The following is a 57,671-nucleotide window of genomic DNA, read 5'->3' as shown; positions in this document are numbered from 1 at the left end:
CTCTAGCGATTTAGTAGTGCGACATGACCGGAGTGCCAATCTCCGACCACTGATACACCCAATGCGCCTCTTCAACTGGCATATTGATACAGCCGTGTGAACCACCGGGTCCACTCCAGCCGAACGATCTCTGCCAAGGGGCACCATGGAATGCGTAGGAGCCAGTCCAGTAAGTCACCCACGGCACTCCCTTCGCACAGTAAGGCCAATCTGGAGTACACCCCATATCCTGCGCCTGATACTTGAGGTATACGTTGTAGAGTCCCGTGACAGTCTCATGACCAGGTGAACCGGGAACAATCGCGACCGGACCGTGGACAACGGTGGCACCCTCATAAGCGGTAACGGAATTGTTTCCAAGATTGATCTCAAGCCACTTCTCACCCGGGGCGGCCTGATAAACCAGGTTTTCAGCTCCGTCAGCAATGAGCTTGCGTTCATAGGTAGCCGGAGTGACGTCGTAGCTGAAGTTTCCCTCGAACTTCTTGTTGTCCTTGAGCGAAGTAATCACCGAGGTAGCGAGCGCATCAAGATCCTTGACCTTGCGACCATCAACAGCCTTCTTCGGAGTCTGAACGATATCGCCAGCAGAGTTGACATTGTGGCGACCATTGACAGGATCCCGGTTTGTTTCTTCACCCTGAGAACGTACCCACTCGCGGACGCGCTCTTCATCAACCGCGGGCTGTTTCAAGGAACCATCATCGGCCAGAGCAATCTTCACCCATCCAACTCGATCCTTCGAGCTGGCCTCGATCGTCTCTTTACCATCGGAGATCTCAACGGGAATCTGCGCAAGCTTATTTGCGGCCTCGGCGATAGTCTTCGCGCTCGCATCGTCAACCACGGGAAGAAGGTTGGTTGCAGTCAACTGCACTTCTCCCCCACGGAGCATCCGCGCGGCCTCGTCCAAGGAATTACGCAGGGCATCATAGGGAACACCACGCCCAGCCTGGGATTTGGTTGAAACAAAGGACTCTTGATCCTCGGATGGACGAACAGTAGCGTCAACCACCGGAGTTCCCAGTGAGGAGGCGATCGAGTTCGATAGATCTTTCATCTTCAGGTCGTTGACACTGATTGCAGCTGGTACATCATTGTGAACGAAAATCGCCTTGAACCGATTAAACAGGTTCGAATTCGCGGCAAGCGCCTGGTCCGCGCTCCCCTGCGGATCAACGGTTATTCCCATATCAGAAAGCGTCAGGGGCGTCGAATGCCCCTCAACTACAACATTGACCTGCATCGTCTTCGCGCGTTGATCAACCATCTGTGCGATTTCGTCCCGGGTCATTCCCGATACCGACTGACCTGCCACGCTGACGTTGGGCAGTGCACGCGTCGAATAGTGCAGGGCATAAGCAACCCCAGCCGCACACAGAGCAACCAGGACGCATCCAAGCACCCCACCGATCACAAGCGGCTTACGCGACCGTAAAGATTTATGTTCAGACATCCCTTCCATCCTACTGATTTCACATCATTTTTGCTTGAAATTCTCAGATTGTACACACCTATGTAACCCGTATATCTTCAGACAGTCCAGATCGTTTCCTGTTACCCTATTCCAACTGGTCAGGGGTACTGTTAAAGCAGGCGGACCCCAGGAGGGATAAACGTGAGTGACCTTCGTCTTCTTGTCGTTCCGGGGGGCACTTCCCCGGCATCTGTAGCGATGGCTCATGCCTCGCTACACAAGCTCGCAGAGCTGTATGAAGAGCATCAGACAGCCCCCGATCATCCCGCGCCGCACACCGTTGTTGTTATTCGAGACCCAGAGCTCGTCCCCCCATCGAGTTTGCGCACAGCTGCGACCACACCACGTGAGGCCTTCCCGCCCGAGCTCTACCCAGAGCTTGCCGACCGCATTGACGACCCCGCTCTTTTTGACAATATCGATCTGGTTTTGGCCTCCTCTGGTTCATCTGGCGAGCCTCGACTAGTTGGCCTCTCCATCGATGCATTGATGGCCTCGGTCAAGGCGACGCATTCCGTTCTAGGGGGACCGGGGCGTTGGATCTTGGCCCTGAGTTCCCACCATATCGCGGGCGCTCAGGTACTCATGCGCGCTGCCGCGACCGAAATTTCACCTCAGATCGTTGATTGTTCCCATGGTTTCAATCCAAAGGATCTGCTTCCCGCGATTGCGGGGGCAACCTCCGATCCCTCTCTGCCGGGCTATCTGTCACTAGTCCCCACCCAATTGGTTAATTGTCTGAACGCTGGCGACGAAGTCGTGAGCGCCTTGGCACGCCTCCACACCATCTTGATCGGCGGGACTCGTCTTGATCCCGCGTTGCGCCAACGCGCCGAAGATGCAGGACTCACCATCGTCGAATCCTATGGAATGACCGAAACCTGCGGCGGCTGCGTGTACGACGGCGTTCCGCTTCCCGGGGTCATGGTGCGCACCCTCGATTGGGATGGCGCCACCCGTATCGCTATCGCCGGCCCAGTCTTACTGACCCGCTACCTTATCGGCGACACCCCATTCCACGACGAGGCCGGCACCCGGTGGTTTATCAGCGGAGATACCGGCATGATCGACGCCGGTGGGCGTCTGAAAGTTCTGGGGCGCGCCGATGACATGATCATCTCCGGAGGGCTGAACATTCCGCCAATCCGAGTCGAGGACGCCCTGAAGAACGTGGCCGGCATCAAGGACGCGTGGGCGCTGGGCTTAGACGATGACAAATGGGGACAGGCCCTGTCCTGTCTTGTTGTCCCCGAGGACGCTCCTTCCTTCCCTCCCCCACCTGAATTTGTTGAGGAACAGGGGCATCGCATTCGCGAGGCCGTTTCTTCCCAGATCGGTCGCCCACAGGCACCGCGTCGCGTGATCTTCGTTTCTTCGATTCCGCAGCTTTCTTCCGGCAAGGTCGATCGCATTGCCGCACGCCAGCTCGCTGAATCGCTCACCGGGACAGAGTCTGAGTGGCGCCGATGAGCACTGAAGATAGGCGACAAGCAAGCCTTGGCGACTGGGTTGAAGGTGCCAGGCTACGCACCCTTCCTGCTGCTGCAGCCCCAGTCCTCGTCGGCATTGCCGCTGCTTTCGCCTTGGGCGCTGTTCATCCAGAACGCTCAGTCTTGGCGCTTCTTGTCGCTCTATTGCTTCAAGTTGGCGTGAACTACTCCAACGACTACTCCGACGGCATCCGCGGAACGGATGACCAGCGAAGCGGTCCCCAACGTTTGACGGGTTCTGGGCTTGCGCGGCCTCGTACTGTTTTGAAAGCAGCACTGGGGTGCTTTGCTGCAGCTGGTGTCCTTGGCTTGATCCTTGTTGCAATCAGTGGAACTTGGCCTCTGATCGCCGCGGGTATTGCCGCGGTTGCAGCAGCCTGGTTCTACACGGGTGGGAAACACCCCTACGGCTATATGGGAATCGGCCTATCGGAACTCTTTGTCTTCGTTTTCTTCGGACTGATGGCGACCGTTGGAACAACATGGACGCATATCCCTTCAGCACCTTGGTGGCTGTGGCTAATGGCCTCGTGCTTAGGTCTGATGTCGGTGGCAATGCTCATGGTCAACAACATCCGCGACATTCCTACCGATAGCGTCACCGGGAAGAAAACCGTGGCTGTTCGCTTGGGACAGCGAGCTTCTCGAATCCTCTTTTCCCTGTGCCTACTGGCACCAATCTCCGTCTTCTTTGCGCTTCCCGCAGCGATCGGCACCCATGTCATCATCTGCATTTTGGCGTCGCTCGCGTGGATTCTGGCGATCTTCCAGCCGGTCTATTTGGTGTTGAGTGGCGTGAAGGGAAGGGACCTCATCATCGTCCTCAAGCACACCGGCTTTTTAACCTTGGGGTGGGCACTTTTCGTGAGTGCGCTCTTGATCTCAAGTACATTTGCCTGAACAACTGCTCTAAACTCAAAACATGGTACGCATTCTGTTCATCGTCGCGTGGTTCGCCGCATCGATTTATGCAATTTCAGATTGGGCAACAACGCCTGCCGACAGAATGCCTATGAAGCTTTCTCGAATGACCTGGCTGATCATCTTGGTCGTGACAGTGCCATTCGTTTCTCTTGGAGCAATTGCGTGGATCGTCCTCAAGATGGTCGCAAATGCCGAGGACCGTCAGGCACAATCCGCTCCCAAAGCCCCCACCGCCCCAGACGATGATCCCGAATTCCTCTTCCGTTTAGAGCGAGATCTTCAGATGAAGCGTAAGCGTGAAGAAGAACGGAAGAATAAAGAAAACCCCTCCACCGCAGACGATGGAGAGGATTCTGATCCAGGTAAGGACGAAGACCCAACGCCTAGCGCTTGAGCTGGGCTTCAGAGACCCCGGGAACCATATCCGAGGCCTTAGACAGCAGGTGCGCAGCCGGCTCGTTATAGGTCATTCCAACCAGCACGTCATCATCAAAAATGAGCGAGGTCAGCGAAGCAAGGGAGCACTGCCGTGACAGCGGTGAGTGTCCCAGGGGCTGGTGACGGATCAGACGCTGAAGCGAAACGATGGGCATTTGGTGCGAAACCAGCAGCGCCTCGTGGCCGCGCGCCTCACGCAATGTGCGAGCGACCGCACGGGTCATGCGCTGGGCAGCATGGGCGTAGGACTCTCCCCAAGAGGGGCGCAAAGGGTTCACGTAGTAACGCCAGTATTCGGGGCGTGCAAGAACCCAAGGATTCGCATTGACTGCTACGCCCTCAAAAACTGACTCCGCCTCAATGAGATTGTGATCATGTTCGATCTCAAGCTCATAGGCAAGGGCGGTCGGCGCTGCACTCATCTGGGCACGCAACAGGGGCGAGGCAACGACGTGGGTAATATCGGCGCCGTTGTCGACGAAATACTCAGCGACGGCCTCGGCCATCTCAATACCAAGGTCAGTTAAGCCATAACCGGGAAGGCGGCCGTACAAAATACCATCGGGATTATCAACTTCACCGTGGCGCATCACGTGAATAACAGTCTTCATGACAGTGCCTTTCTGGAGGTACCACTGCGCTGAGGCAATACTGCGAAGTATTCAGCGCATGCGTTGCGGGAGATATGCCGAAGGGCCCCACCAGTGGAGGGACCCTTCAAGAAGATCACTTCTTGTTGCGACGCTGGTGACGCGTCTTGCGCAGCAGCTTGCGGTGCTTCTTCTTCGCCATGCGCTTGCGGCGCTTCTTAATGACGGAGCCCATGGGGTTCCTCCCTCGAGTGTGTAGGTGCGGCAGAGGTGACTACCGCCTGACGTCAGGTGCCAAAAGGCACAGCAGGTTTATATTACCCGTTAATCCCCGCAACGCGTTCATCGATGTGATCAGTCAGACCGGCGCGGATCAGCTGGCCGACCGCAGACTCGGGAACTCGGAAGCTCTTACCGACGCGAATCGCCGGCATCTCTCCGCTGTGAATCAAACGATAAACAGTCATCTTCGAGACGCGCATAATATCCGCCACCTCAGATACCGTCATAAAACGCGGGGCAGAGTGCTGATCCATTGATGACTCCCAGACGTGCAAAGATTAATTCCGTCTCATGATACTGGAAAGATCCCCCCATTTGGCAACTTTCTCCACTTCAATTTTCTTCAATCACTGCTGTCCCCTGTGTCACGTTATTCACATATGTTTCAGCCAATAGACTTTTAGGGCATTAGGATGAAGCTTGCGAGTGATTCTGGAGGTGACATGGCTCGTAGAAATCGGCGCCCTAGCGCGCCCGGTCGGGCATCCGATCAGCATTCCTCTGCGTCGCATCGTCGCGCACTCGCTCACTCAAGCCGAGGCTACGGACCGACAGGCATCCCCGAAGATCGACCTTCGCCTACCGTTGTCTATCCCGCCGGAGTCAAGCCCTACGCCCTTGAAGATTCTGGAATTCTCACCCGCTTCCGCGTCTGGTTTGCACACGAAGCTCGTTTTTCACCCGCGCGACTGGTGCTCATCGTCTTCGTCATGCTTATTGCATTCATCACCTGTCTTCTTGCACTCCCGATTTCAACAGCATCTGATGAACGCGCACCTTTCGTCGACATCCTCTTCACTGCAATTTCCGCGGTTTGCGTGACCGGCCTGACCGTTGTTGATACCGCGACATATTGGTCGGTTTTTGGCCAAACCGTCATTGCTATGGGCATCTTCATCGGTGGTCTGGGTGTCGTCACTTTGGCAACGATTTTGAGCTACGCCGTTTCCCGGCAGCTTGGGCTGACACAGCGAATGCTGGCAACTGTAGAGACGAAATCCAGCGGTATGGGGCGGCTGACCGCTCTGCTGAAAGCGGTTATCGGAACCTCATTGACCGCTCAGATTTTGCTCACCATTGCCTTCGTTCCCCGCTTCCTCACCCTGGGCCATGAGACCGTATGGGAATCGCTCTTCCATGCGGCTTTCATGGCAATCTCGGTGTTCAATAATGGCGGTTTCGTGATCTTGAGCGGCGGCTTGGTCCCCTACCACACCGACTGGTGGATGCTCAGTCCCATTATTTTGGGAACCTTTGTCGGGGCAATCGGATTTCCTGTCATCTCCGACCTCTCACAGCACTGGCGCACTCCCTCCAGATGGGCCCTGCATACGAAGCTCACGCTTTCGACATACATTCTTCTGGTTTTCTTTGGCACCATCACTTTTGCCTTCACCGAATGGACGAATTCGGCAACCCTTGGCGATCTTGATATTTCCTCACGACTGTTGAACTCGCTCTTGGCTGGGGTCAACACCCGCTCCTCGGGTCTGTCCTCTTTGGACGTGGCGAATATGCGTCCCCAAACCCACTTCATTCAAGACATCATGATGATGATCGGTGGCGGTTCCGTATCAACCGCAGGCGGTATCAAGGTCACGACCTTCGCCGTTCTTTTGTTGGCTGCTGCCGCCGAAGCCCGAGGCGACCGCGACATCGAAATCTTCAGCCGACGCATCCCCCACTCGGTACTTCGCCTGGCCGTTGCAGTGACCCTTTTGGGATCGCTTTTAGTTGCTCTTTCGACCGTTGTTTTGCTGACTTTGACCGGCTACAGTCTTGATGTCGTTCTCTTCGAATCGATTTCCGCATTCGCGACCGTTGGGCTTTCAACGGGTATTACTCCCGATCTCCCAGCTCTTGCAAAATACGTTCTTGCAGCCCTAATGTTCGCGGGACGTACCGGAACCATGACCCTCGCAGCAGCGCTCGCTCTGCGCGATCGGCCTCGAGCAATTCGCCAACCAGCCGAGTCTCCGCTGATCGGCTAAGAGCCGCGTCGCCCCACGAGCAAAAACCCGCACTCGTGGGAGAATACGACTATGGCAGAAGAAAAGACCCTTGCATCGGGAACCCTGGTCATCGGATTGGGACGTTTCGGTTCCGCCGTTGCCCTCACTCTGGACAAGCTTGGCTACGAAGTGCTGGCCGTCGAAAAAGACAGCCGCCGCGTCCAGCAGTTCTCGGGTCGTATTCCCGTTGTCGAGGCCGATGCCTCCTCCATGGAAGCACTGAACCAGTTGGGGGCAAGGGATTTCTACTCCGCAGTCGTGGGGATTGGTTCCTCCTTGGAAGCCTCGGTGCTGATCACTGCAAACCTTGTCGACATTGGAATGACAAATATTTGGGCGAAAGCCATCTCACGCGAACACAGTCGTATTCTTCGACGCATCGGCGCCCAGCACGTTGTTGCTCCCGAATTTGATGCCGGTCAGCGTACAGCCCACCTCGTTGGTGGACGCATGATCGACTACATCGAAATGGACAAGGACGGCTTTGCCATCATGAAGCTCCGTCCGCCGAAAGAAGTGTGCGGTTTTACCCTCAGCGAGCTCGATCTTCGAGGCCGTTACGGCGTCAATGTGTTGGGGATTCTTCGTCCGGGGGCGCCCTTTGAGTACGCCGACGCAACGACTCGAATTAACCGCGAAGACACCATTGTGGTTTCGGGCGATACGCGGCTTTTGGAGTATTTCGCAAACCGGCCCTAAGTGGCGGCTTCACTTTTCCTGTTCTGTGCATGCACCGTGCTGTTAACCCACACGGATAGGAATTCTATGTGTGCACGAGGCCAAACTGGACGCAGATGCCGGTGGTGTGGTTTAGCGTAGGGATATGGCGAAAGAAAAAAGTGTGTACCGCTGCAGTGAATGCGGTTGGACCTCACCCAAATGGGTTGGTCAGTGCAGAGAGTGCCACCAATGGAACTCCATGGAAGAGTCCGGCCCCTCTGCTTCCGTTCCGGGGGCCGCTGTCGCACTCACGCCTCGTCAGCCTGCTCAGCCCATCAACGACATCAGCGCGGAGCGCGCACGGTCCAAGCCGACGGGAATCAGCGAGTTCGACCGTGTTCTTGGTGGGGGTATTGTTCCCGGAGCTGTCATCCTTCTTGCCGGTGAACCCGGGGTCGGAAAGTCCACTCTTCTTCTGGATGTTGCTTCGACCTGCGCCGCAGAAGCGCCGGTCTTGTACATCACCGGCGAAGAGTCTGCCTCTCAGGTCAGGGGGCGCGCAGAACGTATTGGCGCCCTGCACCCACAGCTTTTCCTTGCAGATGAGACATCGCTTTCTACGGCTCTTGGCCAAATTGATGCAACCAACCCTTCTTTGGTCATCATCGACTCGGTTCAAACTCTTCAATCCGACCAGCTCGACGGCAGTGCTGGTAGCGTTGCACAGGTTCGCGCCGTTGCAACAGCGCTGATCCGCGTTGCAAAGGAACGGTCAATCCCGATTCTCCTTGTTGGCCATGTGACTAAAGATGGCGGCATTGCCGGACCTCGCCTACTCGAGCACTTGGTGGATGTCGTCTGCCAATTCGAAGGCGATCGACACACGCGGCTTCGCTTGCTCAGAGCTGTCAAAAATCGTTATGGACCCACCGATGAAGTGGGTTGCTTTGAACTCAGTGACACCGGAATTGTTGGGTTGACAGATCCTTCGGGTTTGTTCCTTTCTCAGTCCCAGTCTGCGGTTCCAGGCTCGTGCGTCACCGTCACTCTTGAGGGACGTCGTCCCCTCCCCACTGAGATCCAAGCTCTTGTTGCTCACACTTCTGCTGGTTCCCCTCGTCGAACCACCGTCGGAGTCGACCACTCACGCGTAGCAATGATTTTGGCGGTCCTTCAGGCACGCCTAGGTATCGATACCTCGGATTGCGATGTTTACGCCTCAACTGTCGGAGGGGCCCGCATCAGTGAGCCGGCTGCCGACTTGGCAACGGCAATCGGAATTGTCTCGGCCATCCGGGGAACTCCAACACGCAGCGCTCTGATTGCTTTCGGCGAAGTGGGACTCACAGGGGAAGTCCGGGCATGTACTGGCGTACGTCGCAGAATTCAAGAGGCTGCACGCCTTGGATTCAAGGTTGCCATCATTCCCGCTCAGGGAAGTGAAGAAGCCATGGGGATCGACGGAATTACGGTTCTGCCAATCTCGGACCTTGCCGGCGCGCTACGTGCCGCTATTCACTGAGTCTCTTCCTTCATTGTGCGGATACTCGAATACACTTAGAGCAGGAATCACGCATCGAAAGGCAGGATTCATGACATCAGATGCCGCTCTTCTGCGCAGCGCACTTCAAGATATCGCACCGGGCACGCCCCTTCGCGAAGGATTGGAACGCATCCAGCGCTCCCATACCGGCGGCTTGATTGTTCTTGGTGTCTCTCCTCAGCTTGAGGAAATGTGCTCGGGTGGTTTCGATCTCGATATCGAATTCACGGCCTCGCGTCTGCGCGAATTGTGCAAGATGGACGGCGCGGTCATCATCGACCCCACCGATTGGCGAATCCGCAAGGCAAATGTCCAGCTTTTCCCCGATCAGAGCATCCCTACCGATGAATCGGGTATGCGTCACCGCACTGCACAACGCACTGCCTACCAAACCCACCTTCCGGTGCTCTCAGTTTCGGCGTCAATGCGCCTTATTTCCATCTACGTCGGCAAGTACCATCACATCGTTGAAGAACCCGAAGCACTGCTGTCTCGCGCTAATCTGGCCGTCGACACCCTAGACCGCTACAGCCAGCGTCTGGATGAGGTCCTTCAGACGCTGACGATCTTGGAAATGCGCGATTCTGCAACGGTCCGTGATGTCGCGACCGTCATGCAGCGCATGGAGATGATCCGACGCATCACCTCTGAAATCAACGAATACCTTGAAGAACTCGGTTCAGAAGGACGCCTTTTGGCTCTGCAGGTCGATGATCTGGTTCGCGGTTCAGGGTCCGAACGCGCGTTGGTTCTTCGCGACTACACCCGTGATGCTTCCGCGGTCTCAACCGCAGAAGCTGCCCTCTCGGAGCTTGCCAGCGATCGTCTGGTTGATCTCGCGGCTATCGCTAACGTGCTGGGCTTGGGCGTCTATGATCCCACTGATCTGGATCGCACCATCCAACCTCGTGGCGTGCGAGCTCTCTCCTTGGTTCCTCGTCTTCCGTGGAATGTCATCAAAGACATCACCAGCCATTGGGAGAACCTTGCGGACCTGCGTGAGGCATCAGTTGAGGATCTGCAGCAAATCGAAGGCATTGGCCCCTACCGCGCAAAGCTCATCCGCGAAACGCTTGAGAACCAATTCTCAATGGCTGCCACGGGAATTGTCGGCTGGTAGTCAGCTGGTCAGACGGCTACAAGCTCACCTCAGCTAGCCCTACGTTTGGACATCCCTCATTGCCTCTAAGCCCAGTGGGGAAGAATTCTAATGGCCTTCTTGACCCTGCGGAGCGCTAGTCGCTTCAGAAGTGCTGGATTGCGAAGGTCCCGGCGTTGCTTCAGTCGTTGGCCGAACCGGCTGAGTCAGAGTGAATACCCGTTCATCTCCGAGCGTCTGGCCATTCAACAGCAGTTGTAAACGATAGGTTCCAGCTGGAGCAGGATCGGTCGCACCATCGGAATTCCGGTCCTTCGCATCGCACCCCGAGTAGAGCCCGCCATCCCATGTCAGACCGCCATTCCAAGTATCTCCGGGAATCAAGAGCAACGTCGCGCTCTCGCGATCACGCTGGCACTTCGAACCGTCATATACCGTTTCGTCGCCGCTAGAGATCTTAAAATCAATGTGCCCGAACTCAAACGAACAGGCGACTCCCGCACGGTTTTCAATGGCGACCGAAATGTTCTGTGCTTGGCCGACCTCACCACCAGAAATGGTCGGTCGAACCGTCAGATCCGCTGAAGCGCAGGCGGGAATGCGAACTCGCCCTTCCGCATCGACAATTCCATCGGCTGTGGCCTGCTCACCATCTTGAAGCGCTGCGGTTCCAGAACGCGTAACTGTCGCGGTGGGCGTCGGCGAAGGAGTTGCAGAGGCGCTTGGAGTGGCCTCGGGCGCGGAAGATTTGGTGACCGCTGAAACGGCCTTTGCAATCCCCCACACAACAAGCGCGATGATCACAAGCAATCCAAGTCCGGTGACAATACGCCGGACCCACAGGGAAGGGGGCACCTGTCCCCCACCCGGTTTCCTTGGAGGAGTCCCACCCGAACGAACTGTGGGACGAGCACCCGGACGTCCTGCGCGAGGAACCCGTGAACGTGATGCTGAGGCCGAAGAAGACCGTGGTCTATTGGGCATGAGACTACCTTCTCCCCTCAGATACATCGCTCTTACGAACATTCCGTTGCGCCCCAAGAGTGCCCTTGTCACGCCGAGCGCGCGACTTCATCACCTCAGTATCATCATCCTTTGGGTCGATGACGCACCAGCGTTCAACGATCACTCCGACAATGCCCCACAAACCAGCACCGAGTGCACACATCAGTCCGCAAATTCCAGCGTAAACACTGGTCTGCGCTTCCCAGCGAGCGAGGAAGGCCAATGACATACCTGCTAAAAGTCCAGCGCTGATCACACCACCAAGCGCACTGGCACGAGCGAACATTGCAATTCGGAAGGCTGATACGGCGTCAACCCAAGTAGCCTTATGTGCTCGAAAGCGCCGAACCTGGATTCCCATCCAGAGAAGTACGCCAGCAACAACAACAAAAACCAGGGCCAGGGCGGGATGAATAATCCACGGCCCCGCACCCTGACGAATTGCAAAGGCGGTTGCGGCTGCGGCAAGCGCCGAAGCAGCGGCTGCCCCGGCGATCAACAGCACAAGACTCAGCGGCTTCATGAATCCTCAGGACGACGACGGAAGACTGGAATCTGACCGGTAATGCTTGGACGGATTGTCACGTCGCGGTTGACAGAGGAGGGGGTCCGCGAGCCGGGAGTCATTGGCCCCTGATCAATGGAGTCATCGAGCTTGGGATCAAGAACATGACTGTAGCGGGGCGGCAAGCTCGGCGAAGGACGATCCACTTCCTCACGCGGACTCAGCGCACTGGAATCATCCACAACACGGACGTCCTCAGAGAAGTTCCAACCCGGCAGCGCACGCGAGGCGCGAGCCTGTGGACCGGACTTCCGCTGGGCTGAGCCAGCCGAAGGCTTTGCCCCCGGAGTGTTTTGTGCAGGTGCAGCATTCTCTGTACGCGTGTGTCCCTGTGTGGGAGCCGAGGCCTGACTTCCCGCTGACGAGGCCGGCTCGGGACGGCGAGCAAAGAGCGAGCTACGCCTTGGCTGGGCCGCTTCCACTCCGGGCGTCTGTTGCTCTTGAGGAGCAGGTGCACGGTGCGAGAGCTTTGCACGATGAGACTGCGCAGCAAGACGATCGGTACGCGCACGGAATGGACGCGGCGAATTAGCCGTCGAGATACCCGTTCCTTCTTCGGTTACCGGACGCCAACGCGGGCGACGAGTCCGGCGCCCAACGGGGACCTCAGCGGTAATCGGTGAAGTCGAGGGAGAACTCTGCGTCGGCTCTTGCGCGCTCTGGGTATCGGAAGACTGCGGTGCGGCCTCGGGAATGGCGTGAGGAAGAGCGCTGCCCTGCAGACGTTCGAGGAGCGACTGGCGCTCGACGACGGGGTGCTCGACGACAGGGCGCTCGACGACGGGGGGAACGGGCTCAGCAGAAGGGACAGGGCGACGAGGCTCCAAAGAGACCATGCCCTGAGCAAGGTTGGCGGAAGCCGCAGTCGTATCTGCTGGAGACGGGGTGGCCGACAGGTGCAGTCGACGAAGCGGAGGTGCGCTCACCGGAGAAGGTGCAGGAACCTGGCGGCTCGCTAGCTGCGCGGGTACCTCACCGGAAGTCTTAGCAGGAGAGGACACGGAAGTTTCTTTGGGTGCAGGCGTGGGGTGAGCGGTAGAAACTGCTGAGGCCGAAGGCTTCGAAAGCTCAACATGGCGCGATTCAACGGATTCGACCGGAGCTCCCCAGCGATCCCACAGGCGATGCCAGGTCACATCGGTGCCTTCATCGCTGGGAGCGAGGCCGGAACGCGATGCTTCGGGAAGCATGTCCAGGCGACTCGGACGCGAGGATTGGGAATTTGTCTCAAGCTTGAGAGGACGCAGCTGCTCAGCATGATCGAGGCGAGGAAGGCGCATCCGGTGAAGAAGTTCATCCGAATCAGCGATCACCGTTTCGGGATCTTCGAGCCAGTCCCTCACTGCATCAAGAATTCCACCACGATCCGGAGCCTGTGCGATAAGCTCCGATGCGGCACCGAGGCCGGAAAGCTCAGCCTTGGGCTGGGCCATCAGCCACGGAGAGAGCACAAAAGCACGCTGATGTGCACGCGGATGTGGAAGCGTTAAACGTGAGTCATCCGAGCTCACGCCGTCAATTTGAATGATGTCGATATCGATGGTGCGCGAGCCCCAGACTTCATGACGCACACGACCCAAGCGTGCTTCAAGCTCGTGGATACGATCCAAGAGCTGAAGGGGCGCCATGGACAGCGTTCCCAAAACGACGGCATTCCAATAATCAGGCTGAGGCTTTTGGTCGGGACGCAATACAGCGCGCGTACGAACCAGGGGCGAAACTTGCGTAATTTCCAAGCCATCCCAGCTGGACATTTCGTCAATTGCTCGCTTGAGGGTGACGGGAACATTGCCCAGATTTCCACCAATTGCGAGCACTACTGCGCGCGGAGCCAAAGGTGCGTCAAGTTCGTCCTGGGCAGGCTCTTCGACCTGTGCTGCTTCGCTTTCCTCAGCCGCGTCCATCACAAGCTCCGAGGCCGTCGCGGGCTGCTGCGGTGCCGCGGGAGAGTGCAGCTGAACGGGCTTATCTGAATCAGAGGCCGGGGATTCTTCTTCCTGGGAAGCTACGGCATCTGATGGTGTGCTGGGCGCAGAGGGAGCAGCGGGTACATCCTCATCAGCATCGGGAGCACTGGGGGGAACAACATTCGATGCCGCGACGAAAGGAAGCGGGATTTCGCCCTTGCGAATGGTGACCGAAACATCGGTAAAGGGAACGTCGATGGGCGCTTCAGGCTTATGGACAATAACCTCAACGCCACGAACACGCGAATCTTCAAGGGCCGCATCAGCGATCTTGTGGCCAAGTGTTTCAATCAGACGAACCGAGGGGCCCGCAAGGATCGCGTGAGCTTTCTCTGCAATCTCGGCGTAAGAAACCGTATCGGCAATGTCATCACTGAGTGCAGCGCGATCGGTATCAACCCACAGAAGCAGGTCAACAGTGAAGGTTTGAGGAGCGTTCCACTCCTTTTCGAGAACTCCGTGGACAGCCTCAGCTGTAATACCGCGTAACGCGATCACATCGAGTTGTCCCACCGTGCCCTCACCTCCCTGCACGAACAAGCTTTGCTTGTTGGCTTATGGCATGGACCCTGACGGCCCATATTCCGTCTGAAAGCGCGCGCCGAGATATATCGAGAGTTGCTTCATCTCGGTCCGAAAGGGGGGACTGACCGAAGAAGCGTTTCCGGGACGCACCTATAAGAACAGGGTACCCAAGCTCAGCAAAAATCGGCAGCGACGCGACGAGAGACCAGCATTGTTCGTTATTCAGTGAAAAACCCAATCCCGGGTCAACAATGATGCGCTCGGGCTCAACCCCGGCCTCGAGAGCATCACGAACCTGTTGGGAAACCCGCTCTCTCAAGGCAACTGCGATGGACTGATCGCCGTAGTCGAAAGACTCTTCGGGCATCCCCGGAAGCGCACGATAGTGCTGAATAACATAGGCACAGGAGGTCGATGCAACGGCCGCATTCATCTGCGGATCCCAGCGTCCTCCACTGACATCATTGATGATGGCAGCACCCGCATCTGCCGCACGACGCGCTGTTAGCGCATGCAGGGTATCAACAGAAACAACAACCCCCGATGCGGCAAGGCGCTGAATGATCGAGCCAATTCGCTCCCATTCTTCGTCCTCGCTGATTCGCGTGGAGTTCGGACGTGTTGATTCACCGCCCAAGTCGACCAGGTCCGCACCTTCGTCGAGCATTTCCTGAGCGTGGTCGAGCGCCGCTCCCGGATCCAGAAAACGGCCCCCATCCGAGAAGGAATCTGGGGTGACATTCAAAATGCCCATGACGAGCATTCGATCCCGTGGCAGATCGACGCCTTCGGGAAGACGAGGCGGTTGTGCACCTCCCGCGAGCGCCCAAGAGGAAGAGGCCTCAACAGAAGTCATCGGCGGACCCCACCCAATGCCAGGGACATCATTTCCGCGCGAGTGGCGTCACGCTTGACGATTCCACGAAGAGCAGAGGTCACGGTCGAGGACCCCGGCTTGGAAATACCTCGCATCGTCATGCACATGTGCTCGGCCTCAACAACGACAATGACACCCTGAGGTGCAAGAACCTCATCGATAGCATCGGCGATCTGAGCTGTCAGACGTTCTTGAACCTGCGGGCGACGCGCATACCCTTCGACGACGCGCGCAAGCTTTGACAGTCCCGTAACGCGGCCGCCCTTGGGGATGTACCCCACGTGCGCATGCCCGTAGAAAGGCAGTAAGTGATGCTCGCACACGGAGTAGAAGGGAATATCACGGACCATGACAATCTCATCAGTGCCCACTTCGAAGGTGGTCTTGAGATGGTCACGGGGATCTTCTTCGAGGCCGCTGAGAAGTTCGCGCCACGCACGACCCATCCGCGCGGGGGTATTGCGAAGTCCCTCGCGGTTAATGTCTTCGCCGACGGCTTCAAGAAGCGCGCGCGAGGCGTCTTCAACGCCTTGTTGATCGTAGCTCACTGGGCATTCTCCTCGGGCGCGATACCACCATCGGGGTCATCCAGCACCTCTGCGGGAGCAGACGGGTCAGCCGATGGTTCATCAGCAGATTCGGACTGCGCACGGTCACTCAGGGGCATGGCGATGGGATTTCCCATAACCGCGCCCTGAACCGCGCCTTCCGCACCGTAATTCCACACCGGACGCTCATCTTGTTTGATGACGTCGTTGAAGATCTCGGCGAGCTGCGCTTCGTCCAGAGTTTCCTCTTCCAAAAGACGCTGGGCCAAGCGGTCCAGAACCGCACGGTTCTTAGTCAAAATCTCCCAAGCCTCACGGGTCGCGTTGTCCAAGAGTGCACGCACTTCCTGGTCAACGACAGAAGCAAGCTCATCAGAATAGGCACGCTCAGCGCCTCGACCGGTACCGTAACCGGTCATTGGGTCCGAATCATCCGCACTCAAACGGACGTTACCTACGCGATCGGACATGCCGTATTCAGTAACGAGCGCGCGAGCTTGAGAGCTTGCCTTCTGGATGTCATTCGACGCACCGGTTGAAGGATCACGGAAGACGATTTCTTCGGCAACGCGGCCACCCATGGCATAGACCAGATCGTCAAGAATCTGATTCCTAGTCTTGGAGTAGCGGTCTTCGGTGGGCAGTACCATGGTGTAACCCAGCGCGCGTCCACGCGGAAGAATGGTGACCTTCGTGACCGGATCCGTGTAGCGCAATGCCGCTGCACACAGGGCGTGGCCGCCTTCGTGATAAGCAGTCACCAGCTTGTCGTGGTCATTCATGACGCGAGTGCGCTTCTGCGGGCCGGCGATCACACGGTCAATGGCCTCGTCAATCGCACGGTTATCGATCAAGTCAGCGTTTGAACGAGCCGTCAGCAAAGCGGCCTCGTTCAAGACATTTGCCAGATCCGCACCGGTGAAGCCGGGAGTGCGCTTTGCAATCATGTGCAGATCGACATCATCGGTCAGGGGCTTGCCCGCGGAGTGCACGCGCAGGATTGCCTCGCGTCCCTTCAGATCGGGGGCTTCAACCGCAATCTGTCGGTCAAAACGGCCCGGACGCAGCAGGGCGGGATCAAGAATATCGGGACGGTTTGTCGCCGCGATGAAGATCAGGTTAGAGGAGTCGTCAAAGCCGTCCATCTCAACCAGCAGCTGGTTGAGGGTCTGGTCGCGTTCATCAGAACCGCCACCATAACCAGAACCGCGGTGACGACCGATCGAATCGATCTCATCGACGAAGATAATCGCGGGAGCAACTTTCTTTGCGCGGGATACAAGATCACGCACACGCGAAGCGCCAACACCGACATACATCTCAAGGAATTCCGAACCAGCGATGGAGAAGAAGGGTGCCTCAGCTTCACCCGCCACAGCCTTCGCCAGCAGGGTCTTACCGGTTCCGGGAGGACCGTAGAGCAGCACACCGCGAGGAATGCGCGCACCGACCTTTCGGAACTTCTCGGGGGCAATCAGGAACTCACGAACTTCTTCGAGTTCCTCAACGGCCTCGTCTTCACCGGCCACGTCTGCAAAGGTGACGTTCGGGCGTTCCTGGTTAAATTCCTTGGTGCGACTCTGGCCAAAGGGACCCATCATCTGGGATCCACCCATACGGCTCATAAAGAACCAGAAAAGCCCCATGACCAGCGCCAAGGGAATGATCGCGGCAAGAGTTGAGCTCAGGAACGAGGACTGCGGGTAGTACGCATCCCAGCCTTTACCGGGATTGACCTTCTCAACCGACTCAACAATTGACTGCGATTGAGTGCGTGCATAGGTGAAGCTAATGGTCCGGCCTAGGCTCCGTTCGCGGTCGTTAACACCGGTGGACTTGTGGGTCCACGGGTCCTTCAACACCAGGTTGACCTGCTGAGTTCCATCGTTAACGACGATGCGTTCAATCTGAGCTTCCTTCAGGATCTGAAGACCTTCGGAAGTATCCACCGATTGCGGCTGGAACCACGTCCACAGGAAGAACAGGGCGATCACCAGGGGAAGCAATGGGATTGCAACGAGCCCCCAGGTATTCCTCTTCTTCTTGTTCTGAGTGTTATCTGCCATGGATTTACCTTTCAGCCGCCGTATACGTGCGGTGCCAGGGTCCCAACGAAGGGAAGTTGACGGTAGTGCTCTGCGTAGTCCAGTCCGTAGCCCACAACGAATTCATTCGGGATATCGAAACCGACGTACTTGACCTCGACCTGGACCTTGAGGGCTTCGGGCTTGCGCAGGGCAGTGGCAATTTCCACAGAGGCCGCTCCTCGAGCCAGAAGGTTTTCGCGAAGCCACGACAGAGTCAGTCCAGAGTCAATGATGTCTTCGACAATCAGGACATCACGCCCGGTGACGTCTGCATCGAGGTCTTTGAGGATACGGACAACGCCGGTTGACTTAGTGCCCGCACCGTAGGAGGAAACAGCCATCCAGTCCATCGAGAGAGGAGTGTGGAGGTGGCGTGAAAGGTCGGCGACAACCATGACCGCGCCCTTGAGGACACCGACAAGAAGAATTTCTTTGCCCTGGTAATCGGCATCAATTTCAGCGGCAAGCTCAGCCATTCGGCGTGCCAGCTCGTCTTCCGTAACCAGAATGCGTTCGAGTGCGTTTCCCATGTCCTGTGCGTCCACAGTTCCATGTCCTTTCCTGTGCGGGTCCCGACTTTATAAGAGTGCCACATGTGCGCGAAGAGGCGCTCAGCATGGCAGAGTTTCTCGCTCTTGGCGCAACAAGGAAGAGTCTGCAGCTGTCATGGCAATGAGATACGCCTGCTTCCCTTTCCCCTTGCGTAAGAGAGTTCCCCCTGGAACCGAGATGGGCCCTTGTCCCGTCCAGTGGTCGATAAGTGCGCGCGCCTCTTGCAGATGCACGTAGCTCGGTGCGCCAAGTGCGCTCAGGTAGCGGTGAAGGACGCGCATCTGCACCGCCTGGGGAATCTGCTGCAGGTGCTCGATTTTGAGGATTCCCATTCCCAAGGCCATACCCTCCTGTGGCGGCATCGCTTCCCATGCGTATGTCCACACCTGATTCGCCCACTGATCCAAGGCCTCGTCATCGGCTGCGGAAAGCTCCGCAGTGCGCGCAAGGGCGGGAACGGGGTCAATCCCCAAGCTGCTGCGCAAACTGGGAAGTGCGCATTCTCGGATTGCGCTCCGACGTAGCGCGCTTCCATCAGAGGCTCTCCAAGGGCCATCCATTGCGTTCGAAGGATCATCAATCCAGGGAAGACCGAGCTGGCGACATACACCAATCGTTTCAATACGTCGACATTTTATAATTGGTCGAATCCAGACGATCTCTCCCGCGTCATCACGCGAGCTCATCGCTTTCAATGACCCAACTCCAGAGCCGCGCGCCAAACGCAAAAGCACGGTTTCAGCCTGATCATCCATCGTGTGCCCAAGGAAGACCGCAACGCGCCCTCCCAAAGATCTGGCATGGTCCACAAGAGCGCGCCGACGTGCATCGCGAGCCGAGGCCTCGGGACCCCCTTCTGCCGCAAGCGCGACGCTCACCCATTCGGCACGGGCACCAAGCGAAGCCATACGCTCACTCACCTCGCGCGCCTCGATATCCGATCCAGCTCGAATCCCGTGGTCAACAGTCAGGGTGTGTGGAGTGCACCCCGCGCGGAGGCAGTGATCAATGATGACTGCCGCGAGCGCAGTTGAATCTGCCCCTCCGGACACAGCGATAAGTAGGGCATCGCAGTGCTGGATGGCCCACTGAACGTGCGGACGCACTTCCAGCGAGAGTGTACGTACATCTCCCTTGGGATTAGCGGGAATTGTGATCACTGGAAGCTCGGCCACATCCGGTTGTTAAGAATCGATTCAAGACCGGGGCCGGTCACGATCTGATGAACTTCATTGGCCATCTCACGGCGAAGCTGAGCGAGTCCTGCGGGAGCCACTCCCCCGAGCAGGCTTATCAGAGCCCCATCGACCATAAAATCTGCAGGCCGATGCGCAGTAATCCAATTGACCGAAGACAGATCCTTCGGAGTCAATGAATCCATAAAAACATCGATGATGCACTCGCGAAGAAGCAGCTGACGGGCAAGCTCTTCAGCATCAATTGCATCAATCGGCGCGGCGGTGACAAGTTCGCGGCAATACTCCCGATAAAAAGGCGTTCGCATGGACAGCCAGGTATCAACCCCCGCGCGCAAAGACACCCACTTTGCCCAATCTCCCAGATCGAACTTGGCGCGCACCCCCGCCTCTAAAACATTCGGGGCGACAAGATAGGCAGCAGCGCCGCTGGGTCCACTCACGCTCAGGGAATGTTTTGCCAGCACTCCTAATGCCGTGCACAGGGTGGCTGCGCTGGGAAGGCTACGTGCACGCACACCCCATTCATCGGCGAAATCCGCCCACTGAATCATTGCGCTGCGACGCTCAATGATCGGCAGATCCACGTGCACGCCATCCTGCACATCAGAAGCGGAAAACTCAGCGAAGCGAGTGATCAGCGAAGGCAGACGCCCAGAGGCCCATTCTTGCCCGCGACGAAGCCGCGAGACGATCGCCTGCGCTGATGAGGCTGAAGCCTGAGGTCCAGAGAACATGCCCATCGCGCTCAGGCGCGCGATCTGTGTGAGTGAGGGATACAACGGCATGTCTCTATGCTATCGAATTGCTCTGCGCTTGTATGCAGCCTTTTCGACTGAAGCCACGGCTCCACCAGCGCTGCTCAGCGAATGCTTGGCAGCGCTCACATCTTCGCAATGGCGGTGACGAAATCATCCAGATAGCTGCGAGTTGAATATGCGCCGTCATTGGGAACTTTGTCGAAACCGACAATGAAAATCACTTGGTGTCCCTTCGAAGTCGACACCACGCCGGCAAGTGAAGAGACCTCAGAAAGAGAACCCGTCTTTGCTTGCGCATTGCCAGCCACGACCTCGTCATGCAAGCGATGTGCGAGGGTTCCCTGCACGCCCGCCCAGGGCAGGTTTCGGACCACTCGTGGCGCAACGGGCTGCGAGGCCTCAAAACCCTGGGAAAGAATTGCCGCCAAGGTCTTTGGCGCAATCCGGTCATTCGAGGACAGGCCCGAGCAATCTTCCAGCGAGAGCTGATCCGTGGGAATTCCGCGATCCGCCAAGGTCTTTTCAAGGTTCTTGACCGCGCCATCGAATGTCACTTCAGCCCCAGCCTGGCGCGCTGCAAAGTGACAGTACTGGTCTGCGAGCGTGTTATCTGAGTGGTAGAGCATCCAACGAATCTGCTCATCGAGGCTTGCGGACTGAACGGATGCGATGCGGTTCGCGCCCTGCGGGGCCGCGCCTCGGACGCCAAAGTCAACGGAGATCCCCTGTTCACTGAGCTTTTGCGCGAAAACCTCCGCGACATTGGAGATTGAGTCGGGGTAGAACTCATTGGATTTCGGGTAGGTACGGCCCGCATCGATCGCATAGGGAGCAAGCTGGCCTTCGTAGCCGGCAACCTGCTGCTCGCTCCACGAGGCGGGGCGCTTGGTGTCGGCAAAGAGCGCGGGAGCCGCGTGAAGTTCGACGTGAGAGATTCCCTTAGAAGTCAGGGCATTTGCCGTGTCTTTCGCAAGGGTTTCAAGTCCTGCACGTCCACTGACATCAAGGGAGTTGGTTCCCTCACCTAAGAGAAGGTCACCTTCTCCTTCGAGGTAGATATCATCATCACTTTGCGCAACCGAGGTCGTCAGGTGCGCATTGGGGTCCAGGTGGCTGAGAGCGGTATAGGCCGTGAGGATCTTGGTGATTGAAGCCGGGGTGTGGGCACTTTCCGCATTACTTTGGAAGAGCGTCTGGCCATTGTTCGCGTCAACAACTAGCGCCCAGGCGTTCCAACCGCCTTCTTCGGCTGCCGAGGCCGCGGGAGCCCACGCCTCTTGGAGTTGTTGGGTGGTGGGAGCTTGACTATCACCGAGCGACTGTGAAACATTCAATGTAGGAGCGGGCACAGCAGAGGCTGTGGGGGCTGCAGATGGCGCAGATACTTGAGAAAGTGTGAAGATGCCAGGTGCGATATCATGCACATCTGCCACAAAATAGGCTGCGATCAGCACCGCGGCGCTAGTAGCGCCTACAATCGCAGCAGTAGTCCCGCGTCGCATGTGGGGATTGTCCTTCCATCAATGGTCTAGGAACAACCCTAATGCTTCGAGGGGTAGTAATACGTAATCGACATCCACGTGGTGGATCAACGACTCAACCAGTCAGGAGAGGCTCTAATGGAATTCGACGTAACCATCGAGATTCCTAAGGGAAACCGAAACAAGTACGAGATCGACCACGAAACGGGACGCATCCGTTTGGATCGTATGCTCTTCACCTCGACTCGCTATCCCGATGACTACGGCTTCATCGACGATACCTTGGGCGAAGACGGCGACCCCTTGGATGCACTGGTTCTGCTTGAAGAACCGACCTTCCCGGGCTGCGTGATCCGCTGCCGCGCACTGGGCATGTTCCGTATGCGCGACGAAAAGGGCGGTGACGATAAGGTCCTGTGCGTTCCCGCATCCGACCAGCGTGCAGCATGGCGCACCGAGATCGAAGACGTCTCTGAATTCCACCGTCTTGAAATCCAGCACTTCTTCGAGGTCTACAAGGACCTGGAGCCCGGCAAGAGCGTTGAGGGCGCACACTGGGTTGGACGCGAAGAGGCCGAAGAAGAAATTCGTCGTTCCTACCAGCGCGCAGAAGAGCACGGTTTCAACGCGCACTGATCGCTCAAACACTTTTTAACAAGATAGGGCTGGTGTTCGTAAGAGCACCAGCCCAATCCTGTTTGCAAAACAGACACACGAAGTCGGCAAATGGCACAGGCTATAACGCGTGACATTCGCCAACTACCCGTGGAGCACCATTCATGCATAAGTCCGTCCTTACTTACCACCGAGGCACGCTTCCTCTACTCTCAAAATGAGACTGGAAGTCGGCAAATGGCACAGGCTATAACGCGTGACGTTTAGCGACTTCATGTGACTTTTCTGAGATAACGAACGGGAGCAGCCGAGCCATAAGCGCCACTCATACGATTCGCCCAAGAGCGATCCATAGGGTGTACATACAATCGGCGTTTTCCACAGATTTTTCCAACGTTCGTACGTTTGGATGCCGCTATTAAACACTGAATAGATGAACGAAGAAGAGACAGAAGGGAGCGTGCTCTCCCGATCGACACGAGAAGTTCATTTAGCACCAATAGACGGAAGCTCTCACTCACAAGTCAGGGTGAAACGCGGATTTATGCTGACCGTTTCGGCGGGATTAGCTCGGTGGGAAGTTAATCAATACATTGATCGTGCACGTATTGTTTCTCTCGCACAATCACGAGATCCGCGGATTGTATTCGTTGGAACCAGCTCGCTTTGTGTCCAGAGAGTTCCACTATGGTCATCGAATCACGACATCACCTTTTGGTGTCCTCAGCCCTATCCAAATTCCACTCTCCCACCGGTGCACTACTCAGGTTTCACCATTCCACGTGTGAAGGTGAGGAAACTGCGCAGACCTCCGCTGACAGATCACCGGTTAACAGAGAATGGTGTTCACGTAGAAGACAAATTGGATGCAGCTCTTCGTCTTGCGATGGGGTCGCAACACTTTGAGGCTTTTGTCGCCGTGTGCATGACACTGCACACCGAATCTAATTTTTCGCTACAGCGCATCGGGGACTCAAGGAAGCGTGAAAACAACCTACGCGAGGAACTTAATCAACGATTGTCTATTGCCCAGGAAAACGGCTGGAAATATGGAATCTCTACCGCGAAGCTCATTGTGAAGAACGCAGATGCAGGATGCGATAACCCCGCCGAAGCAGCAATGCTCTACGCGATTCGAAGCATCTACAGCGGTCCTGTGCTGACTCAGTTCGAAATTAATGGCAGTACAGGGAGGTACTTCATTGATTTCACTCTTCCAGAGAAAGACGTCGCGATCGAATTCGATGGGATGAGCAAACTGGGAAGCACAAATGAAGACCTCTACCGCGCAAAACAACGGTGGATTCGTCGAGAACAGGACCTACGCGACTGCGGATGGAATGTCATTCGATACTCGTGGGAGCAGCTAAAGAACCTGCCTCGTCTTCAGATCGATCTTGCCCAACGGCTCGACTTGCTCGAGGCCATACCAACGACTTCTAGCCAGCTGTGGGACAAGGGGTATATCGATTGAGTATCCAGCGTCTTTCACCAACTTCGTGTGGCAGCAGAGAACGAACGCCCTGTTGCGAAAGCGGTGAGAGCATCACGAGCAGCACCCCAACTACCTCCACACGAAAGCTCTTGCTCGCCTAACCTCCACACGTTGTCAACAAATGTCACAGGCTATAACGCATGACATTCACCGACTTCGTGTGCAATTAGATGAGAGAATTGCCAACTTCGTGTGACATTTAGGGATGAGCTGGCGGCACCCGATGCCACACAAACGCACCCCGAACAACCACAGCAACCGCGAAGTGCCCACTTTACTTGTGCAGCGAGCACCTCACTTGTGCAGCAAGTGCTTTACTTACGCATCAAGCCTTTTACTTGTGCGGCAGCCCCTTCGATTCAAGCCACTTCGACGCGATCGCGGAGGCAGACTGCCCCTCGGCAGTTGACTGCCGATTCATCTCAATCAAGTCCTTGGCATCCATAGCCCCACTGACCTTGTTGATAACAGCGGCTGCATCCTGGTTGATCTTCGTGGAAACAACTGGCACAACGTGCGATGCCAAGAAGAGGCCCTTCGGGTCCTTGAGGACCGTCAGACTTCCGTCTGCAAGGGCGGGGTCCGAAGAGTAGATGTTTGCCAGCTGAATCGAACCATCATTCAGCGCCTTTACCGTCAGCGGCCCGCCCGAGTCTTCAATCGGCGTGAAACCAACCTTCACACCGTATTCCGATTCCAGTCCCTTCGGCCCATACGGACGCGTGGCAAGCTCAGAGTTGCCTCCAAGAGTGATCTGTCCAGCGTTCGCTAGGTCACCAATTGAGTTTAGAGAGTGCTCGGAAGCGAAAGAAGTGGTGACAACATAGGAGTCTTGGTCGGTTGCGGGGGCTTCGTCCAATACGCGCAACCCCTTGGGCAGGGCTGCGCCCAGTGCCTGGTAAACCTCAGCATCCGTACGAGCAGTCGCATCTTTATCGAAGTACTGGAGCAAGTTGCCCGTGTACTCGGGAAAAACATCGATCGAACCGGATTCCAGCTCGGGCATGTAGACCTCGCGCTGACCAATGCGCAGCTGACGCTCGACCGTGAAGCCTGATCCTTCAAGCGCCTGGGCATAGACCTCGGCCAGGATTTCATTCGAGTAGTAGTCTTGGGAGCCAACCACGATCTTTGACGAGGCCGCACCTTCCTCCGCTTTTTCACCACCTTCTAGGGACTTCCCTGTGCTGCATGCGGTGAGTACAACGGCAGTAAATGCCCCTACAACGGCGGCGAGAGCAGAGCGTTTCATTATCTCTCCTTTGGTTTTGTCTTCTGATTTTAGAAAAGTCTGTAAGCGAATGTGATGAAGTTATAAAGTTTGTGAATCTGAATGGGTTCTGGAGCGCAGGAGACGTATGAGCCCTGCAAGTATGGCGTCGGTAATGAGTGCCAGCGCAACGACAACGATTGCGCCTCCGATCATCTGTCCATAATCACGCGTCTTCAGCCCCGTGTAGAGGAAACGTCCCAATCCAAGGTTCGCTGTGTATGCAGCCAGTGTAGCCGTCGCGATCACCTGGAGTACCGCTGAGCGCACACCCGCAAGAATCAGTGGTGCGCCCGCTGGAATCTCAAGCTGTGTAAGGATCTGACCTTCAGTCAGACCGATCGCTCGCGCCGCATCGGATGATCCTTGAGAAGAGATCACACCGGAATATGCACCTGCGATAATCGGCGGGATTGCAAGTGCAACCAAAGCAATTAAGGGGGCTTGCCAACCGATTCCAAGCCACAAGCCAACCAGGGTGAGGAGGCCAAGAGTAGGCACCGCACGCGCGGCGCCGGTCCCGATCATAACGAGGTTCTTCCAACGTCCAGTGTGCCCGATATACACTCCGATTGGCAATGCGATGAGTGTCGAAATAGAAACAACAGCTGCAACAAAGACGATGTGCTGACCCACTCGTTCGAGAATCCCGGATGGCCCTAGCCAATTGTGTCCATCCGCCAGCCATTGAAAAGCTTCAAATAGGAGGTTCATTGCTTTCGCCTCCACGGTGTCATTAGCGCTCCCAGCCCGACTGCAAGTGCATCCAAAAGCAGAGCCAAGGCAATCGTCATTACCAGACCAGCCAAAACTTCAACGGTTAATCCACGCTGGAAGCCATCGGTAAACAGAGTTCCCAGCGAGCGCACACCAATGAACGCACCAATTGTGACCAAAGATACCGTCGAGGTAATGACCACTCGTGTCCCAGAAACGATCACGGGAACAGCCAAAGGAAGCTCAACCGTGCAGAATCGGCGGAAACGCGACATTCCCAGTGCATCGGCGGACTCGAGGACGTCAGCAGGAACAGCGGCGAAGGCCTCGGCGCACTGACGAATCAGCACGGCGATTCCGTAAATCGTTAGCACAACAACCATGTTGACCCGCGAGCGAAGAGCAATTCCTGACAGAACAGGAATGACAATCAGGAGGGGCAACGAAGGCACCGCGTAGAGAACTGTCAAGAAAGAGAGAACTGCACCCCCAAACCCTTTCGAACGCTGCGCCCACGCTCCTATAGGAACTGCAATCAGCACCGAAGCAATAATCGCGGGCACTGCGATGGTGAGATGGGTGAGGGTGAGCTCACCAATGAGTGCCCAGGAGGCGGAGAGCCAATTCACGCGCGTTCCCCCTGCGTGTGGTTTTCCGAGGCCGTACCGGGTTTCTTCGCTTGGTCTCCGCCGGTTGCACCTTCCAAGATTCGTTCGCGCTCGCTGATTGCGGAGGTTCCGAGGAACTCGCGAACAAAGTCATTGGCTGGATTTAAGAGAAGCTCACGCGGGGTCCCTTCCTGCGCAATCTGCGCTCCCTCGCGAAGGAGTGCAATGCGATCTCCCAGAAGAATGGCCTCGTCAATATCGTGAGTGACGAAGAGGATCGTGGTCCCTAAGGACCGTTGAATGCGACGGAGTTGGCGCTGGAGGTCCGAGCGGACCAAGGGATCTAGAGCGCCGAAAGGTTCATCCATCAGCAGAATATCTGCACGGTTTGCCAGCGCTCTCGCAACACCGACGCGTTGACGCTGGCCGCCAGAAAGCTGGGCGGGATAGCGCTTCGCCATCAAGGGGTCGAGGCCGACGAGCTCCATAAGTTTGAGCGCATCTGCTCGCGCACTTGCCTTTGAAGCGCCTTCTAGAACCGGAACGGTTGCAATATTGTCAACGATTGTTCGATGCGGGAAAAGACCGCCGTCTTGAAGGACATAGCCAATGGAGCGGCGAAGGGCGACAGGATCTTCATGCGTGACATCGCGGCCACGGACAATAACAGTTCCGGAGGTGGGAGTCACCATGCGGTTTACCATTCGCATGAGTGTTGTTTTGCCGCAGCCTGAGGTCCCCAGGAACACCGTTGTTGTGTGCGGGGCAATCGTTAAAGAAAAATCCTCAACCGCTTTCGTATCGGGTGAATATGTTTTCGACACGTGGTCGAAGGTGATCATGACATTCCTCTTCGCGATGACGAAACGCTGGTGCGCCGTTGCCAATTTGTGGCGTCACCAAGGAAAACGATCATTCACGGGAACTTATTTCTTGTTTGCTCTAAATTGAGCCAACTCACAAATGGGTCCGTAGCAGCCTCAGCATAAACATCTCAACGCTGCGGCTCGGAACTAGTCGTCCCGCACAGATAAAACGAGGCCCGGGCGTCTTCCCCAAACGCCCGGGCCTGTTGCACAGCCACCTCCACACGTTGTTGCCAAATGTCACAGGCTATAACGCATGACATTCAGCGACTTCGTGTGACAAAAGCAGAGGTAAATGCCCCCGCGACTCACGCCGTCATGCCACGCGCACTGCGTAGGGCAGAACCGCGCTCCATCCGTAGATCGAGGTGATTCGAACCGGAACACCAAAGGTGGGCGCCTCGATGATCTGGTTGTTACCCAAGTAGATCGCAACATGGTCGATGTTGCCACCGTCCCAGTTCCAGAAAATCAGATCGCCGGGCTGGGCTTGGCTGACCGGCACGCGAGTGCCTTCCGAGTACTGTGCCTGCGACCAGTGGGTCAGGTAAATACCCTGCGAACGGTACGCCATGGTGACCAAACCGGAGCAGTCATAGCCGGGGCCTTCGCCCGCCCACACGTATCGCGCACCGAGCTTACTCTTCGCCCAAGCGATGGCGCCTGCAGCGGCACCAGAATTACCACCGCCACCCCGTGATGGAGTGTCATCGTCATAGCTGGCTGCCGGGGCAGGAGCTGGCGTGTACGAGTTCTGCTGTTCACGTGCGCGACGTGCGGATTCGGCAGCTGCCTGCTGGCGTGCAGCCTCTGCTGCGGCAGCCTGGCGTGCGGCTTCAGCTGCTGCCGCCTGACGCTGCGCTTCAAGCTCGGCCTCGCGTTGATTAATCAGCTCGACGGTTGTGTTCTGCTTGCGCGCGAGCTCCGCAACCAGAGCATCACGGCGAGCAGCAGTTATTGCCTGTGCATTACTTGCGTTGTTTGCAGCGCTCTGAGCCGCAGCGGTGCGGGTTTCAACCTGTGCGGTTGCTTCCGCTTGCTTTGCCTGCGCCTGGATCGCAGCGTCGTTCATGACGTTTGCGACCTGCTCAAGCGCGGCAACCTTTTGCATTTTGACGTTCGCCGAGGCCGAGAAAGAGTTGAGCGTAGCCTGCTTGGTTTCGACCGTGCGCAGCCCGTCGGCGGAAAGATAGGGGGCGATGGCGTCAAGGGATGAACCACCATCGCGGTATGCTGTCTGTGCGATGGAGGCGATCTCTTGCTTCCCCGCCTCGTAATCAGCCTTCGCTTTATCAGCATCCGCCTGCGCTTGGCGCGCAGTCTGGGTCGCCTGTTCAAGCGAGTAGCGGGCACCGTTCAGCTCTTCCTCAGCACTCATGGCTTTCTGAAGTGCGACCTCAGCTTCAGTTTTCACGCTCGCAAGTTCCACTTCGATCTGAGCGACCGACATTTTTGCCGCATTTTCAGCTTCGCGAGCTCGTGCGATCTCTTCGTCACTGGGAGCTGCAAGAGCGATACCGGGAGTTGCTGCAGCGAGTGATGCAAATAGCGCGGTCACGCTGATTGCGCGAATACCGCGGCGCTTTGTCTCACGTCTCACTGGTCCACCTGTCGTTGTACGCCGGGATAAGGGCGTGCGTCGTCATATACAGCATTCGAGAGTAGTTCACTTAGACAACATTCGCAACAATGTTTAACCGAAGCCACATAAATCACGATCGCAACATATGTAACATTTGCCCCACATAACGATATCTTTCACGCGAATATCCGCATAAAATCAATGCAGATCCCCAACACAGGAGTGAGAACAGTGGACGAAACCGAGCTCCCCGAGTCCCCAAGCAGCGCCGATGGCTTCAACGGCCTCGTCGACGAGGCCGTGCTGGCCCCCTGGGGAGAAGAAGGCCCCGCCCCCGTTGGCCAGTGGCGGCGCGACGTCCTGGGTGAGGGCTACGAATCACGCACCATCCCCCTCATGGATGATGACGCAGGTCCTGTTGTTGCAACTTTGGTTCGCTACCAAGGCCACGCAGCTTCTTCCCCCTCCCCTCGCTTCATTACCCTGTACATTCACGGCCGCAACGACTACTTCTTCCAGCGCGAGCTAGCCCAAAATATCGCCGACTGCGCAGGGGCCTTCTACGCAATCGACCTACGCAGGTATGGTCGTTCGCTACGCCCCGGCCAGCGCATGGGATTCGTTTCGAACCTCAGCTTGTACGATGAGGAACTCGGAGAAGCGCTGGATCTGATCCGCAATGATTACCCTGACCTTCCACTTGTTCTTATGGGTCACTCAACGGGCGGATTGCTTGCAACGCTGTGGGCAAATCGCCATCCCGGCGCGATCGACGGCCTCATCTTGAATTCTGCATGGCTTGAAATGCAGACAATGGCGTCCATGCGTTCAACCATGGCTCCAATTCTTGAACGCATCGCCTCTCGAAATCCGATGTGGGCGGTTCCAGGAGGAGGCAGCGGCCCAGATAACTACGCGCGTTCGCTCCACGAGGGCTGGAACTCGCTAGAAGCACCCCTACCAGAATCTCTCAAGGCCTACGCCGACGACCCCGCTGTTCAGGGATGGGATTACGCGCTGGAGTGGAAGCGTCCCGGCTCCTACCCGGTTTACGCAGCCTGGCTCGAGGCAATTCTTGAAGGCCACGACAGCGTTGCAACTTCGGTCAAATTGGATATTCCAGTGCTTTCGATGATGTCGACATCAAGTTTCTTCAGCGAAGAATTCACGCCAGAAACCTTTTCAAGTGACGTCGTCTTAGATCGGGAGGTCATCTTGGAGCGCTCATCGCGCTTAGGGCCCCTGGTGACCATTGCCAGTTTCCCGGGCAAGCATGACCTGCTGCTCTCTGACCCTCAGGTGCGCGCACGGGTCTACGAAACGATGGATCGCTGGATTAAGGCGTTTATCTAATCGCGTGAGTACTCGCGAATGATCTCTCGGTTGACCTCTGCCAGGGACTCACCCAAGGTCGGGCCTTCTTCCCCGCCCAGGTGCCACAGCGTCCAGCCGTTACCGGACACTCCAAAGTAGGAAAGCGCGTCCTGCGGGTTATCCCAGGTCTCTTCGCCCGAGCGGAACAGGCCATCGGCCGTGAATTCACACTCTGCCTGAGGAACGTTAACGATAATTGCGGGAACGTCCTCGGCAATAATCTGCCCGAGGACACGCAGGGCAGCCGCATCTCGCGAGAGGATGGGGATCCCCGCCTCGCGTGCGGCGCGGAGCTCTTCGCTCTCCTCTTCGAGGTCGTCGTCACCATCTTCACCAACAACTGGCGCAGCATGATGATGCACATCGCTTCCGTCGAGCACGTGCTCAGCTTCCACTTCAGGAGCTTGCGGCTCTATGGTCTCAGCGTCGGCAGCAGGCTCGGAAGAAACAAAGTCAACGCCTGCGGAGGACTCAATGGTCACGGGAGCGGGCACTTCGCGGATTGACGAGGCGATCGCGGGAACATCGTCAGAGCGCCCAGCAAGCAGATGAGGGGCGTGCGCGTAGGTACGCGGGCCAACAGCATGCACTTCAAGGAAAGAACGTCCATTGCTCATCTCGCGCAGGCTCATTTCATGAACCTCAACACCGGAGGCAGCCAGAACCTCAAGCGCTGGACGAACGGCAGGATCAATGCGGCCAACAACCATGACCAGACGCGGCCCCGCTCCGGGCGAGGGCGGCATTGAATCGCGGAAGTGAATCCACCCGGACTTGAAAGCTGCGACGCCTCCGGGATATTCACGAGCCAGATCTGACCACGACAGCGCGGCGGTTCCAGCAAGGCGCGACAGGGACTGAATCAGCGTATCGGAGTCCAAAAAGTCAAGAATTTCGACAGAGACAACTTGACCCGAAGGATCAAGGGCGGTCAGCCGAGGAGCCTCATCTTCCGCGGAGCCATCGACAAAGGCCGAACCTTCAAAGGGGGAAATATCTCGCCAGGTGATGGGGAAAAGTGGGCGCGAAACGATCTCAAGCACCTGATTACACACGGCATCAACGATTTCGGGGGTCAAACCGTCGGATACTGAGCGGCCGAATTGGGCAGGGATCAAACGCCCCTCGTCGAATTCAAAGAGAGCCATGAAGCTTCCAACCCCTCGCGCTGATGCTAGATGTGTTGATGAATGGTAGATGCGATCTGGTCTTATTGTTCCACAATCACGCCGAGGCGTGGACGAAGACGGGCCGGAGAAGTTGAGAGTAATAACAGGGAACCAAGGGCTTGTGACATAGAAAAGGCGGGTCCGCATCGTCTAGGTTCGGTACCGAAGTACCTGGGACGATACGGACCCGCCTCAGTCAGTTCAGCCTCGCGAGGCCAACTGAATTGGATTTAGCGGAGAGCGTCCGTGAGAGGATCACTCAGCCTCGGTGGCCAGAGCCTTCTTGCGACGGTTCGTGAACACCAGTGCGTAGGCGCAAGCAGCACCAACGAGTGCCACGCAGAGCGTGATCAGGAAGATGATGCGGTAGCCATCGTAGGGGTTGGCCTCGTGAGCGGTGATGATTCCAGCGGTGGTCGGGTTGCCCCAAAGGATGGAGGCGTAGACCAGGAAGGAACCGACCGACATTGCGGAGCCGTTGATTTCCTCGGGCAGGTGCAGCTCGGCGATAGGAGCAAGCAGCACGGACTTACCAAGGAAGACACCAAATGCCATGACGACCAGCAGGATCATTGCAGGCCACATCATCGAGTCGGATGCGGGCAGCAGGTAGACCAGGCCAACGCCGATGGCGATAACGGTCAGAGCGACTGCGACCATGGTGGTCGAGGACTTGAAGACGTAGTCAGCGAGCACACCTGCGACCAGGCCGGCGATGATGCCAACGAAACCGGTGGAGAAGATACCGAATGCACCGGAGGCAGCGTCAGATGCATGGAAGACCAGCTTCAGGTAAGGAGCCGAGGAGTAGATCAGGTTGACGTAGCTCCAGTAAACACACATGCCGGCGATACCTGCGAACCAGACACCGGGCTGTGCCAGAACCTTGAGCAGACCCATGAGAGCTGCAGTGTTCTTGGAGTGGCCTTCGGACTCGGCAACAGCGTTGGCGGGAACGAAGCGCAGGATGGCGATGATGTTCGGGATCAGCAGCAGCGAGTATGCAAGACCGAAGCCGATCATAATGGCGTTTGCGCGGGTCGGGAAGATAGCCAGGCAGCCGATGATGACAAGGTTCATGCAGAACTCAATGCCACGACGGATCGACTCGAGAAGGCCCATTGCGAGGCCACGACCCTTGGAGTCAGAGTCAGATGCCATGAAGGAAACGCCGTTGACGACGGCGGGCCAACCGATGGCGTCCCAAATTGCCCACGTAATTGCAATGCCAACAAGCATCTTGATGTTCAGGTGGTAGCCCAAGACCGGGGAGAGCCACAGGAACAGGAAGGTCAGCAGTCGCCACGAGGCGAAGGCGATCAGAATGTTACGGATGGGGAAACGGTTGTTCACCCAGCCGGCGGGCACGTACATGAACATGGCGATGCCGAGCCAGCCCATGATGGTACCGAAGTCAGCGACCGTGATGCCAAGAGCGTTGGTCACGGGGATCAGCAGGGATCCCTTGAACGCCTCGAAGGAGACGTAGACCAGCTGGCCGGTCAACACGACAGAGAGGAAGCCGCCCAGGCGCCCCTTCTGCATGAACTTAGGGAGGCGCGACTTTGTGCCTACTGAGGTTTCAGACATGTTGTTGAATTTACCTTTCGAGATTCACTCACTGAAGATGGGCAAAAGAGTCCGCAACATCGGTGAAGACACCGGTTGCGCCCCAATTGAAGAGCTCATGTGCTCGATCAATCGAGTTCACGGTCCACACGTTGACACCGAAGCCTGCCTCGCGGAAGGCCTCAACCTTGGACTTGGTCAGACCGCGGTCCTCGGGGTGAATGTATGACGCGCCAACCAGCTCGAGCATGGACTTCCAGTCATCGTAGAGAGCACAAGTCTCGTACAGGCAGCCCACTTCGTACTGAGGTGCGCGTTCCTTAATCTTCGCCAGCAACACGTGATTAAAGGAGGAGAAGAAAACCTCTCGTTCGGGGTCGAGTCCAGTCAGCGCATCAAGAACCGAATCAATGAGGCGCATGGACATGGCGCCACCGGCCTCATTCGACTTGAACTCAATGTTGGCATTCAGTCCACGGCGGTTGAGGAGCTCGACCAGCTGCTCAAGAGTGGGCAGGGGCTGTCCGGAAAATTCCGGAGAGAACCATGAACCAGCATCGATCGATGCCAGATCTGCCTTCTCGAGGCCGTAGTACGACCCGCTGCGATTGGTCGTACGATCAAGCGACGTGTCGTGGATGACGATTGGCGTACCGTCACCAAGGATGTCGACGTCAGTCTCAATCCAGGTGAGACCAGCATCTGCAGTCTTTTCAAAAGCTGCAAGAGTGTTCTCGGGTGCGACACGGTTCAAACCGCGGTGTGCAAAAATGCGACGTTCCATAGAAGTTCACTGACTTCCTTGTCGAGGATGGACAAAACCTAAAGATCAGGGACTAATAGTCTCCGATCTCCGCTGTTAATTATGTGACTGGCGTGTTCCAGTTTCATGCTTATAAATGTGTTCCCGCACACAGAGTTTCATATCTGCTCAGCGCGAACATCGATAATGTAACCATATTTACGCAGGTCAGAAGCTATTGCAAAGAAATTGCGCAGGACCCACCCGGCTTTATGCACTTATGTGCAGTGGTATCTGCACCTATGTGCGGATGCATAGTTGTACTATTTGCGGCTTTAGAGAAGCAGACAACTCGTCAGGTCGTATTTTTTCAATTAAAAATTGGGAACAGGTGTCATCAAATCCTGCTCAATCCAGCAGAACAAATACTGTTCAAGCACCAATATCTGCACTCAGACAGCTATCAGCTAGCACAAATTTCACATTGTTAGGATGAAGGCATGGCTTTGCTGTTCATACTGCTAATTTTCGCGATCATCATCGCCTTCCTCTTCTTCTACATGAGATTACTGCTGTGGATGCTCTTCTCTCCCGACTATGTGCTTGTCATCGGGTTTGCCGGTATATTCACAGGCGACCATATGGGCTGGCTGACATCCTCAGAAACGGCTCACTTTATCTGGGCTGTTATTGCAATGGTTATTGTCGGATTCGCCTATCACAAGCTCAATCACCTGCTGTACTCGGTCTCTCCACGCATCTATGCGATTGTCAGTTTCCCGATCGTGGTCGTATCAAGCCTATTCCTCATGCTGACTGTTGTTCTGATGTTCCTGGAAGAATTTGCGCCCAACCTTGCAGATGATCCAACCATTAAACACGCTATTTATATTGTGCTAGCCCTCATCATTGCCGTTTTTGCATGGCGTAAACGGCAAACAACTATGGCTCAACTGCACTCCCCCACCAACATTGTCCTGACCAACGGCCATGTGATGGTTGTGGAGAGCAGCAGCACTACGCCCATGTCACCGTATACACCACCAGCCACTCCGCCTACGCCAGCACCCGGCGCTTTCCCGCCACCAGCTGGGAAGGCCGGATTTAAGAATTACTGACGCTTGGGCGATCCATGGCTCCACATGGTGCCATGACGATTCGCACGCACGCGTCCCAGAAACGCACGCGTCCCAGAAACGCACGTGCCCCGAAAACGCACGTGCCCCGCCAGCCGAAGCTGGCGAGGCACTGTGCTGTATCAGCTAGACGCGATCCTTACAGCCGATCACGCAGTCATATCTGTGTGATCCTCAACAGCTGCACGTCCGGCCTCCAGGCGTGCGACAGGCACGCGGAAGGGCGAGCAGGACACGTAGTTGAGTCCGACCTTGTGGAAGAAGTGGATCGACGCGGGATCGCCACCGTGCTCACCACAGACACCAAGCTTGATGTTCGGCTTGGTGGAACGTGCGCGACGCACGCCCTCGGCCACAACTGTACCGACGCCGTGAACGTCGATTGACTCGAAGGGCGAAACACCAAAGATGCCACCCTCGATGTACTGCGGGAAGAACACGCCTTCAACGTCATCGCGCGAGAAGCCCCACACGGTCTGAGTCAGGTCGTTCGTACCGAAGCTGAAGAAGTCGGCTTCCTCAGCCAGGTCCTCGGCGGTCATGGCCGCACGCGGCAGCTCGATCATTGCGCCAATGGTGATGCCGGACAGGTCAACGCCCTTGTCAGCAGCAACCGCGGCGATGATGCCTTCGCCTTCCTCGCGGATCAGCTGAAGCTCGCGCACCGAGCCAACCAGCGGAACCATGATTTCAGGGCGCGGATCCTTGCCGCGGGCAACCAGCTCAGCGGCGGCCTCGCACAGTGCGCGCATCTGCAGGGCGAAGAGGCCGGGCAGGTAGATGCCCAGACGCACGCCACGCAGGCCCAGCATGGGGTTCTGCTCGTGGAAGCGACGCACGGTGACCAGCATTTCTTCATCTGCGGGTTCAACGGTGCCAGCAGCCTTGGCGAGTGCAACCTTGACCTCGAGCTCGGTGAGCTGGGGCAGGAACTCGTGCAGCGGCGGGTCGATCAGACGCACGGTCATCGACTTGCCGTCCATGACCTCGAGCATTGCCAAGAAGTCTTCCTTCTGCAGCTTCTCCAGGGCATCGAATGCTTCCTGACGCTCAGCGGAGCCTTCCTCGGAGAGGATGACGCGCTCGACCAGCGGACGACGCGAGCCCAGGAACATGTGCTCGGTACGGCACAGGCCGATACCCTGTGCGCCAAACTCCAGTGCACGCTGCGAGTCCTCGGGGGTGTCGGCGTTGGCGCGCACCTGCAGGCGACGAACCTCGTCGGCGTGGGTGAGAATGCGGTGGACGGCCTCGATCAGTTCGGAGGTACCGGGGTCGCCAGCTGCTGCAGCCAGGCCAGCTTCGAGGCCGTGGCTCAGGTAGGTGGTTACCGGGGAGTCGGTCACGGGGACCTCGCCCAGGAAGATTTCACCGGTCTGGCCGTCGATTGCGATGGTGTCTTCGCCGGTCAGGACGCGACCTGCGACGGTGACGGTTCCGGCCTCGGCGTCGATCTCAAGAGCTTCAGCGCCGCAGACACAGGTCTTACCCATGCCGCGCGCAACAACTGCGGCGTGCGAGGTCTTACCACCACGGGCGGTCAGAACGCCCTCGGCTGCAACCATGCCGGGCAGATCGTCGGGGTTGGTCTCACGGCGGACCAGCACGCACTTGACGCCTGCTGCTGCCGAGGCCTCGGCCTGAGCGTTATTGAAGACGATGCGACCAACAGCTGCACCCGGGGAGGCAGCCATACCGCGAGCAATGAGTTCCTTGGATGCAGATGCATCGAACTGCGGGAACATCAGCTGGGTGAGCTGGTCACCGGTCACGCGGCCCAGGGCCTCGTCGCGGGTGATGAGCTTTTCGTCGACCAGCTGGACGGCGACGCGGAAGGCGGCGGCAGCGGTACGCTTGCCGACACGGGTCTGGAGCATCCACAGCTTGCCGCGCTCGATGGTGAATTCGATGTCACACAGATCGCGGTAGTGGGTTTCGAGCTTGTGCATGATTCCGCGCAGCTCGTCGTAGACCGGCTTGTTGATCTTCTCAAGATCAGCCAGGGACAGGGTGTTGCGGATACCTGCAACGACGTCTTCGCCCTGAGCGTTCTCAAGGTAGTCGCCGTACACACCGGAGTGGCCGGTGGAGGGGTCACGGGTGAAGCACACGCCGGTGCCGGAGTTTTCGCCCATGTTGCCAAAGACCATGGTGCAGATGTTGACTGCGGTACCCAGGTCGTGGGGGATGCGCTCACGGCGACGGTAGATGCGGGCGCGCTCGGTGTTCCAGGAACGGAAGACGGCCTCGATGGCCATATCCATCTGGGTGCGAGGATCCTGCGGGAATTCCTCACCGGTCTGCTCGTAGACGATGGTCTTGAAGATATCGACCAGGCTCTTGAGGTCCTCTGCGGTGAGTTCGGTATCGCCCTTGACGCCGCGTTCCTTCTTCATGTTCTCCAGGGCGTCAGAGAAGAGGTCGCCTTCGATATCCAGAACGGTCTTGCCGAACATCTGGACCAGTCGACGGTAGGAGTCCCATGCGAAACGCTCGTTGCCACTGACAGCAGCAAGACCGTGGACGGATTCGTCGTTGAGGCCAATGTTAAGGACGGTTTCCATCATGCCGGGCATGGAGAACTTTGCACCCGAACGGACCGAGACAAGCAGCGGATTCTTGGGATCACCCAGCTTGCGACCCATTTCTTCTTCGACCTTGCGAAGTGCGACGGTCACTTCAGTATCAAGACTTTCAGGGGCTTTGCCGTCGTGTAGGTAGACGCGGCACGCTTCGGTGGTAATTGTGAATCCGGGAGGAACAGGCAGGCCGAGCTTCGTCATCTCTGCCAGGTTCGCACCCTTACCTCCGAGCAAGTCTTTCATTGACTTGTCGCCCTCGGAGAAGTCGTATACATACTTGACCATCTGGTCCCTCAACTTCCGTTGTTTTTGGGGGGGTACCCGTCATCGGGACCCTGTGTATTGACATACTAACCAATGGAAAAGTACCGGCCAAATGATGCGGGCCACGCCGCGAAATTACGCGGGTGGCCCGTTCACCATATGGTCGCTGTTTTATCGAACAATAAATTCGACCAGGACGTTTTCTCCCAGATCAATAACGTCGCCGTCGCTCAGTGGCACGGTAACGCGCGGAGGAACTTCCTGAACATTGCCATTCGAGCTGCGCAACAGGGTTCCGTTTGCGCTTCCCAAATCCATGAGCATCCAAGAACCAAAACCGCTAGGAATGACGGCCGCGTGCGAACGCGAGATCTCGTTTGCCGGACTGGGCACACGCATGACGGTTGCCGAGGGACGTCCCGTCAGAACGCGAGCATTGGGGTCACGTCCCAAGATCACGTCGTGAGTAAGTTCAACGGGAGCAGCGCCCGCATAGACCAGGTAGCCGGCCTGCGCGTGCTGCGAGTCATCACTCACGCGTCGCAGCACCGTTGCGCCGCTATCGGAGTTATCGACTTCAAAAGCAGGGGCCGCACCTGCTGCCGGAGTATCCTCAGCCGGGGTCTCCCCATACGCCGGGGTTTCTTCGATTTCCGAGGCCGAGGCGACCTCTTCAGCTTCGGGCTGGCTTTCCTGCTCGCCCGGCTCTTGCGAGACCTGCGCCTCTACCTCTGCGGGTTCATCGGCGGGAACTTCGATGGAAGCTTCTTCTTCGACGAACGCATTGGGTTCAAAGTTTTGCTCGAGTGAGAGAGCATCCAATTCAACGCTGGCCTGCGGCTCTACACTAGCCTGCGGCGCATCTTGGGAAGCTTCCTGTTGCATTGCCGCGAAAGCCTCAGAGGTGATGGTTTCTTCCAAGGCCTCGGGGCTGGTGTAAACGGGAGCGGCGCTCGGCGTCACTGCTGCCTGAGCCGCGGCAACTTGAGCACCTGCAGCATAAATATCCGGAGTTTCCTCTGGGGCGCTTGCTTCCGCCTCGGGCTCGGGTGCCCACAGATACTTCGGCGCGGGCTCTTCCGCTGCCTGAGGCTCTTCGGCTTCCTCCTGGGGCTGGGGTTCTTTCTCAAGTGCTCCCCACACCGTGTGCGAGGCCTCGGGCTCAGGTGCGGATTCTTCAGCGGAGGGAGCATCCTCAGCGTGCTCTTCCTGAACCTGAGCGGACTTCTCTTCTTCCACCAGCGCGGGGGTCGAAGGAAGTTCGGGCTCTACGGGGTAACCGATGCGGACCTGGGAGGCCTCGGCCTCAGAGGTCGCGAAGTGTGCCCACGGCTGAGCATCGTCGAACTCGCCCAATGCGATATCCATGAGCGTCCACTCGCCGGGAACAAATTCCCACATCGACAGCGGGCCACCCCAGGTGAAGGGGGTGTCATAGCCGGGAGCAATGGCGCGAACATTCGCGCTACCACCCAAGGACAGAAGCGGAACGGGGCCGCGCAGGTCCATGTGCGCGAAAGACAAACCGCTGGCTGTAGCGGAATTCACCCAGGTTGTCAGATCCTCATTGGCATCGGTGACAACGCGCTGAGCGGAGTCAGCGAGGTCAGCGGGAACCAGGGCAAAGCCCAGGGGGCCGGCGACGATGAACCCACCGTTACCGCGAACTGCATGGCGGCCCAATTGCAGCATTCGAAAACTCTTTTCTCTATCGGGCGCGGCGCGCCGTTGTGACCGGAAGGGGTCGCACTGGGATACGTGGACGCACGCTCGCGCGTATGTCCCCATCGTAGCGGCTTCCCACAACCGATTGTGCACGGATTACAAGGGCAGTTGCGTTATCACGCGTACCGCCCTCGATCGCTTGGTCAACCAGAGCATTGGCAATTTCTTGCGCAGATGAATCCTGGCTGGCGATATCGATGAGGTCTTGTTCTGAAAGTACACCGTGAACGCCATCCGAGCACAGGACGACAACATCACCCTCACACATTGGGGTCAGGACGTAGTCAGCCTGGGGAAGTTCCGGCATTGCTGCGCCGAGCGCGCGAGTGATGACATTCGAGGGCGGAAGAACCAGTTCTGCACCGGTCCGCTTAGCGAATTCTTTAGCTTCTTGGACTGCGGAATGGTCGGTCGTCAGCTGAAGGATGCTGCCATCGGCAATGAGATAGGCACGAGAATCACCAATATTAAAGGTCAGCCACTGCGGACCATCTTGGTCAATGGTCAGGGTTCCGCACAGCGTGGTTCCCGGGGCAGCCGGGTCCTCCTTCTCCCCTAACGAGGCCACTGCCTCTGCGGCCGCGCGGATCGCGCCGACCAGTTCGGCCGGGTTCGGGTCAATTGCGTCCAAGGCCTCGGGACTGAGGGCGTTAGAGAGCACTTCAAGCGCGGTTGTCGAGGCCAGTTCGCCTTCTGCGTTCCCGCCCATCCCGTCGGCAACTGCGAAGAGAGGGTCTTGGGCAAGCCAAGAGTCTTGGTTTGATGAGCGAACAGGACCGATGTCACTGGTCGCACCCCACTGGGTGCGAATCACAGTCCCACACAGAGGAAGATCCACAGCTCAACCACCTTTGACGTACGTTCTCTTTTACGCGAGAATAATCCCATATATTGAAGGGCTCGTGCACCTTTGAAAACGATCTTGTATTTTCAATATGTACGAGCAGGTAGTTTTTGTCTGTTTTTGACGGGCAAGAGGCGGAAAGAGAGACGGCATGAGCGGAGAAGTTGGCGTTAATAACGACGAATTTACTGCCGCACAATCAGCTCTAGACAGCTCGCGTGGCGAATTCGCGGGAAAGGCGACCTCTAGGGTCGCATCGCTGACATCAGCCCAAACAGCAGGCAAGTGGGGCGTAGAGTCGGGCCCCGTCGCAGCTCGACAGCAATATACGACTGCCCTTCAAGAAATCCAGGACGCAATTACCTCTCTGAATGCAGAGGTCATTGCTTTCTTGAGCGCTGCCGGTAAGACCCAAGCGCTGATGCGCAATGCCGAAGATACAAATATCAGCGCGGCTGAGACCTTGGCAGAGCAGGAGCTCGATGCGCGCGAGGCAGCCTTAGCTCAGGCCGAAAGGGAAAAGGTTGGTGCACAGAACCTCCAGAAGACAAGCCAGGCTGTACTACAGCAAAGCGCTAACTTTCTAGCGGGGCTGCCTAATGGTCTTGCTGACTCCTGGTTCACGAAGCCTGCGCCGCAGCAACTTGGTCCTGTGGCCGCTGACGACACTTCTTCCTCGACACCACAGCTCCCTCCAACATTCTTGGGCGGGCTTGGACAGGGTTCTGAGACATGGGATGACCTCGCCGCTTCAGCCTTACGAGCACCACGCACACCTACTTCGGGACTTCCCACCTGGAATGCCTCTGGCGGCTTTGGACGAAACTGATAGCGACATCGACTATCGAGATGCTTCTCAGTAATACCTAGGATTGAAGAAAGACCTCTTATGGCAGCCTCACTCTCCACAGAGAACTATGATCGACTCACCAAAGTTGCTCGCCTTGACTATTCAGACCAGGATGCATCGCTTCTGAACGACCTGAAAGCTCAGCTGGCTTCTCTAAAAACCGCATGTGCGAGCTTCTCCGGAAACACCGGCGTTGAAGGTGCAACACATGCGGCAATGACATCAAAAGTCAGTGATTTCGAAGCCTCGATCGCTAACTTGGAAGATCGAGTCGGGACCATGGAAACCGCCCATACTCAGGCTCGTCAAGCTATGCAAGAAGCGAAGTCAGTTCACGGAACACTGAGCTCACAGCTTCTTCATACCGCTGATTATTCTTCTGCGCAAGTGATGTTCCAAGGGCAGCCAAATGAAGCCGCGTTTCAAAATGAGTACATCCAGAATATGCTGGCTCAGCGCAATGCCCAAAGGGAAGCTAAGGCAAAAGCAGCCCTTGACGCCATGAATGGCCAAGTGACCAGTGCTGCTGCTGGATTCTCCGGGGACTCTGGCAATGGGGAGGGCGATTCGAATGGTGGTGGAGGCTCCTCTTCGAGAGATGCCGGAGTTGCCGGTGCCGGCAGTCGCGGTGGCACTCAATATGCTGCCGGCGGTAGCGCTGGTGTCGGCCCTGCGGGTTCGGGAGCTCCAATCGCTGGACTTGAGGTCCTTCCTTCTGTTTCTCCTTCATCTTCCGTTCTAGCTGGTGTTGACGTCACGACTATGCCGGTCGGCGGTTATATGACCGCTGATGGCCCCGTTGGCGGGCATGTTCCCGCACCTGTTACCGATGCGGACGATCCCCGTTGGAAGCCTGATTACAACCCCTTCTCGACGTCATCACACTCTAAGGATTTGGCCATTGCCGGTGGCGCACTAACGACCGGTGGCACTTTGGCTGGCCTTGGCCGCATGGCAACTTCCGCGACCTCTATCGCAAGTTCGATGGGTGGTTTCGCATCGCGTGCCGCTACTTCTCAATTCGGAACTGTGCCGGCCGGTGGTGCACTCGCCCCCTCGACCAGCGCGCGTTTGTCCTCCTCGAACGCAATTTCTAGCGCGATGAACGATCTTGAGCGTGGTGCTTTAACTCCTCGCGGAACTGCTCAGGCTGGTAACTGGGGCAATGCGGCTCGCATGGCAAACCCGGGCACCCCTGCCTCGACAGCTGCTCGCGCAGGTGGATTCCCGCGCGGTATGGGAGCCCCCGGAGCTTACGGAAGCGGCGCAACCGCTGGAACTGGTGCAGGCACCTCATCAACGGCAAGTAATGCGTCGACCATGTCAGCACGTGCACGTGCGGCTGCTAGCATTCGCCCGGCAGGCGTTAGTGGCACTACGGCCACCGGAGCACCTGCGAACGGTGCAGCCGCCGGAGCACGCGGCACCGCTTCGAGCGCTGCAAAGGGCTCGGCTTCTGTTAAGGCAGGAACAGGCTCACAGTCCGCTGCTGCTTCGGCTCGTTCGGCTTCAGCTTCTGCCGCTCGTGCAGGTGTGGGCGCACGGCCTGGCGTTATGGGAACAACTGCTGGCGCAGCGTCGGGTTCCAGCTCAACCGCTAAGGGCAGCGCTACCAAGGGAACCTCAGCTTCGCCTAAGGCCGCGTCGTCTGCCAAGGCTTCTTCAGCAGGCACTGGTGCAGCGCGTGGAGCTTCCTCGAATGGCAACGTGTCAGGAGGCGCTTCCTCCGCAGCAACTCGTGGCGCTTCGGCTGCGGCCGCCCGCGGTCCCATCGGAACGGGAGCGGTTACTGGTGCAGCGTCAAAGGAAGAAAAGGACAAGGCGAAGCGTCGCGCACTGAGCGGCCTTAAGGCTGTTCGCGTTGAGGGCGTTGAGGAGAAGGCTCCGGCTGCCGCGGGTCTTTCCGCTGGTAACGCAGAGTCCTTGAAGCCTGTTGCCGCTGCTGATCAGGATGATCGCTGGTGAGCTTTTGAAAGCGTGAAGAGGCGCGGAGCCCAGCTCCGCGCCTCTTTTTATTTTCTGTTCGCCTTCTCTTCTACTCCCCTTCGGATGTGCCGGGGCTGGGCTACCGGTATATCGTGAGGGTGTTGTCCTATTCAAGGAGGAAAAATGAAGGTTTTCACTGTCGAGTACCACTACGTCACCGATCGCGATGGTGAAATGCCCGAGGTGCGCCCCACGCACCGCGCATTTAACGGCGATCTTGCAGCTCAGGGCCGTCTGATTGCAGCGGGTCCCTACACCGGTACGCATGATGCGTTGATTATTGTGCGCGCTGAAGATGCTGCCGGTGCTCTGGAGCTCTTGGAGGCCGACCCGTTTAATCAGGCCGGTTTCATTTCCGAGCGCATTCCCCGCGAGTGGAATCCGGTGATTGGGGTTATTCCGGCGGAAGGCTGAAACAAGGAGTACCAGGGCTAGCCCTATTCACTCAGCGCGTCGGCGAGAAGGTGTGGGGGGCGGGAGGTCTGAGGCCTCCCGCCCCCCACACAAGTAGTTCCTTCTTGTGGCCTGTTATTTGCAGTCCTTCACAAAGGAATTTGCTACTGCGGCATTATCAGCGTTTGCTCCAGTAAGCTCAGAAAAACTCGAGATATTTTTACTGTCAAGGAATGTGCGCAGGTGTCCTCGTTCTTCAGATGTCATCTGGTTATATGGTGGTACAGAGCCATCCGCCCTAACATCACCCGGATATTGTTTAGCGAACTCCACCAGTAATTCTTCTTTCGACATTCCTGCAGTATTCGGCCATTCCGAACGCGCCATGAACGCTGATTGCACTTCTGCGTTCAGCTTTTCTCCAATCGTCGCCTTCAGATTAAACTCGGCATCGGCACGCCGCTGAAGATCCTCCGCACTAAATTCCGTCGGAAGATACTTTTCATATAGCGCGTCTTTCCAAAGCCCCTCAGCAATAGTCTTTCCGCTACTGAGCAACTCACCAACGCCAGGAACTTTATCAACAGGTGCCACAGACAAGACAAAATCGATCATTGCACGATTCTCGGCATTCTTACGATGTTCAGCTTCGGTCAAAGCAGTACCTGCATCTTCCGGCGCAGAGTCAATGCCATTGATCAAAATATCCCAGCCTTTAGTATTTGAGTTGAAGTTATTGATCCAGTCCTTCCCATCTGAACCATAGTCAGCGCGAACGAGGTTATGAACCTCCGTCGAATACCCCATCCATGCAGCATCGGATAGATTCTGATAAGCAGCACGATCATGCGTGAGGTCCGCTAAGAAACCAGTCGTTGAATAGAGTTGCCTTACCTGTGCCCCCGAAAGATTCATCATTGAGTAGCCGCTGTGAGGATTTATCGAATGCCCGGTATCCATCGCCCCAAAATTCGCCTGTTCGGACAAATACGCTAGATCATCAACACGCTGGGCAACAACGGTCCCCAACCAAGATCGGAGCTTCGGGTTAGAGTTCCCGAATACATCTTCTCCGGTCGATGTTGTATCCGCATTCTGGTTGAGGCCGTCTCCGTAACCAACGAGGAAATTCTCTGCGACCTGCGCCCTTAGCTGGTCATCAGCTTGCCACTTTAAATAGCCCGGGTCGCTCGGAGATAATGGTTTTTTGGTCCGTACGGAAGCGTCGTTGACCATATCACCAAAGGCATCTCCTTCATCGATATAGGCTAATCTCCCATTCCCCGCCAGGGCTCGCCAACCAGTGAGATAGCGTGTCATATTCATCTTCCCGGATTCTGAGGGCTGGAAAACCTCGATCCCACCCGCATCCTTAGGTCCGTCAGAGGCAAGCACGTACCTCAACGCAGCAAGACGCTTATCCTCGTACTGTTGTAATACTTCATCCGAGTTCTCGTGCAAATAATCAGGAGTATCTGACAAAGTGAAAATATTTTGGAGAGGGTCAAGATAACCCAGGTAGTCTCTACTGCCATACTCGAGCGGGATTAAATGCGTTTGCCAAGAAAATCCTGCGTTATTTATAGCACGAGAACCTGCACCAACCTCGTAATCCCAAGCAACCATATCTTCAAATACCGACTTAATATGGACCTTCTGCCCGAGGATAGGGTCAAATCGTGGGTCTTCTGGATCATGATAAAAACCAGGCCCCAGAGTTAGTGATGTATTTTCACGCCCTGCTAGCCCCATAATCTGGCCTGCGATGTCATAGCCGTCCATCGTGAACTCGGGTGCAGCGTTATCGTACCCAGGAGGGGCAAATCGTTCCCGCCCAGTAATTTTCAGTTCATTCAGAGTCCGCAGAGTTGTCTGATCGATTCTCAGACCGTTTTCACCGACTAATCCGCTCGAAACAGAATCGAATATCTTCTGATTATCTCGATTACTGTCAGATAGGTTAGCACCGCCTGTCGCTAGCGCGAGTGCTGTACCAAGATTTTTATTAAAGGTATAGCTTGGATGGTTAGCGTCTTCACCGGCTAACATCCCTGCATTGAGCACTGCCGCGTAGATCTCATCAGTAGACACTCGCTGTTTTAATGCATAAGCGTAGAACGGGTTTTCAAGAAGATCGCCCCATTTTTCGTTGAAGGTCATAATATCTTGCATCGTCATTGGCTGCTTCTTCAGCACTTCAGCCATCTGTTCGGCCTGGACTTGAGCATCCTCCCATTGCTCCGCGCCAGCCAGAAGAGGGGTGTCTGAGCCGAAAAGATTAACGCCTACCACACTTCGCCCTCCAGCGCCCGCTTGGTCGGAGACAACATCCCTTCGAGCATTATTAATTTTATCTGCAGCACTCTGAGCGGCTTCACTGCATTGCGTAAGATAGCCTGTGTATGTAGTTTTAAATTCCTCTTGAGCACTGTGCAACTTTCGACGCGCTTTCTTAATCGCCTCTCTATACGCAGCGATTGCATCATCATTATTCGGAGGATTACTACCGGGGGCACTTATGAACGTCTGCTTCGAAGGGTCAGGACCCGCATCCGCAACATCCTTATGATATCGGGTAATAGCTGAATCCCAGTCACCTTGGAGAGTCTTGATTTGATCACGCAAGGAACCGAGATTTGTTGCCCATTCATTTAAGGCCCCCGAAGCCCCTCCGAAGGGCTCGGCCAATTGCTCCGTTTTTGTACCTAGCTTTTGAATCTCATCCGAAGCCGCATCAGCGGCTGCTCCAGTCCATTCTTCTGGCGCACGCGATTTATTCTGTGCAACTTGGGTGTTCTTAATAGCTGTCTCGTCTTTTGAAAACTTTGCGCTTAGTTCAGACGCATCACCTGTGGCATCAGGAAGCTGTATTAAGGCTTCCGCACCCGGTCGCAAATCAACACTCGTAGCTGAACCGATTGCCTTTCCAGCCATCACAGTTCCCCTTCCACACCAAGACGGCTAGCTGCCGCACGAGCTTTCTCGCGGTTATATGTTTCAGTACTATCTGCATCCTGAGCGTAGTCTGCAATGCCGGAACCAAGCACTGAACAGGCATCTGAACATTCTAAAACAGCCCAGCTCATATATGTTTTAAAATCAGAAAGAGCTTTATCAAGCGCATTAGTTCCCGCGCTTGCTTCTTCCGGGTAGGGGTAACACTTGAGCATCAAACCACCCACCGAAGCACCGACCTGAGCTAGATCTACAGCGTCAGTCCACTGGGCTTTCTCAACAATCCCCACCGCCTCGCGGTCGAAGCTAATATTCGTCATTTGAACCTCTCAATGTTCGAACACGCAAAGCGCGGATCATCATCGGTCGTACCTTACTGCTAAAGGATAACATTTCAAGCTTAAGTAATACTAAAAAGTATTGCCTGCGAGAAATTCCCGCAGGCGATACCGACTAGAATTCATGCACCCTATTGGCAGCTAGCCAACCTTATTTATTCTTCGGACGGGAAACTGCCCCATCTTGTTCCGCATCCTGTTGCACTTGATACTGATGATCAAGAACATCATGGAAATCACTATTGACTCCCTTGAAGTAGCCATCAACAGTTGCGCGTTCGTCGGCAGTTAACGAGTCATAAGGTTTGACATTGCCGTCCTGATCGACGAATGAAAAGCCCTTATTTGCCAGCCCCTGGCTACCAGGCGACACATCCACGGTGCCCCCACGCTCAGTCCAATGCGGCGAGTCATACATCGCACGCGTCAGACCGCGCTGCATGAGTTCGTGTGCCGATTTGTTTGTATCGTGGTGCCCCTCGTCCCAAGCCTTTGACTCGTTATTGGTGGGCCACCACGCGTCTTCAGCTTTACCAGCAGCAGACTTGATCGCATGCTCCAGCAAGTCACCGCCAACGGGAACCTTACTACTCGCGTAGCCCGCCCCCTTGTCGACAATGAAATCGGCAATTTTACGTGCCTCTTCATTGGACTTATCAAGTGCGCGCGCGACCTCGACATTCTTGTCTGAGTGCGCATCGAAGGTTTCCTGGATCAGCTCGGTCCAGATATCAGTAGTGCGATTGACTGTTGTCATACGCACGTCATAATCTGGCTCTTCCATTGCCCGGGAAACATCGTCCATGTAACCGGTGTACGCGGCTACCTGGACAGCCTTCAAGGCCGGCATTCGCCCGCCCTTGTACTTGTCGTCCAAAGGGTTGCCGTTATTGTAGTGGCTATCCTTGTCATCGACTTCTGGCTGGTCAAAGGCAAGGTCTTGGAGCAAACCGCCCGGACCTTTAAACCGATCGACCATGTCTCGACTGAAACGCATATGCGCTGCATGGTTGTCGTCGATTCGGGATCCAGCCTGCATGCCAGGGGATGAATTATTGTGCATTTGCTCGGCTAAATCGGCCGCGTAAGGCGAAATAATCGAACCCATCCACGAGCGCAGGCGAGAATTATGATTGCCGAAAATATCTTCGCCTTGTTTGGTCTTATCTTCAACCCCACTGCCCCATCCACCTGAGTTATCGCGATCTAGACCATCCTGGTAACCCGCCATAGTATTCGCCGCGATCGTCGGCCGTGCACGCGGGTCACGTTCCCAGATATCGTGAGCAGCCTTAAACTTCTTCTGATACGGGTCATCAGGGAAATCAGTGGGAACAGGCTCAGCTGCACTAGCATTGCGAGGATTAGAAGCGTCGTTCAGCATGTCACCGAGCGCCTCACCGCCGTCGACGGTCCCAAGAAATGCCCCAGGTCCGCCCTGATTTCGATTACCGGTCAGGTAACGAGCGACATTAATCGGCCCATCTGTACCCGCACCATCAGGAAGATCAACATCGAAAGGCGTATCCCCATCGAGGAAGCCTCGCAAGTACATCAATCTGTTAGTCTCAACCTTTTGCAAAGACGCGTGATCTGCCCCATTCTGCAAGGCATCGGGAGTATCCGACAGCATATAAAGTCCCTGCATCGGGTCTAGAGCATATCCTCGAGCTGCGGCATCATCCTTCGTCATCGCAATCAACGAATAACGTGAAGCATCATCAGTACCGCCGCCATGCAAGGAGTTATAGCCGCGTTGAGCTTGATGATCGTAGGCCATAATGTCAGAAGCAAGGGAAGTCCCATCGGCTCCTGCAAAGTAAACTCCAGAACCGAAAGTCAGGCTAGGGTTCTTCGCCGCAGCATACCCCGTCAATTGAGAAAAGACATCAAAGCCATTGACGTGTGCGGAAGCTCCTTGCCCCGGGAAGCGTTCATAGGATTGAGTACCGGTTGCCTTGAAATCAGCGATATTGTGCTCTTCAATTTCGGCAATAGTAGTCGTTCCATCATGGCCCCGAAGGCCAGCTCTTACTGTTTGATAGGTCTCATTATTATCAATAGCCCCTGAACTGGCATCAACACCACCAGTCGCTAGAACCATTGCACTTCCAACAGACGCCATCAGCTGGTTACGGGTAGCGCCGGAATCACGCTCATCCTGAGGAGTGCCTGCTGCATTAATCGCCAGCCTATTTAGCATGTCGGAAAAGTTTGCATCTTTTCCATGCTTATCGCGGTAGGAGTCAGCTAGGGCTTGGACCCAGTAAGGATTCTGCAGTTTATCGCCCCATTTTTCCTGAAGTTTCTTGACCTCCGCTTCGGTCAAAGGCTTATCAGAATTCGCAGCCTTCTCAAGATCATCACGTAGTTGGGGAGCCTTCGTGCGAGCATAGTCCCATTCAGCAGCACCGTCAGCGATAGGCATATCCTTACCAAAAAGTTCAGCACCAACCGCAGCGCGACCACCCTTCACCACATCGGCAGGGATCGTATCATTTGAAGTCTTCTGAATTTCTGTGGCAGCCGTATTTGCAGCATCGCTCAGCTGATGAATCTCGTCATCATAAGACTTCTTCAGAGGCGCCTGAGCCGAGGCCAAGGTGCTCTCGGCAGCTTTGAGATCCGAAGCCGGATTATATTCCTTATCGGTCGCGGCTCGGGCATCGATTTCGGCCTTTGTCTTCTTGTAGGCAGCAACCGCTTCATCCCACTGCGTTTGAAGACTCTCGACGGTTTTGATCCCCTGGCTATTACGTTCTTCCCAAGTGGTGAGCGCACTTGCAGGAGTAGCAAATTGTCCTGAAAGACCCGACAGTTTTCCGCCCAGTGCTTGAATTTCAGAAGAAGCAGCATCTGCCGCTTTACCCGTCCAAGATTCAGGGGGAAGCGAGGCGTTCTGAGCGGCCTGTGTTTGGCCGATCGCCGAGCCGATAGCTTTCCAATGCGAAGCAACTTCGGATGCCCCAGTAACGGGCTTGGGCGACTCAAGGGCCTCCGCACCAGATCGAAGATCAGCACTCATTTTTCCCACTCCACTCCCAGCTGGGCCGCACGTTCACGGTTGTAACCCTCAGTGTCATCAAAGTTCGCCGACGCACCAGCTGTCGCCGATCCCAAGTTCGATGCAGCATCTGAATACTCATAAATGACCATGGACATCGCCTCGTTAAAGGCCTTCACCGCAGATTTCAACGCCTGCGGACCAGGACCTCCGGGACCGGGAAGCGGTTCCGCAACGCCTTCAGATGAGATGCGTTTTGTTGACGCACCAATTCGCCCAAGAGACTCAGCATCCTGCCACTGATCTTTCGCAACAACTCCAACCGCTTCTCGGTCGAAACTGATCTTATCTGCCACAGTTCAATTCTTTCCATGATGACCGGCAATACCAGTACGCATTACGCACGAACCTAGCCTGGTCAGGGAACTTACCAGTCGACAAGTTACCATCTCAAACATCGAACTCCCTGAGAGTTTCACGCTTCAAGACTCAATGCAGTTCGAATGAACGCATCCGTTTCTACTTAACCCGCGACTCTGACCATGCCATCTGAGCCAAGAAGGTTCCTTGATCACGTGAGACAACCAGGCCTCGACCCTTGGGAAGAATACGCGGGCGCTCACGGCCAATGACCATGCCCTCGGAAGGATTACCCGACATCATGATGCCGGTTGCCGACAACTCGGACAGGGACTGCAAAATCTGCTCGTAGGACGCACGCGAGGCACCACCCATACGGCGAGTAATCACCAAGTGGAAACCAATATCTTGAGCCTGCGACAACAGAGGCTGAAGCGGAGCCAAAGGTGAGCCACTCAAACCACCGGTGGAAATCAGGTCGTAGTCGTCAACCAGAACCCAGGCCTCGGCCCCCTTCCACCAATTGCGCTTACGCAACTGTTCGGGGGTCACGTCCGGTCCCGGAAGACGCATACGCAGCTGTTCGGCAACAGCCTCCATGCTTCCCTGGATTTCATCACGGTTGGTGATGTACATCGGCATATCCGATTCATCCCACTCGCCAAGCAGGGAGCGTCGCACGTCGACGACAACCAGCATGGCGCGACGCGAACCTGGCTTTGCCAGGACCTGGTTACCCAGGTTGCGCAAGAACGCGGTCTTTCCACACTTCGCGTCACCGTAGACATACATGTGCGATTCGTTTTCCGGATCGAAAGTCCACGGGCTCAAGCGGCGTTCTTCCAAACCAAGAACAATCTTCTGCTGCTTGCCGTGAGTTGCCTCGATCTGTGAAACGGTGATCTTTTCGGGGAGCAAACGCAGACGCGGGCCAGGCTCGGTCGCAGAAGCGATACGCAGAAGCGTCTTTTCGACGCCCTCACCGATCGTAGCCGGATCATGATCGCCATCAGCACGCGGGAGGGCAACCAGCATGTGGTGACCGGTCATAGACAAACCACGTCCCGGACGTCCCTCGGGGACCTTGCTACCGATCTCACGACGGAACTCAGAATCCGAAGGATCACCCATACGCAGCTCCATACGGGAGCCGAAGATGTCCTGCATCTGGATACGGAAGTCCATCTTGCGCAGCGCAGTGGCAATGAAGTGAACACCGAAAGACAGCGCGCGTTCGGCCATCAGACGAATACGGTCTTCTGCATCCGAGAAATCACTACGCAGCGTTCCCCAGCCGTCGACAACAAGGAAGATATCGCCATAGCCATCGTCAAAGCGTCCCTGAGCACGGCCTCGGCGATAGGTCGCCATAGAGTCGATACGGTTCGCGCGGAAGTAGGCAGCTCGGTCCTCGATGATGCCTTCGATTTCGGACACCATACGGTTCAAGATGTCCTCATCCTCTCGAGAGGCAACACCCGCAACGTGAGCGGCGCCCTCGAAAGCGGCAAAAGTACCCGAGAAATCGATAACGAAGAACTGGACTTCCTTCGGCGTGTGGGTCAGCGACAGAGCCATGACAATCGAGCGCAATGCCGTGGACTTACCGGAGAGCGGGCCGCCCAAAATCGACATGTGACCGCCAGCACCGGCAAAGTCGTATTCCAAAACCTCGCGCCGCTGTTCGTGCGGAAGGTCGACGATGCCCATGGGGATATGCAGCGGTCCCTTCGCACGCCATTCGTGCGAAATGAAGCCGAGTTCGGGATCCACAGCCAAGTCGGGCATGAGCGAATCCATGGTGTCGGGAACATCCAAAGGAGGCAGCCACACCTGGTGGGCAGGCATACCCTTACCCTTCATGCGCGCGACCGCAATATCAATCTCGGTCATGCCTTCCCAGCGCTCATCGCCGGGCGCAACCAGACCTCCCTCGGGAATTGCCTCTTCCTCGGGAGTGTTGTCCAGCACTTCGCCCAAAGAGAAGGGAAGCAGTCGGATCTGCGAGGCCTCGGAACCCGAACTGGGCAGGACACTACGAGGCGGCGGCGGCGCGGCAACGTAGGAGGCGCGGAAGCGGATCAGCTGATCCGTACCCGGCTGGAGGAAACCAGAACCCGGGTAGGGCGGAAGATCGTAGGCATCATTCACACCCAGAACCTCGCGCGATTCCGAAGCCGAGAAGGTCTTCAAACCAATGCGGTATGACAGGTGCGAATCCAAGCCCTTGAGCTTTCCGGACTCCAAGCGCTGTGAGGACAGAAGAATATGGATCGACAAGGATCGGCCCAGACGACCAATTGCCACGAATAGCTCACCAAAGTCGGGCTTGGCGGTCAGAAGTTCGGAGAACTCGTCAAGGATGATGAAGAGCGCCGGAAGGACTGGGAAGTCATGCTTTCCAGCCAAACGATCCGCTTCATAATCCGTGACATTTGCATAGTTACCGGCATCACGCAGGATCTCTTGGCGACGAACCATTTCACCGTGGAGAGCATCTTCCATACGGTCGACCAGAGACAGTTCAGACTCCAGGTTCGAAATCATCGCAGAGACGTGAGGCAGGTCTGACATACCGGCGAAGGTCGCACCACCCTTGAAGTCAACCAGAACGAAGTTCAGCTGCTCGGGAGAGTGCGTGAGCGCCAGGGCCAAAACCAGAGTACGCAGCACCTCGGACTTACCGGAACCGGTCGCACCGATCAACAGGCCGTGCGGGCCCATGCCCTGCTGGGCGGCTTCCTTAATGTCCAAAACAACCGGAATACCCTCGGGGGTGACAGCGAAGGGAACGCGCAGACGATCGCGTCCATTGCGGCGCTTCCACTGCCGTTCCGCATCGAAGTCACGAATATCGCCGATATTGAGCAATTCCATGAGGTCTTGAGAACGCTTGGGGTCGGGCTTGCCGACGGGGGTTGCCGCATCCCTACCACCAGCAGTCAGGAAGCGAGTCAGGCGACGGGCCACGGCCTCGGCCTGAGGAATTCCCATGTAGTCGGCGTTGGCGAGCACTGGCTTTGCCTCAAGAAGCAGAACTTCCATGGGGGTGTGCTCATCATTAGCGGGATGCAGAAGCAGACGAACACCGGTGGGGTTCATGAACATACCCCACGAGGTCAAGACCTTCATGATCGTCACGCCTGCGCAGCCCTCGATAGAGCCCAGGTGCGAATCGGGAGGAAGCTCGGCACCGTCAGTAATAACGATCAAATGCGGCCAAGGGCTTGCGTCATTTCGAGGCTGGAAGTGTCCTCGGGTCGTCATTTCCTCACCCAAGAGATCCTCGAGCTCGGCGTAGCTGGTGCACACCATTCGCGCACCACCCAGAGCGTCAGTGACCTCTGCGGAACGGATATGAGGCAACCACTTCATCCACTCCCAGTTCGGGAGGTTTTCGGGAGTCGTCAATACCGCGATCTTCAGGGCAGAATCCGGCGTCATAACCGCAAGGTGGCAGATCATCGAGCGGACTTCTCCGCGAGCGCGCTCGCCATCACCGGCGACCTCGACGTGAGAGAACTGACCCAAATCCAGGCTGAAGGGAAGGTCTTCAACGGTCTTGTGGACATCTAAGAAACGGCGCATCGCCGAATGGCAGACGACATCGGGGTTCGCCATCTGGGGGATATCGGGTTCGACCAGGCGCATGGCCAGTTCCTGGTCAGACGTTCCGATTCGGGTGGAGACAGAAGTATCGTCGCCCACTTCGCGTTCCCACAGGCGCGAGCCTTCTTCGGCTAAAAGCACCAGCGAGTCCGGCTCAGGTAGGTACCACTGCATGAAGATTCGCTGCTTTGCGGCAATATTTCGCACGCTGGTGCGGGTCTCTGACAGGTAGGAGAGGTATTCGCGACGCTGGGAGTTGACCTTATTACGGTACTGCGAGACCTGGCGGTAGATGTTGAAACCAACCATGGAGAGCATCATGAAGACCATGCCGCCCGCCATCAGAAGCATTCGCGTGTTCTGCCCCTGAGTCAGCGCCATGATGACCATGACACCCATGGAGCCCATCATGGGGATCGCGGTAGCAAGGATCGAGCCCATGCCGCCGGCTTCAACCTGGCTGGGTGGCTTTTCTACAGCGATTTCACCGCTGGGGAGCTCGGGGGCTTCCATTTCATTGACGGCCATACAGTCTCCTGGAGTGCAATCTCCCGTTTTCCTTCATTTCTGTATGTATCCTAGCTTGTAGCACGAGCAGTCGTGGCATGGCACTGATCTGGTCAGGTAGTCTGAATGATGACTTTTGAACAGAATCGGTGAAAGAACCTCAGCGGATCAATAGCCGGATCGCACCGAGGACAATTCCCGGCACAACCGCATGAAGGAGGAGGCGTGACCCAGAAACAGGCAGCGGTAACCGTCACCGACGCTTCCGGCGTCAAAGATTTGGTTGTTCCGCTGGGAACAACGGTCACTGGCCTACTCTCCATGCTTGATATCGATTCAAGTGATCCGAGCCTGCAAATCACCGGTGCGGATGGCCGTCCTCTTAATCTTGGCGCGGTCTTGGGAACTGACCTTCCCCAGGGAGTCCTCATCTCCATTACTTCCGGCCGCGAGCGCCAGCGTCAAGAACAGCGCGCAATTGAGCGAGCCTCCGATCCGTGGTTCCGTCCCTCCCTTGCTCTGAGCATCTGCGCCCTGCTGGCATTTGCGATGGATGCGGTTCTGATCTTCTGCACTCTTTTCGCTCAGCTATTGACCATCATTGCGGGCGTGCCGTGGTGGGCACCCTTGACAATCGGTATCCTCTCGCTTGCCCTCTGTCTGGTTGTCCTCTACCAAAAACGCGTCCACTCCAACGCCGGATTGTTATCCGGCTGGACCCTCGCTGCGGGACTTTCTTTCCTTGGTGTCCTTCCCGCTCTGGGAAGTGCGGGGATCTATCTCGAGGCCTCGCAAATCTCCACAATGTCGCAGGTCGCCGCACTTCTCTTCCCCCTGTGGGGAGCAACGGGCGTTGCACTTGGACTCTGGCTCTGGCGTCCCACTCCCCTCACAAGCGCACACGCACTCAGTTGGGGCGTTCTCACGGCAAGTGCGACTGTCTTGACCTATCTCAATGCTTCTCTGACCAGAGTGGCGCCCTTCGCAATCGCCTGCGCGGTATGCGCAATCACCGCCTCGCCCAGCTTGTCAGTACGGATCCCCGCGACCCAGCTGCTGGATATGCCCCTCGTGACGACCTCCGCGCCCACTGTCCGCGCACCCGAGGTTCCCTCTCCTTCACGCATTACCGGCCGCCGCGTCAACCGAACCGTCACTGATGCGACCTCACGTACTCGACTGGTCCAATACCTTGGTCTGGGCCTGATCATTGTTGCGGTTCCCGTGATCTACTCAATGATCGGGATTCATTCCTTACAGCAGATCGCCTCACTGGTGCTGGTTTGCGCATCAGTGATCGCGCTTGTCGTTGTTCCCCGCGAGCGCCGTTGGGCATCATCGCGAGTCGTTCCGCGCGTGGGAGCGGTCATTTTGCTTGCAACGCTACTTATTTCCCCCGCTTCCCGAGCCCTTCTTGGCACTCCCATTGCGGCAGCTGTTCTTGTCTTCATCGGCTGTGTTTCTCTTCTGTGGACTCGCCTGCGTTCAGGCAAAGAACAATCCGCACTTATTGGGCGTTTTACCGACATTTTCCAAGCACTGTCATTGACTGTTGTTTTCCCAGCTGCGTTTTTCGCCGCGGATCTTTTTGAACTCGTTCGACAGGTGGCATCATGAGTGAGCTTCGCATTACCCCGGTTCAGGTCCCCGTTTCTCAGGCAATAGGTGTGGACCCGGCTCATCTGGCCGCTGTTCAACAAGGTAGTGTCCAGCGAGGGCTCCCCCAGCCCAGCGTGGGATATTCAGCGCCCGCGACCGGTGGCGCTCTGATTACGGCCTATCTCATTGACCTTGCATGCCTTGTCGCAATTACCGCGCTTTCTTGGTGGTTCTATCCCTCGATCGCCATTGCAGTGATCGTTGCGCTTGAGACATGGATCGTTGGCACTCTGATTCGCGCCCATTCGGGAAGGACTCCCGGAGCTTTCGCCATGCAAGTGGCTGCAATTTCGATGGCGCCCGTAGCCACCGATGCGGGTCCCGAGGCCGGTCACGCCCCCGGCTTGGCTCGCCAGAGCGCGCACAGCCTGATCATGTTGCTCTTGCACGCGACTGTCGTTGGACCGGCCGTCACTTGGGCGATCGCTCGAGATGGCCAAACCTGGGTTGACCGCGTCTGCGGGATGGGAAACCTTGACGTCCGCGCTGGCCGCACAGACGCTGGAGCTCCCGCTTATTCCCAGCAGCTTTCCCCCTCGTTTGCCGAGGCCTCGGCTGGAGTTGGGGCCGCACCTGCGCAGCTTCAGGGAATGGATCCCTCCGCACTTGCCCCAGCACACCAGTGGGCAGGGCCACGCGTTACGTCCCCCGAAGTTCCTACTTCCGATCCTGCTGCTTTGAGTATTCCGCCAGCGGGAGTTCCCGCAGCCGACCTACCAGCACCGTCACCGATGCCCGAGACTCCCAGCCAGGTCCTCAGCGAGATGCCCGCGCCCATGCCTACGCTGCAAGCTGCACAGACTCCGGCCGCGCCCAAGGTGCCCACTCCCCCACGCCACAGCTCGGCCTCGGCAATGCCACGAGTTCCGCAAGTACCGACGCCTCAGGCCACTCCCGCAACGAGCGCACCGGCCTCTGTCCCCGCATTCGCGCAGGCGGCACCTCTGGCGATCATCGTTGATGACGGACAGCGAATCGAAGTCAATGCTCCCATCGTGTTGGGACGCGCCCCCGAGCAGACACCTTCTGATGCGCGGGCAGTGGCAATTGCGGATTCCACGCGTTCCCTGTCGCGTACGCACTTGCGTGTCGCACCAGCCGATGGCGATGCGATGTGGGTCGAGGACACCTTCTCAGCAAATGGCACGCGACTGCAGGCGCCCGATGGCACCACTCAGCCACTCCCCCGCGGTGAACGTGTCAAGGTGCCGCTGGGTACGGTGCTTCTGCTGGGCGAGCGGAAGTTGTCGGTGAGTCGATAAATCTACTTCTCCGGGATATCGATATCAACGCGCCCAGGAATGAAATCACCAGGGTCAACAGTCGTCCCATCCGATGGACGCAAACCCGTCTGGTAGCGCATTAAGGTGGCT

At 56.7% G+C, this 57,671-nt stretch carries 46 protein-coding genes; 16 read left to right on the top strand and 30 right to left on the bottom strand.

Translation table 11 applies throughout. From position 1 onward, the window contains the following. Nucleotides 1–10: 10 nt before the first annotated feature. Nucleotides 11–1,456: a L,D-transpeptidase family protein gene (locus tag KHW85_RS00230; RefSeq protein WP_291458259.1), complete on the bottom strand. Its 1,446-nt coding sequence runs from the start codon at nt 1,454–1,456 to the stop codon at nt 11–13. A 162-nt stretch (nt 1,457–1,618) separates the two neighbouring features. On the opposite strand from KHW85_RS00230, the gene KHW85_RS00225 reads away from it, so the two are divergent. Genes KHW85_RS00225 through KHW85_RS00215 form a run of 3 tightly spaced genes read left to right on the top strand, consistent with a single transcriptional unit; the run spans nt 1,619 to nt 4,285 of the window. Continuing rightward, nucleotides 1,619–2,947: an AMP-binding protein gene (locus tag KHW85_RS00225; protein ID WP_291458257.1), complete on the top strand. Its 1,329-nt coding sequence runs from the start codon at nt 1,619–1,621 to the stop codon at nt 2,945–2,947. Further along, complete coding sequence (locus tag KHW85_RS00220) at nt 2,944–3,867, top strand: 1,4-dihydroxy-2-naphthoate polyprenyltransferase (protein WP_291458256.1); 924 nt, start codon at nt 2,944–2,946, stop codon at nt 3,865–3,867. The genes KHW85_RS00225 and KHW85_RS00220 overlap by 4 nt, the downstream gene beginning before the upstream one ends. Nucleotides 3,868–3,889: 22 nt before the next feature. Then, nucleotides 3,890–4,285 (top strand): phospholipase, encoded by a 396-nt coding sequence (locus KHW85_RS00215; RefSeq protein WP_291458255.1) that lies wholly within the window; start codon nt 3,890–3,892, stop codon nt 4,283–4,285. On the opposite strand, the gene KHW85_RS00210 is transcribed toward KHW85_RS00215, so the two are convergent. The 3 genes from KHW85_RS00210 to KHW85_RS00200 all read right to left on the bottom strand — a co-directional run bounded on the left by KHW85_RS00210 (nt 4,275) and on the right by KHW85_RS00200 (nt 5,455). Beyond that, a complete protein-coding gene (locus KHW85_RS00210) occupies nt 4,275–4,940 on the bottom strand; it encodes a histidine phosphatase family protein (RefSeq protein WP_291458254.1) in 666 nt (221 codons plus the stop codon). The two genes, KHW85_RS00215 and KHW85_RS00210, sit on opposite strands and share 11 nt — an antisense overlap. 115 nt (nt 4,941–5,055) lie before the next feature. Further along, the gene (locus tag KHW85_RS00205; protein ID WP_003792170.1) at nt 5,056–5,154 is read right to left on the bottom strand and encodes an AURKAIP1/COX24 domain-containing protein; all 99 of its coding nucleotides are present in this window, start codon (nt 5,152–5,154) and stop codon (nt 5,056–5,058) included. Between the two features lie 82 nt (nt 5,155–5,236). Beyond that, nucleotides 5,237–5,455, bottom strand: coding sequence for a helix-turn-helix domain-containing protein (locus KHW85_RS00200; RefSeq protein WP_009408561.1), 219 nt, complete (start codon nt 5,453–5,455; stop codon nt 5,237–5,239). A 189-nt stretch (nt 5,456–5,644) separates the two neighbouring features. Here KHW85_RS00200 and KHW85_RS00195 point away from each other — a divergent pair, with 189 nt between their 5' ends. From KHW85_RS00195 to disA, 4 genes are all read left to right on the top strand, one after another. Beyond that, nucleotides 5,645–7,192 carry a potassium transporter TrkG gene (locus tag KHW85_RS00195; protein ID WP_291458253.1) on the top strand — a complete coding sequence of 516 codons (1,548 nt, stop codon included), beginning with the start codon at nt 5,645–5,647 and terminating at the stop codon, nt 7,190–7,192. 51 nt (nt 7,193–7,243) lie between these two features. Then, nucleotides 7,244–7,912: a TrkA family potassium uptake protein gene (locus KHW85_RS00190; protein ID WP_009408559.1), complete on the top strand. Its 669-nt coding sequence runs from the start codon at nt 7,244–7,246 to the stop codon at nt 7,910–7,912. Nucleotides 7,913–8,036: 124 nt separating this feature from the next. Next, complete coding sequence (radA, locus tag KHW85_RS00185; RefSeq protein WP_291458252.1) at nt 8,037–9,395, top strand: DNA repair protein RadA; 1,359 nt, start codon at nt 8,037–8,039, stop codon at nt 9,393–9,395. 70 nt (nt 9,396–9,465) lie between these two features. Next, entirely contained in the window at nt 9,466–10,536 is a 1,071-nt protein-coding gene (gene disA / locus KHW85_RS00180) for a DNA integrity scanning diadenylate cyclase DisA (RefSeq protein WP_178706150.1), read from the top strand. An 87-nt stretch (nt 10,537–10,623) separates the two neighbouring features. Here disA and KHW85_RS00175 read toward each other — a convergent pair whose 3' ends face one another. From KHW85_RS00175 to dacB, 10 genes are all read right to left on the bottom strand, one after another. After that, complete coding sequence (locus KHW85_RS00175) at nt 10,624–11,499, bottom strand: phage prohead protein (RefSeq protein ID WP_291458251.1); 876 nt, start codon at nt 11,497–11,499, stop codon at nt 10,624–10,626. Nucleotides 11,500–11,503: 4 nt separating this feature from the next. Further along, nucleotides 11,504–12,043: a DUF3180 domain-containing protein gene (locus KHW85_RS00170; protein ID WP_291458250.1), complete on the bottom strand. Its 540-nt coding sequence runs from the start codon at nt 12,041–12,043 to the stop codon at nt 11,504–11,506. Continuing rightward, nucleotides 12,040–14,565: a 2-amino-4-hydroxy-6-hydroxymethyldihydropteridine diphosphokinase gene (folK, locus tag KHW85_RS00165; RefSeq protein ID WP_291458249.1), complete on the bottom strand. Its 2,526-nt coding sequence runs from the start codon at nt 14,563–14,565 to the stop codon at nt 12,040–12,042. The genes KHW85_RS00170 and folK overlap by 4 nt, the downstream gene beginning before the upstream one ends. 7 nt (nt 14,566–14,572) lie before the next feature. After that, nucleotides 14,573–15,433 (bottom strand): dihydropteroate synthase, encoded by an 861-nt coding sequence (gene folP, locus KHW85_RS00160; RefSeq protein ID WP_291458248.1) that lies wholly within the window; start codon nt 15,431–15,433, stop codon nt 14,573–14,575. Then, nucleotides 15,430–16,002: a GTP cyclohydrolase I FolE gene (gene folE, locus KHW85_RS00155; RefSeq protein WP_291458247.1), complete on the bottom strand. Its 573-nt coding sequence runs from the start codon at nt 16,000–16,002 to the stop codon at nt 15,430–15,432. The genes folP and folE overlap by 4 nt, the downstream gene beginning before the upstream one ends. Next, nucleotides 15,999–18,068, bottom strand: a complete 2,070-nt coding sequence (ftsH, locus tag KHW85_RS00150) for an ATP-dependent zinc metalloprotease FtsH (RefSeq protein ID WP_291458246.1) — start codon at nt 18,066–18,068, stop codon at nt 15,999–16,001. The genes folE and ftsH overlap by 4 nt, the downstream gene beginning before the upstream one ends. 11 nt (nt 18,069–18,079) lie before the next feature. Then, nucleotides 18,080–18,634 carry a hypoxanthine phosphoribosyltransferase gene (gene hpt, locus KHW85_RS00145; RefSeq protein WP_291458245.1) on the bottom strand — a complete coding sequence of 185 codons (555 nt, stop codon included), beginning with the start codon at nt 18,632–18,634 and terminating at the stop codon, nt 18,080–18,082. Nucleotides 18,635–18,700: 66 nt separating this feature from the next. Continuing rightward, nucleotides 18,701–19,816, bottom strand: a complete 1,116-nt coding sequence (gene tilS / locus KHW85_RS00140; RefSeq protein ID WP_291458244.1) for a tRNA lysidine(34) synthetase TilS — start codon at nt 19,814–19,816, stop codon at nt 18,701–18,703. After that, nucleotides 19,798–20,625: a hypothetical protein gene (locus tag KHW85_RS00135; RefSeq protein WP_291458243.1), complete on the bottom strand. Its 828-nt coding sequence runs from the start codon at nt 20,623–20,625 to the stop codon at nt 19,798–19,800. The genes tilS and KHW85_RS00135 overlap by 19 nt, the downstream gene beginning before the upstream one ends. A gap of 95 nt (nt 20,626–20,720) precedes the next feature. Further along, nucleotides 20,721–22,100 (bottom strand): D-alanyl-D-alanine carboxypeptidase/D-alanyl-D-alanine-endopeptidase, encoded by a 1,380-nt coding sequence (gene dacB / locus KHW85_RS00130; protein ID WP_291458242.1) that lies wholly within the window; start codon nt 22,098–22,100, stop codon nt 20,721–20,723. 117 nt (nt 22,101–22,217) lie between these two features. Between dacB and KHW85_RS00125 the strand changes: the two genes are divergently transcribed. Then, on the top strand, nt 22,218–22,715 hold the full coding sequence (locus tag KHW85_RS00125) for an inorganic diphosphatase (RefSeq protein ID WP_009408546.1): 498 nt from the start codon (nt 22,218–22,220) through the stop codon (nt 22,713–22,715). A gap of 841 nt (nt 22,716–23,556) precedes the next feature. After that, entirely contained in the window at nt 23,557–24,168 is a 612-nt protein-coding gene (locus KHW85_RS00120; protein WP_291458241.1) for a DUF559 domain-containing protein, read from the top strand. Between the two features lie 355 nt (nt 24,169–24,523). Here KHW85_RS00120 and KHW85_RS00115 read toward each other — a convergent pair whose 3' ends face one another. From KHW85_RS00115 to KHW85_RS00095, 5 genes are all read right to left on the bottom strand, one after another. After that, the gene (locus tag KHW85_RS00115) at nt 24,524–25,441 is read right to left on the bottom strand and encodes an ABC transporter substrate-binding protein (RefSeq protein ID WP_291458240.1); all 918 of its coding nucleotides are present in this window, start codon (nt 25,439–25,441) and stop codon (nt 24,524–24,526) included. Between the two features lie 60 nt (nt 25,442–25,501). After that, nucleotides 25,502–26,173, bottom strand: a complete 672-nt coding sequence (locus tag KHW85_RS00110; protein WP_291458239.1) for an ABC transporter permease subunit — start codon at nt 26,171–26,173, stop codon at nt 25,502–25,504. After that, nucleotides 26,170–26,805, bottom strand: coding sequence for an ABC transporter permease subunit (locus tag KHW85_RS00105; protein WP_291458238.1), 636 nt, complete (start codon nt 26,803–26,805; stop codon nt 26,170–26,172). Before KHW85_RS00105 ends, KHW85_RS00110 begins: the two co-directional genes overlap by 4 nt. Further along, the gene (locus KHW85_RS00100) at nt 26,802–27,626 is read right to left on the bottom strand and encodes an ATP-binding cassette domain-containing protein (RefSeq protein WP_291458237.1); all 825 of its coding nucleotides are present in this window, start codon (nt 27,624–27,626) and stop codon (nt 26,802–26,804) included. Before KHW85_RS00100 ends, KHW85_RS00105 begins: the two co-directional genes overlap by 4 nt. Before the next feature lie 340 nt (nt 27,627–27,966). Then, nucleotides 27,967–29,250, bottom strand: a complete 1,284-nt coding sequence (locus KHW85_RS00095; protein ID WP_291458236.1) for a C40 family peptidase — start codon at nt 29,248–29,250, stop codon at nt 27,967–27,969. A gap of 183 nt (nt 29,251–29,433) precedes the next feature. On the opposite strand from KHW85_RS00095, the gene KHW85_RS00090 reads away from it, so the two are divergent. After that, nucleotides 29,434–30,585, top strand: coding sequence for an alpha/beta hydrolase (locus KHW85_RS00090; RefSeq protein WP_291458235.1), 1,152 nt, complete (start codon nt 29,434–29,436; stop codon nt 30,583–30,585). Here KHW85_RS00090 and KHW85_RS00085 read toward each other — a convergent pair. From KHW85_RS00085 to KHW85_RS00075, 3 genes are all read right to left on the bottom strand, one after another. After that, a complete protein-coding gene (locus KHW85_RS00085; RefSeq protein WP_291458234.1) occupies nt 30,582–31,754 on the bottom strand; it encodes a hypothetical protein in 1,173 nt (390 codons plus the stop codon). The genes KHW85_RS00090 and KHW85_RS00085 overlap by 4 nt on opposite strands. A 276-nt stretch (nt 31,755–32,030) precedes the next feature. Further along, complete coding sequence (locus KHW85_RS00080) at nt 32,031–33,365, bottom strand: MFS transporter (protein WP_291458233.1); 1,335 nt, start codon at nt 33,363–33,365, stop codon at nt 32,031–32,033. 28 nt (nt 33,366–33,393) lie between these two features. After that, nucleotides 33,394–34,128: a glycerophosphoryl diester phosphodiesterase gene (locus KHW85_RS00075; protein WP_291458232.1), complete on the bottom strand. Its 735-nt coding sequence runs from the start codon at nt 34,126–34,128 to the stop codon at nt 33,394–33,396. A 458-nt stretch (nt 34,129–34,586) separates the two neighbouring features. Between KHW85_RS00075 and KHW85_RS00070 the strand changes: the two genes are divergently transcribed. After that, nucleotides 34,587–35,204: a hypothetical protein gene (locus tag KHW85_RS00070; protein WP_291458231.1), complete on the top strand. Its 618-nt coding sequence runs from the start codon at nt 34,587–34,589 to the stop codon at nt 35,202–35,204. Nucleotides 35,205–35,371: 167 nt separating this feature from the next. On the opposite strand, the gene ppdK is transcribed toward KHW85_RS00070, so the two are convergent. The 3 genes from ppdK to KHW85_RS00055 form a co-directional block, all read right to left on the bottom strand. After that, nucleotides 35,372–38,089 carry a pyruvate, phosphate dikinase gene (gene ppdK / locus KHW85_RS00065; RefSeq protein WP_291458230.1) on the bottom strand — a complete coding sequence of 906 codons (2,718 nt, stop codon included), beginning with the start codon at nt 38,087–38,089 and terminating at the stop codon, nt 35,372–35,374. 150 nt (nt 38,090–38,239) lie between these two features. Next, nucleotides 38,240–39,760, bottom strand: a complete 1,521-nt coding sequence (locus KHW85_RS00060) for an FHA domain-containing protein (RefSeq protein WP_291458229.1) — start codon at nt 39,758–39,760, stop codon at nt 38,240–38,242. A gap of 16 nt (nt 39,761–39,776) precedes the next feature. Further along, the gene (locus KHW85_RS00055) at nt 39,777–40,631 is read right to left on the bottom strand and encodes a protein phosphatase 2C domain-containing protein (protein WP_291458228.1); all 855 of its coding nucleotides are present in this window, start codon (nt 40,629–40,631) and stop codon (nt 39,777–39,779) included. Nucleotides 40,632–40,788: 157 nt separating this feature from the next. On the opposite strand from KHW85_RS00055, the gene KHW85_RS00050 reads away from it, so the two are divergent. From KHW85_RS00050 to KHW85_RS00040, 3 genes are all read left to right on the top strand, one after another. Then, nucleotides 40,789–41,466, top strand: a complete 678-nt coding sequence (locus KHW85_RS00050) for a hypothetical protein (protein WP_291458226.1) — start codon at nt 40,789–40,791, stop codon at nt 41,464–41,466. Nucleotides 41,467–41,526: 60 nt separating this feature from the next. Continuing rightward, on the top strand, nt 41,527–43,452 hold the full coding sequence (locus KHW85_RS00045; RefSeq protein WP_291458225.1) for a hypothetical protein: 1,926 nt from the start codon (nt 41,527–41,529) through the stop codon (nt 43,450–43,452). A gap of 144 nt (nt 43,453–43,596) precedes the next feature. Then, nucleotides 43,597–43,887: a YciI family protein gene (locus tag KHW85_RS00040; RefSeq protein WP_291458223.1), complete on the top strand. Its 291-nt coding sequence runs from the start codon at nt 43,597–43,599 to the stop codon at nt 43,885–43,887. A gap of 114 nt (nt 43,888–44,001) precedes the next feature. Here the strand turns inward: KHW85_RS00040 and KHW85_RS00035 are convergent, their stop codons facing one another. The 5 genes from KHW85_RS00035 to eccCa form a co-directional block, all read right to left on the bottom strand. Further along, the gene (locus tag KHW85_RS00035; protein ID WP_291458222.1) at nt 44,002–46,800 is read right to left on the bottom strand and encodes a hypothetical protein; all 2,799 of its coding nucleotides are present in this window, start codon (nt 46,798–46,800) and stop codon (nt 44,002–44,004) included. Further along, nucleotides 46,800–47,141 carry a hypothetical protein gene (locus KHW85_RS00030; protein ID WP_291458221.1) on the bottom strand — a complete coding sequence of 114 codons (342 nt, stop codon included), beginning with the start codon at nt 47,139–47,141 and terminating at the stop codon, nt 46,800–46,802. The genes KHW85_RS00035 and KHW85_RS00030 overlap by 1 nt, the downstream gene beginning before the upstream one ends. 169 nt (nt 47,142–47,310) lie before the next feature. Further along, a complete protein-coding gene (locus tag KHW85_RS00025; protein ID WP_291458220.1) occupies nt 47,311–50,184 on the bottom strand; it encodes a hypothetical protein in 2,874 nt (957 codons plus the stop codon). Beyond that, complete coding sequence (locus KHW85_RS00020) at nt 50,181–50,519, bottom strand: hypothetical protein (RefSeq protein ID WP_291456714.1); 339 nt, start codon at nt 50,517–50,519, stop codon at nt 50,181–50,183. The genes KHW85_RS00025 and KHW85_RS00020 overlap by 4 nt, the downstream gene beginning before the upstream one ends. Nucleotides 50,520–50,682: 163 nt before the next feature. Continuing rightward, entirely contained in the window at nt 50,683–54,660 is a 3,978-nt protein-coding gene (gene eccCa, locus KHW85_RS00015; protein WP_291458218.1) for a type VII secretion protein EccCa, read from the bottom strand. A 204-nt stretch (nt 54,661–54,864) separates the two neighbouring features. On the opposite strand from eccCa, the gene KHW85_RS00010 reads away from it, so the two are divergent. Together KHW85_RS00010 and KHW85_RS00005 are read left to right on the top strand one after the other, a co-directional pair. After that, entirely contained in the window at nt 54,865–56,256 is a 1,392-nt protein-coding gene (locus KHW85_RS00010) for a hypothetical protein (RefSeq protein ID WP_291458217.1), read from the top strand. After that, nucleotides 56,253–57,560 carry a hypothetical protein gene (locus KHW85_RS00005; protein WP_291458216.1) on the top strand — a complete coding sequence of 436 codons (1,308 nt, stop codon included), beginning with the start codon at nt 56,253–56,255 and terminating at the stop codon, nt 57,558–57,560. Before KHW85_RS00010 ends, KHW85_RS00005 begins: the two co-directional genes overlap by 4 nt. Nucleotides 57,561–57,671: the final 111 nt, after the last annotated feature.

The organism is Actinomyces sp. oral taxon 181, assembly GCF_018370895.1.
Classification (GTDB): Bacteria; Actinomycetota; Actinomycetes; order Actinomycetales; family Actinomycetaceae; genus Pauljensenia.
Note: the sequence above shows the minus strand (reverse complement) of the source record. Positions and strands in the feature narration are given on the sequence as shown.

Bases quoted from the DNA above. Each gene is read 5' to 3' on its own strand.
- eccCa (WP_291458218.1), bottom strand. From the start codon at position 54,660: ATGGCCGTCAATGAAATGGAAGCCCCCGAGCTCCCCAGCGGTGAAATC.
- folP (WP_291458248.1), bottom strand. From the start codon at position 15,433: ATGACTTCTGTTGAGGCCTCTTCCTCTTGGGCGCTCGCGGGAGGTGCA.
- KHW85_RS00030 (WP_291458221.1), bottom strand. From the start codon at position 47,141: ATGACGAATATTAGCTTCGACCGCGAGGCGGTGGGGATTGTTGAGAAA.
- KHW85_RS00005 (WP_291458216.1), top strand. From the start codon at position 56,253: ATGAGTGAGCTTCGCATTACCCCGGTTCAGGTCCCCGTTTCTCAGGCA.
- KHW85_RS00090 (WP_291458235.1), top strand. From the start codon at position 29,434: ATGCAGATCCCCAACACAGGAGTGAGAACAGTGGACGAAACCGAGCTC.
- KHW85_RS00200 (WP_009408561.1), bottom strand. From the start codon at position 5,455: ATGGATCAGCACTCTGCCCCGCGTTTTATGACGGTATCTGAGGTGGCG.
- dacB (WP_291458242.1), bottom strand. From the start codon at position 22,100: ATGCGACGCGGGACTACTGCTGCGATTGTAGGCGCTACTAGCGCCGCG.
- disA (WP_178706150.1), top strand. From the start codon at position 9,466: ATGACATCAGATGCCGCTCTTCTGCGCAGCGCACTTCAAGATATCGCA.
- KHW85_RS00135 (WP_291458243.1), bottom strand. From the start codon at position 20,625: ATGCCGTTGTATCCCTCACTCACACAGATCGCGCGCCTGAGCGCGATG.
- radA (WP_291458252.1), top strand. From the start codon at position 8,037: ATGGCGAAAGAAAAAAGTGTGTACCGCTGCAGTGAATGCGGTTGGACC.
- KHW85_RS00080 (WP_291458233.1), bottom strand. From the start codon at position 33,365: ATGTCTGAAACCTCAGTAGGCACAAAGTCGCGCCTCCCTAAGTTCATG.
- KHW85_RS00215 (WP_291458255.1), top strand. From the start codon at position 3,890: ATGGTACGCATTCTGTTCATCGTCGCGTGGTTCGCCGCATCGATTTAT.
- KHW85_RS00115 (WP_291458240.1), bottom strand. From the start codon at position 25,441: ATGAAACGCTCTGCTCTCGCCGCCGTTGTAGGGGCATTTACTGCCGTT.
- KHW85_RS00070 (WP_291458231.1), top strand. From the start codon at position 34,587: ATGGCTTTGCTGTTCATACTGCTAATTTTCGCGATCATCATCGCCTTC.
- KHW85_RS00035 (WP_291458222.1), bottom strand. From the start codon at position 46,800: ATGGCTGGAAAGGCAATCGGTTCAGCTACGAGTGTTGATTTGCGACCG.
- KHW85_RS00175 (WP_291458251.1), bottom strand. From the start codon at position 11,499: ATGCCCAATAGACCACGGTCTTCTTCGGCCTCAGCATCACGTTCACGG.
- KHW85_RS00195 (WP_291458253.1), top strand. From the start codon at position 5,645: ATGGCTCGTAGAAATCGGCGCCCTAGCGCGCCCGGTCGGGCATCCGAT.
- ftsH (WP_291458246.1), bottom strand. From the start codon at position 18,068: ATGGCAGATAACACTCAGAACAAGAAGAAGAGGAATACCTGGGGGCTC.
- ppdK (WP_291458230.1), bottom strand. From the start codon at position 38,089: ATGGTCAAGTATGTATACGACTTCTCCGAGGGCGACAAGTCAATGAAA.
- KHW85_RS00045 (WP_291458225.1), top strand. From the start codon at position 41,527: ATGGCAGCCTCACTCTCCACAGAGAACTATGATCGACTCACCAAAGTT.
- KHW85_RS00220 (WP_291458256.1), top strand. From the start codon at position 2,944: ATGAGCACTGAAGATAGGCGACAAGCAAGCCTTGGCGACTGGGTTGAA.
- KHW85_RS00190 (WP_009408559.1), top strand. From the start codon at position 7,244: ATGGCAGAAGAAAAGACCCTTGCATCGGGAACCCTGGTCATCGGATTG.
- KHW85_RS00170 (WP_291458250.1), bottom strand. From the start codon at position 12,043: ATGAAGCCGCTGAGTCTTGTGCTGTTGATCGCCGGGGCAGCCGCTGCT.
- KHW85_RS00075 (WP_291458232.1), bottom strand. From the start codon at position 34,128: ATGGAACGTCGCATTTTTGCACACCGCGGTTTGAACCGTGTCGCACCC.
- KHW85_RS00025 (WP_291458220.1), bottom strand. From the start codon at position 50,184: ATGAGTGCTGATCTTCGATCTGGTGCGGAGGCCCTTGAGTCGCCCAAG.
- KHW85_RS00050 (WP_291458226.1), top strand. From the start codon at position 40,789: ATGAGCGGAGAAGTTGGCGTTAATAACGACGAATTTACTGCCGCACAA.
- KHW85_RS00205 (WP_003792170.1), bottom strand. From the start codon at position 5,154: ATGGGCTCCGTCATTAAGAAGCGCCGCAAGCGCATGGCGAAGAAGAAG.
- KHW85_RS00230 (WP_291458259.1), bottom strand. From the start codon at position 1,456: ATGTCTGAACATAAATCTTTACGGTCGCGTAAGCCGCTTGTGATCGGT.
- KHW85_RS00125 (WP_009408546.1), top strand. From the start codon at position 22,218: ATGGAATTCGACGTAACCATCGAGATTCCTAAGGGAAACCGAAACAAG.
- KHW85_RS00100 (WP_291458237.1), bottom strand. From the start codon at position 27,626: ATGATCACCTTCGACCACGTGTCGAAAACATATTCACCCGATACGAAA.
- KHW85_RS00110 (WP_291458239.1), bottom strand. From the start codon at position 26,173: ATGAACCTCCTATTTGAAGCTTTTCAATGGCTGGCGGATGGACACAAT.
- KHW85_RS00210 (WP_291458254.1), bottom strand. From the start codon at position 4,940: ATGAAGACTGTTATTCACGTGATGCGCCACGGTGAAGTTGATAATCCC.
- KHW85_RS00060 (WP_291458229.1), bottom strand. From the start codon at position 39,760: ATGCTGCAATTGGGCCGCCATGCAGTTCGCGGTAACGGTGGGTTCATC.
- KHW85_RS00085 (WP_291458234.1), bottom strand. From the start codon at position 31,754: ATGGCTCTCTTTGAATTCGACGAGGGGCGTTTGATCCCTGCCCAATTC.
- KHW85_RS00040 (WP_291458223.1), top strand. From the start codon at position 43,597: ATGAAGGTTTTCACTGTCGAGTACCACTACGTCACCGATCGCGATGGT.